The sequence below is a fragment of the Microbacterium sp. K24 genome (genome assembly GCF_004794465.1).
Lineage (GTDB): Bacteria > Actinomycetota > Actinomycetes > Actinomycetales > Microbacteriaceae > Microbacterium.
The window spans coordinates 1-55,951 of the sequence record NZ_SSDJ01000134.1 but is presented as its reverse complement, the minus strand read 5'-3'; the positions used below and the strand labels follow the sequence as shown (position 1 = coordinate 55,951).

Below are 55,951 nucleotides of genomic sequence, written 5' to 3'. Positions count from 1 at the left end.
CGCGGGAGCCGCTGCCGCGCACCCGGGGGCTCCGGCCTCGACGCGGGCGCAGCTGCGCGGCTCGGTGAACGAGGGCGTCACCAGCCTCATCACCGGCGTGGACCTCGCCGATGTCGCGCCCGAGAGCGTCGTCAAGATTCCGACGGGTCGTCTGATCGGCTCGCAGCTGATCTCCGGACTGCTCTGGCTGCTCTTCTTCGGCGTGATCTTCGCGATCGCGCTCGGCAGCACGATCATCGGGGTCCTCGCCGACGGAGACACCGAAGGCGGAGTGGTGCTGCTCGGCATCGGGCTGGCCATGGGGATCCCCATGGTCGTCGCCGTCGTGGGTATCACCTGGGCACAGATCTCGAAGTCGCTGCGCTACTCGATCGCCCCGACACCCGACGGGGTGCGGATCACCTACGGCCTGCTCACGACCGTGACCGAGACCCTCCCTCCCGGACGCATCTTCGCCGTCGAGGTGTCGCAGTCGCTGCTCTGGCGTCCGTTCGGATGGTGGACGATCAAGATCAACCGGATGAGCGGCAAGAGCACGGCAGCGCAGCAGTCGGGCAGTGCGCAGCAGTTCAACGTCGTGCTCCCCGTCGGCAAGCGCGCCGACGTGGAGCGCGTGCTCGGCCTGGTGCTCCCGGATGTGCCGGCCGCGAGCATCCCGTTCCTCTGGGAGCAGGGCGTCGTCGGCCCGGTCGAGGGCGACCCGTTCCGCCGGATGCCGCGACGGGCCTGGTGGCGTCGTCCGCTGTCGTGGAAGCGGCACGGCTACTCGGTCGCCGACTTCGGACTGCTGCTGCGGCGCGGCGTCGTGTGGCGCAAGCTCGCCGTCTTCCCGCTGGCGCGCCTGCAGGGCGTCTCGCTCTCGCAGGGCCCCATCGACCGGGCGCAGCGCGTCTCCGGCGCCCAGGTGCACACCGCTCCGGGACCGATCACCGGATACCTCTCCGGGCTCGAGCGCGAGGACGCGCTGGCGCTGCTCGGCGATGTCAGCCGGGCGGCCGCCGAGGCGGCGTCGAGGGACACCAGTCATCGCTGGAGCGAACATGTTCCGGTGGCTCCGCACGCGCCGCCCGCGCCTCCGGCGTATCCGGCTCCTCCGGCGTACCCGGCTCCTCCGGCATACGGGGCGCCGGCGTACACCGATCTCCCGGCGCCGTCCGGTCCGCCCGTCTCGCTGCCCGCGCCTCCGGTGACGCCTCCGCCGGCACCGCCGATCGCCCCGCCTCCGGCTCCTCCGGTCGCGCCTCCTGCTCCTCCGGTCGCGCCGCCTCCCGCACCGCCGGTGGCGCCGCCTGCCGCACCGCCTGCTCCGCCCGTCGCTCCGCCTCCTGCTCCTCCCGCCACGAACGGGGAGTGACGGGGTGGTGCGTGACGGACGCCTCGGCGTCGGCATCATCGGCGCAGGACGCGTCGGCCCCGTGCTCGGCGCTGCCCTCGGCGGCGCCGGCCATGCGATCGTCGGCATCACGAGCGGTTCGGACGACGAACGCGCGTCCGCTGTCCTGCCGGAGGTGCCGGTGCTCGACGCGCTCGAGGTGGTGCGCCGCGCGGAGCTCGTGATCCTGGCGGTGCCGTCGGATCAGCTGAGCTCGCTCGTCGCGGGCATCGCGGAGGTCGGCGGATGGCAGATCGGCCAGCTCGTGCTGCACACCGACCCTGCTCACGGCACCGAGATCCTGCGGCCTGCGGCCGAACGCGGAGCGATCCCGCTCGCCGTGCACCCCGCGATCACGTTCACCGGCACGTCGATCGACCTGCGCCAGCTGCAGGCGGGTTTCGCGGCGGTGACCGCCCCGGGCCCGGTGCTGCCGATCGCGCAGGCGCTCGCCGTGGAGATGGGCTGCGAGCCGATCGTGATCGCGGAGGAGGACCGCCCGGCCTACGCGGACGCCATCCAGACCGCGACCGAGTTCTCGCGGTCGATCATCGGGCAGTCGACGGCGCGGCTTCGCGCGATCGGGGTGGAGAACCCGGGCGGCTACCTCTCTGCGCTCGTGCAGTCGACCGTGGAGCGGGCGCTGCGCGAAGCATCCGATCCGCCGCCGTTGATCTGACGACCGCGGCCGGGAGCGTCAGCGTCCGCCGGAGAACCCTCCACCGCCTCCGCCGCCCGAGAAGCCGCCGCCGAACGATCCGCCCGAGCTCGATGACGTTCCTGCGGACGGAGAGGTGTAGGTCGACGCCGCGTGCGAAGACGCGGTGAAGGTCGAGAGGTACACGCCGAGGTAGGGCGTGTTCGGATCGCCGATCCACCCGGGTCCGCGCTGCTCGCGGAGGTACGCCTGCTCCAGCACGTCTCCCCACTCCTTCTCCATGCCGAAGAGCATCGCGTAGGGGAGGAGGCGTTCGTACACGTGGATGACATCGGCGCTGCCGTCCTGCCGGCGTTCGGCGCCGCTGTACGACTGCAGCATGCGCAGACGGTCGGCATCCGCGACCCGGATGAACTCCTTCACACCCTGCAGATACTCGAACTGACGGGCACCTTCGGGGGTCAGCACGGTGTGCTTCGTGAAGGAGTAGAGGCTGGCGATGATCACGAGGAAGACGCCGAACGAGATCGCGACGAGCGCGGGGATCGCCGAGAGCCGACCCGAGGCCACGCCCCACACCGAGATGCCCAGGCCGATGACGGCGAGGACGATCGCGAACCACTGCACGATCACGGCCGCTCGACTGCGCGCCCTGGTCGTGAGTCCGCGGGATACCGCGGCGTTCTTCCCGGACTGCACGAGCGCCGTCATCCGCCCGGCGAATGCCTCGCTCGCACTCGGCACGTCGACGACGCCCCCGTCGTTCGCCTTCAGGAAGAGGGCGTCGAGTGCTTCGACGTCGAGGTGGTCGGGGATGCGGGCTCCCGCGATGCGCCGCAGCCGCGGGTTCTCGGGTGAGCCGCCTTCTTCGATGCGCAGGGTGCCCCGCACCGCGAGGTGCACGATCTCGGAGGGAATCGCGTCTTTCGCACCGGGCACGATGGCGGCGGCGAGCAGCGGCGGCATCGCATCGGGCACGTCGTACTGTGCGACGATGATCCCGCTCGCGCGGCGGCGTCGGCGCTGAAACGACCACACGGTCGCGCACGACCCGACCGACAGCACGGCGGCGCCGATGGCCGCGACCAGCGGGACGGTATCGGTCACCGGGTTGGGCGTGCGGGCAGAGGGCTGCGCGACCGTTCCCGGCTCGAAGCCGATGGCGACGGTGACGCCGTCGCCCGCGGGGCGCTCGCCCGAGTCGACACGGAACGTCGCGATGCCGCCGTCGACGGCGGGCCCCCGAAGATCGCACGTGTCGGTCGAGCCCGAGACACCGGAGTAGCAGCTCGTCGCCCCCACGAGCCGCGCGCTCATCGCGGCGTCGAAGACGATGTCGGCGCGGAAGCGCTCGATGGGCTGGGTGCTGTCGAGCGGGAGCAGATCCCAGTAGAACTCGTCGACCGCGGGGGTGGCCGAGCCTTCGCCCCGTGACCCTCGCGATGCCCCGGCAGCGAGGATGACGTCGCGCATCTCGTATTCGATCACGTAGGTCGTGAGCCCCTGCACGAAGTCGTCGTTCCCGGTGAGGACGAACAGCAGGCCGTCGTCCTCGTCGGTCTCGTACGGGACGTCCGCCCCCTGCTCGTCTTTCACGGACAGGATGCGGGTGTCGATGCCGGCGCCCTCGTAGGTCGTCGGGAGCCCGCGGACGATGCCCCGGTTCTGGTCCTGGTCGGGGAAGCGGGCGACGAGCGTCTCGGTGACGTGCATGAGGGCGCGCCCCTCGTCATCGAGTCCGACCTCGTACACGGCGTCCCACGAGGCGTAGGAGAAGTCGTCCACGTCTTCCGACACCGACGGGCGCACGGACGATACCGGCGCCGCCGTCGCTGCCGCGGGCGCGGCGACCGCGACGAGCGCGAGGGCGAGGGCGGCGAACGCGTGGATGATCCGTGTCGGGGTCATGCCTCGAGGCTACCCAGCCCGCGCGAAGGACTCGGCACGCCGCCTCGGTAAACTGGGGAGGACTTCAAGGAGCACCGCACATGACTGACGCGTCCGCCGCGCCCGAATCGGCTTCGGCCGACCCTTCGACCGAAGAGGACGTCCACGAGCAGAAGGCCGTGCGTCTCGCCAAGCGCGAACGCCTGATCGCGAGTCGGGCGGATGCCGCGGGCGGCGCCTTCCCGGTCGCCGTCCCGGTGACGCACACGATCCCTGCGCTGCGCGCGGAGTACGGCGAGCTCGAGGCGGGCGCCGAGACCGGCGTCATCGTCGGCGTGGCCGGACGCGTGGTGTTCAGCCGCAACACCGGCAAGCTCTGCTTCGCGACGCTGCAGGCGGGTGACGGCACCCGCATCCAGGCGATGATCTCGCTGGCGAACGTCGGTGAGGAGTCTCTCGCCGCGTGGAAGGAGCTCGTCGACCTGGGTGACCATGTCTTCGTGCACGGCGAGGTGATCTCCAGCCGTCGCGGGGAGCTGTCGATCATGGCCGATGGGTGGACGATCGCGTCGAAGGCGATCCTTCCGCTCCCGAACGCCTACTCCGAGCTGAGCGAGGAGGGCCGCGTCCGCAGCCGCTACCTCGATCTCATCGTCCGCGAGCAGGCGCGCACCACCGTCCGCGCCCGCGCTGCCGTGAACGCGAGCCTGCGAGCCACCTTCACCAGCCACGACTACCTCGAGGTCGAGACGCCGATGCTGCAGGTGCAGCACGGCGGCGCATCCGCTCGTCCGTTCATCACCCGCTCCAACGCCTTCGACACCGAGCTGTATCTGCGCATCGCGCCGGAGCTCTACCTGAAGCGTGCGGTCGTCGGCGGCATCGAGCGCGTGTTCGAGATCAACCGCAACTTCCGCAACGAGGGCGCCGACTCGACGCACAGCCCGGAGTTCGCGATGCTCGAGGCCTACCAGGCCTACGGGGACTACAACCAGATGGCCGCGCTCACGCAGGAGCTCGTGCAGCAGGCGGCGATCGCGGTGACCGGGTCGACGACCGTGACCTGGGCCGACGGCACCGAGTACGACCTCGGCGGCGAGTGGGACCGCATCTCGATGTACGAGTCGCTCTCCGCTGCGTCGGGCCGCACGATCACCCCGCAGGACTCCGTCGACGACCTGATCGCCTTCGCCCAGGCCAACGACGTCGATCTTCCGGCGCAGGCCACGCACGGCAAGCTGGTCGAGGAGCTGTGGGAGCACTTCGTGAAGGGCGACCTCGTGCGTCCGACCTTCGTGATGGACTTCCCGGTCGACACGTCCCCGCTCGTGCGCGAGCACCGGTCGACCGACGGCGTCGTCGAGAAGTGGGATCTGTACATCCGCGGCTTCGAACTGGCGACCGGATACTCCGAGCTCGTCGACCCGGTGATCCAGCGCGAGCGCTTCGTGGAGCAGGCCAAGCTCGCCGCGCGCGGAGACGTCGAGGCGATGCCCGTCGACGAGGAGTTCCTGCGGGCGCTCGAGCACGGCATGCCGCCGTCGGGCGGCATGGGGATGGGCATCGACCGTCTGCTGATGGCGATCACCGGGCTCGGCATCCGCGAGACCATCCTCTTCCCCCTCGTCAAGTAGTCGTCGGTCCCGGTCATCGGGCCGGACCGCGTCGGAAGGCCCATTCCGGCAGGAGAGCGCCGCCGATCATCGTCTCGAGCAGCGCGGCGAGGCCGTACTGCGGGTCGATCTCGCGCACCATCTCGAGGTAGCGGCCCGCATGGCTCGAGCGGCCGAGAGCCCAGGACAGCCACGCCGCGGCCGTCAGCGGCGCCGTGCGGGACGCTCGCGGGGCTCGGGCTGCCGCGTGACGCACCACCGACAGGGCGACCCGGAGCCGGTCGGTGTCGGGAGCGGGTCCGCGGCCCAGGAAGACCTGACCCAGGTCGTCGGGAACCATCGACCCCGTACCGGCGAAGGCGAGCTGGGCGCCGAGCGTGCGCATGCCGCCGGCCAGGTCGGTCGCCCACTGCGCGATGGCGACGTCGCGGAACAGCGGGCGGTCGAAGCACCACAGCAGCGCCGCCGTCGCGAACGGCGGCAGGTCGTCGGGCGTCCGCAGGACCGACTCGAAGAACGCCGGCACATCTTCCAGCATCACGAGGGCGGCGATCGCCAGCGGGTTCTCCCTTCCCGTGAGCGTGCCGCACTTGTCGCGGCACAGCATCTCCGTGAGCTCGAGGAGCGCCGACGCCACCCGCTCCTTCTCGGCGAGGTCGACGGCGGGGAGCTCGGTCCCGGCGAACTGATCTCCGGCCACATCTCCGGCCGTCTCGTCATCGGCCGCCCCGTCACCGGACGTCGGCACAGCCACGGCATCGATGTCGCTGAGAGCACCGACCACCGGGTCGTCGACGAGGTAGCTCGCCCAGCCGGCGGGGGTCACGCAGAGCGCGTCGACGACGCGAAGGCCGGCGTCGTCGGCGCAGCCGAGCAGCTCGTCGACCTCGACGGCGAACGGCAGCACGAGCCCGTCTCGCGTGGGGTGGGGTTCGCCATCGGTGTAGACGACGAGGGCGACGGCATCCGTTCCCTCCACCCGCAGGGCCAGCCCGACCGCGGCGTCGGCGTATTCCTCGAGCGAGACGTCGTCTCTCGGCAGGTCGAGGCGCATCGCGCCGTAGGCGCGGGACCCGCGGAACGGCAGGAGAACGATGCTCTGCCGGGGCGTGAACCCGGCGAGGGCGGGGACGATCCGGAGGAATCCGGCGGAGTCGGAGGCGCGAAGCAGTGTGGTCATTCCAGGAGTGTGATCGAAGGAAGCATCCGCCGGTGCAGAAATCCGCTCCTGTGGAGGGGGCGGCGTGAAAGCCACGAATGTGGACGAAGAGTCGCTCGCGTACGATGGAGACATGGAGAACTTCTGGCTCGCTGCGGCATGGTCGATTCTGCCGACCATCGGAGTGAGCATCGTCTTCGTCTTCGTGCTCCGCGGAATCCTCCGATTCGATCGCACCGAGCGCAAGGTGCACGCGCAGATCGAGGCCGAGGAGCGCGCGGCGCGCGGCCTCCCTCCTCGCGCCTGAGCGGCGTCCGGGCCATCGGCTACTGTGTAGCCAATGCGCGGCGGACTGCGCGAACCTCCGGTGATCGCCACCGGGGGAGCGAGGGGAGACGATGACGCCCGAGATCTGGGCCCTGCTGACGGCGCTCTTCCTCCTGCTGCTCGATCTCACCATCCGCGCCACCGCGATCATCATCATCCCGCGCAATCGCCGTCCGACGGCGGCGATGGCATGGCTCCTCGCCGTGTTCTTCATCCCGTTCATCGGCGTCTTCCTGTTCCTCCTGATCGGAAACCCGCGCCTTCCGCGTGCGCGACGACGCAAACAGGACCAGATCAACGAGTACATCGCGCAGACGAGCGAGCACCTGCACTTCGGCACCCTCCGTCCGCACGCGCCCGGATGGTTCGGGCCGACCGTGGAGATGAACCAGAAGCTCGGCGCGCTCCCGCTCTCCGGTGACAACGGCGCCCATCTCATCTCGGACTACCAGGAGTCGCTGGACGCGATGGCCTCGGCCATCCGCGAGGCGAAGGACTACGTCCACGTCGAGTTCTACATCCTGCAAGCCGACGAATCGACCGACAACTTCTTCCGCGCGATGGAAGAGGTCGCCGCGCGCGGCGTCGAAGTGCGCGTCCTGATGGATCACTGGGCGAACCGCTGGAAACCGCGGTACAAGGCGACCCTCAAGAGACTGAACGCGATGGGCGCGGACTGGCAGCTGATGCTTCCGGTGCAGCCGCTCAAGGGCAAGATGCAGCGGCCCGATCTGCGCAACCACCGCAAGCTCCTCGTCGTCGACGGCAAGGTGGCCTTCCTCGGTTCGCAGAACGTCACCGACTCGACCTACAACCTCCCCAAGAACATCAAGCGGGGTCTGCACTGGGTCGACCTCATGGTGCGCCTCGACGGTCCGGTCGTGCTGAGCGTGAACGCGATCTTCCTCAGCGACTGGTACAGCGAGACCGACGAGGTGCTCGAAGAGATCGACATCGCGCACGCCGACATCGGCTCCGGCAATCTGGACTGCCAGGTGGTGCCGTCCGGGCCCGGCTTCAAGGTCGAGAACAACCTGCGCCTCTTCCTCGCTCTGCTCTATGCGGCCAAGCGCAGGGTCATCATCGTGAGCCCGTACTTCGTCCCCGACGAGGCCCTGCTGCTCGCGATCACCGCGGCGGTGGACCGCGGCGTGCACGTCGAGCTGTTCGTGTCGGAAGAGGGCGACCAGGCGATGGTGTACCACGCCCAGCGCAGCTACTACGAGGCGCTGCTCCGGGCCGAGGTGCGCATCTGGATGTACCGCAAGCCGTACATCCTCCACACCAAGAGCCTCACGATCGACGACGAGGTCGCGGTCATCGGATCCAGCAACATGGACATGCGCTCCTTCGGTCTCAACCTCGAGGTGTCGATGCTCGTGCGCGGCGAGGAGTTCGTCTCGGAGATGCGCGCCGTCGAGGACAAGTACCGGTCGCTGAGTCGCGAGCTCACCCTGGAGGAGTGGATGCAGCAACCGCTCCGCTCCACGGTCCTGGACAACCTCGCCCGTCTCACCTCGGCCCTCCAGTGAGCTCAGGGAGCACCGCCGGAACCTGTAGGTGAATCCGGAATATCAGACGGGTACCCTGTGAGCATGGCCTCACGCACGCGTCTCGCAGCCGTCCTCTCGTCGCTCGCGGCGATCGCGCTCCTCGCTGCCGGATGCACGTCGACGCCCGGCGCGGAGACGCCGACGAGCTCGCCCGCGCCGAGCGCGAGCGCGGGCGACGACACCGGCGACATCGAGGGCGTGCTCCTCGACGACGGCCGCATGTTCGCCGTCATCACGTGGGGCTCGTCCGGTTGCGTCCCGCAGGTCGACGAGGTCTCCGCAGAGGGCCAGACCGTCACCGTGACCGTCGTGGACCTCCCGGACGAGAACGGCGAGGAGAAGGTGTGCACGGCCGACTACTCGCCGCGCGCGAGCATCGGCGCCCTTCCGGAAGGCGTGGATCCGACGGCCGAGATCACCCTGAACGTCACCTACGGCGACATCGTCGATGATGTCGACCTCGACGGGAACCCCGACTTCGCGGGGAAGCCCGGCAGCTCGACGGAGTACCAGCCCTCCGCCGGCTGGTTCGACGACGGCAGCCTGGTGCTGCTCACCTGGGGCTCCTCTTCGTGCGCGCCGGTCGTGGAGTCCGTCGAGGGGTCGGGAAACGCGGGCACCGTCACCTTCGTCACGGATGCCGAGCAGGTGTGCACGATGGACATGGCGCCGCGCGCGACCATCATCGCCTTCCCCGATGACGATGTCGATGACGACGACTTCACGCTCACCCTCACCGGGGACGGCCTCGACGGCACCGTGAAGGTGCACAGCAGCTGACCACCGGCACCCGGGGCTCCGCGGCTCAGAGCATCGACACCGGGTGACCGGCGGGGAGGGCGAGCAGCAGCGCGCCCGGGTCCGCCCGGCATGTGACGCGCACGGCGTCGCCGAACGCGTCGCCATCGAGCTCGATCGGTGTCGGTCCGGGCGCTGCGGCCTCGGCGGCGACCCCGCGGAAGTAGTGCACGGAAGCGTCCCTGCCGCGGCGTTCGAGCACGCGTCGACCGGCGCGGAAACGCCGCAGGACCGAGTTGTCCCACCAGATCTTCCGCCACACGCCGAGCCAGCCGAGCACGCCCGTCGGCTGGATGACGGCGACGTCGAGCGTCGCATCGGTGATGGACGCGTCGGGGATGAGCGCGATCCCTGCGGGGAGCGTGCCGCAGTTCGCGAAGAGGATGCTGTGCACCTTCGTCGAATGCAGGCGCCCTTCGTCGATCTGATAGACGGCGCGGAACGGCCGCGCGCGCGGAAGCGATCGCGCCGCACCGTCGACGTAGGCGATCCAGCCCACCGACTTCTTGAGGTCGGACCGCGTGTTCGCGATCATGTCGGCGTCGAGGCCGATGCCCGCCAGCACCACGAACGCATGCTCCGACTGCTCGCCGTCCGCGCGGATCAGTCGCGCCCAGCCGATGTCGATCGGATGCCGGAAGTCGCCGAGGGCTGCGCGGATCATCTCCTCCGGATCGCCGAGCGGGAGGCCGAGATTGCGTGCGAGCAGGTTGCCCGTGCCGCTCGGCAGGATCGCCAACGGCACCCCGGAGTTCGCGATCGCCTCCGAGACCGCGCGGACCGTGCCGTCTCCGCCGGCCACGAGGACGACATCCACACCGCGGGCGAGCGCCTGCGCGGTCGCCGCCTGACCGGCGTCCTCGATCGTCGTGGGATAGAACGCCGGATGCTCCCATCCGGCGTCGCGCGACAGATCGCGCACCGCGGCGCGAAGCCGCTTCGCGTCGACCTTGATCGGGTTGTACACGAGCGCCGCCTGGCGGCGGGCGGGATCGCTCGTGGTCATGGCGCTACTCTAAGCCCGGCATCCGCTCGCCCCTCGTCCACCTCCTAGACTTGGTGGATGATCGACCTCGCACTGCTCCGCGAAAATCCGGAGATCGTCCGCCGTTCACAGGCTGCCCGTGGAAACGACCAGGGCACCGTCGACGCCGCACTCGAGGCCGACCGATCGCGCCGCGCCGCGCTGACGGCGTTCGAAGAGCTGCGGGCCGAGCAGAACGCGTTCGGCAAGCAGGTCGCGAAAGCGCCGAAAGAGGAGAAGGCGGCGCTCGTCGCCCAGGCCAAGGACCTCGCCGAGCGCGTCAAGCAGGCCCAACTCGTGGCCAACGCGGCCGCCGAAGCGGCAGCCGTCGCTCTCGCCCGCATCGAGAACGTCGTGATCGACGGCGTGCCGGCCGGTGGGGAAGCCGACTTCGTCGAGCTGCGCCGCGTCGGCGACGTGCCCGCCTTCGACTTCGAGCCCCGCGACCACCTGGAACTCGGCGAGCTGCTCGGCGCGATCGACATGGAGCGCGGCGCGAAGGTGTCGGGGGCGCGGTTCTACTTCCTCCGCGGCATCGGGGCCCGACTCGAGATCGCCCTCATGAACCTCGCTCTCGACAAGGCGCTGCAGCACGACTTCGTGCCGATGATCACTCCGACGCTCGTGCGCCCGGAGATCATGCAGGGCACCGGATTCCTCGGCGAGCACGCCGACGAGGTCTACCACCTCGACAAGGACGACGACCTGTATCTCGTCGGCACCAGCGAGGTCGCGCTCGCCGGATACCACAAGGACGAGATCGTCGACCTGACCGACGGCGCCCTCCGCTACGCCGGCTGGTCGACCTGCTACCGTCGCGAAGCCGGTTCGCACGGCAAGGACACCCGCGGCATCATCCGCGTGCACCAGTTCAACAAACTGGAGATGTTCGTCTACACCGACCCCGAGGACGCCGAGGCCGAGCACCTGCGCCTGGTCGCGCTGCAGGAGGAGATGCTGACCTCGCTCGGCCTCTCCTACCGCGTGATCGACGTCGCGGCCGGCGACCTGGGGTCCAGCGCCGCGCGCAAGTACGACATCGAGGCCTGGGTGCCGACCCAGGGCGCTTTCCGCGAGCTCACCTCCACGTCGAACTGCACCACGTTCCAGGCCCGCCGGCTCGACGTGCGTCACCGTCCGGCCAGCGAGGGGGGCGCCGCGAAGACGCAGCACGTGGCGACGCTGAACGGCACGCTCGCCACCACGCGCTGGATCGTCGCGCTGCTCGAGACGCACCAGCAGGCCGACGGCTCGGTGCGCGTGCCCGAGGTGCTGCGGCCGTACCTCGGCGGACTCGACGTGATCCGTCCCCTGGGATGGGTCGACGACGCCGAGGCGGCACGATGACCGGACCCTGGCTCGTCGGGCTCGACGTCGACGGCACGATCCTGCTGCAGGACGAGACCATGAGTCCCGGGGTGCCCGAGGCGATCACCCGTGTCCGCGAGGCCGGCCACGAGGTCACGATCGCCACCGGTCGCAGCTGGATGGCGACCCGGCGCTACGTCGAGGAGCTCGGCCTGACCGCGGAGTACGTCGTCTGCTCGAACGGCGCCGTGACGATGCGTCGCGTCGCCGGCGAGTGGGAGCGCTGGAACGTCGAGACGTTCGACCCTCGGCCCGTGCTCGCGCTGCTGCAGGAACGTCTGCCGGAGGCGCGCTATATGGTGGAGCTCGCGTCGGCGCAGCGCCTCTACACGGCGGTGCTCGACGACTGGACCCTCGACGGCGGCCGTCAGGTCGACTTCGACGAGCTCGGCGCCGAGCCGGTGTCGCGCATCGTCGTCGTCTCGCCGGGGCACGATGAGGAGGACTTCCACCGGCTGGTGGCGGATGCCGGACTCAACGAGGTGTCCTATGCCATCGGCTGGACGGCGTGGCTCGACATCGCACCCCAGGGTGTCGACAAGGGCACCGCGCTGGAGCAGGTGCGCACCGAACTCGGTGTCGACGGCGGCCGGGTCTTCGTGGCCGGAGACGGCCGCAACGACGTCGGCATGTTCGGCTGGGCACGCTCTCTCGGGGGCCGCGCGGTAGCGATGGGCCAGGCTCCGGACGAGGTGAAGGATGCCGCGGGCGAGATCACGGACGACGTGGCCGACGGCGGCCTGGCGACGGCTCTCGACACGCTTCCAGCACCCGCCCAGGTCGACGCGTCAGAATAGAACTCGGCTAGACTCACGCGTTGTCGGCAGATTTCGTCTGCCGGGAGGGTTGTCCGAGCGGCCGATGGAGCTGGTCTTGAAAACCAGTGGGCAGAGATGTCTCGTGGGTTCGAATCCCACACCCTCCGCATACTGAACCCGAAAGGCCACGAGTGAGCGAGAACTCCCGACGCCGGCGCACCATCGCGCGGCACGGTCAGCAACGCACCCCCGGGGCCGTCGGACAGCTGATGAAATTCCTCGCGATCGGCCTCGCCGTCGTGCTCGTCAGCGGTTTCGGCGTCGGCGCCTACATCCTCTACGACTTCTCCAGCACGGTCTCCGCGAACGCGGTCGATCTGGAGGGCCAGGAGCAGCTCCCGCCCGACATCGGGGAGTACAAGGGCGGCTTCAACCTCGTCCTCACCGGCGTCGACACCTGCGAGGAGAAGTACAAGGACCTCTTCGGCGATCGCTGCACCGGACGCGATGCCGGCGGCACGCTGAACGATGTGAACCTGCTGGTCCACGTCTCGCAGGAGCCGCGTCGTATCACCGTCGTCAGCTTCCCCCGCGACCTGATGATCCCGATCCCGGAGTGCACCGACGAGGACGGCAACGTCCACTCGGGCATGAGCAAGCAGCCGCTCAACGTCGCCTACACCGATGCGGGACTGAACTGCGTCGCCAAGACGATCGGTCAGCTGACGGGCCAGGAGATCCAGTTCGCGGCCTCTGTCACGTTCGGCGGAGTGATCGAGATCACGAATGCGATCGGCGGCGTCGAGGTGTGTCTCGCCAACCCGATCAAGGATCGGTACACGGGCCTCGACATGGAGGCCGGACAACACTACCTCCAGGGACTGCAGGCGCTGCAGTTCCTGCGCACCCGCCATGGCGTCGGCGACGGCAGCGACCTCGGCCGCATCGGCAACCAGCAGCAGTACATGTCGAGCCTGGCTCGCGCATTGATCAGCGGAGAGACGCTGGGCAACGTGCCGGTCATGCTCAAGCTCGCCAACATCGGCCTCAACAACCTCGAGACCAGCACGTCGCTCGCCGATCCGATGAAGATCGTGCAGATCGCCCTGGCGGTGAAGTCGGTGCCGTTCGAAGACATCGTCTTCCTGCAGTATCCGACGGTCGGCGACAGCGCCGATCCGAACAAGGTGGTGCCGAACCAGCAGGCGGCGAACGTGATGTGGGATGCCATCGAGGCGAACGCGCAGCTGCAGATCACGCATCAGAACACCAGCAACGACGGCGTGGTCGTCCAGGAGCCCACGGCTCCGGTCGACGGTGCGACCCCGGATCCGAACGCGACGCCCTCGGACGTCGTCGCTCTTCCCGACTCGATCAAGGGCAACTCCGCCGCGCAGCAGACCTGCTCGAACGGCAACGTCCGCTAGACGCCCGTTGCCGGACCCTGCAGATCGCTTGCGCGATCTTGCAAGAACTTGCGTACACTGACCCCATGTCGAAGCGACTCGCCGAGGTGGCGCGCAAGGTCGGAGTGAGCGAGGCCACGGTCAGCCGTGTGCTCAACGACAAGCCCGGCGTCTCGGACGCGACCCGTCAGGCGGTGCTCACGGCTCTCGACGTGCTCGGCTACGAGCGTCCGACGAAGCTGCGCGGAGAGCGTGCGCGCCTGGTCGGTCTCGTGCTGCCCGAGCTGCAGAATCCGATCTTCCCCGCCTTCGCCGAGATCGTCGGCGGCGCCCTGACGCAGAACGGGTACACGCCCCTGCTGTGCACGCAGAACGCCGGCGGGGTGACCGAGTCGGACTACATCGATCTGCTCCTCGCGCAGCAGGTCTCCGGCGTCATCTTCCTCGGGGGGAACTACACGCAGGCGGATGCCGCACATCAGCATTACGAGCGCCTCCGCCAGGTGAACCTGCCGACTGTCCTCGTCAACGCCCGGGTGCCCGAGCTGCAGTTCGCGACGGTGTCGACAGACGATTCCGCTGCGGCAGAGCAGGCCGTGCTGCACGTGCATCAGCTGGGGCACCGGCGGATCGGCCTGCTGCTCGGGCCCGCTGATCACGTGCCGTCGCAGCGCAAGCTCGAGTCCGCGCGGCGGCTGCTCGAGCGCCTCGGTGCTCCGCTCTCGGACGACCTCGTGATCCGCGGGATGTACTCGCTCGAGTCCGGGCAGGCGGGGGCCGCGCGTCTCTTCGAGGCGGGCGCCACGGCGGTCGTCTGCGCCAGTGACCCGATGGCTCTCGGCGCCGTGCGCGCCGCGCGGCGCGCGGGGCTCTCGGTGCCGGGGGACGTGAGCGTGGTCGGCTTCGACGACTCCGCGCTGATGAGCTGCACCGAGCCGCCGCTGACGACCGTGCGCCAGCCGATCGAGTCGATGGGAAGGGCGGTGATCGCGCTCCTGCTCGCCCAGATCGCCGGCACGGCTCAGCCGATCGACGAGCTCCTCTTCGAGCCCGAGCTGGTCCTGCGGGCGTCCACGGGCCCGCTGGCCTGACCGTTCGGCGTCGCGGCATCCGTCCGTCGCTCCCTTCGCGCGCTCTGCAAGAATCGCAAAATTACGACAATCTGTTTACTTCTTGCGTTAAATACGAAGTAAAGCTACATTCGGGACATCGCCACCGACGACGAGGAGTTCCGTGGACACCGATGTTCTGCGCAGCACCGCAACCGCGCCTGCCCGCACTCTGACCATGCCCGCGGATGAGGGCTGGTGGCGTACGGCCGTGATCTACCAGATCTACGTGCGCAGCTTCGCGGACGGCAACGGCGACGGCATCGGCGACCTCGCGGGTGTGCGGGCACGTCTCGGCTACCTGAAGGACCTCGGCGTCGACGCCCTCTGGTTCACCCCCTGGTACCTGAGCCCGCTCGCCGACGGCGGCTACGACGTGCAGGACTACCGCGACATCGACCCGCGGTTCGGCACGCTCGAGGAAGCGGAGGAGCTCATCGCCGAGGCCCTGGCGCTCGGCATCCGCACGATCGTCGACATCGTCCCCAACCACATCTCGGACCAGCACGAGTGGTTCCGGCGCGCCCTCGCGGCAGGCCCCGGCAGTCCCGAGCGCGAGCGCTTCTGGTTCCACCCCGGCCGCGGCGAGAACGGCGACGGCATCCCGACCAACTGGGTCTCCAGTTTCCAGGGCGAGACCTGGACGCGCACGCGCAACCCCGACGGCACCCCCGGGGAGTGGTACCTGCACCTGTTCACGCCCGAGCAGCCCGACCTCAACTGGAACCACCCCGACGTGCGGCGCGAGCACGAGGACGTGCTGCGATTCTGGTTCGACCGGGGCGTGGCCGGCGTGCGCATCGACTCCGCGGCGCTGCCGGTGAAGGATCCGGCGCTCCCGGACCTGCCTCCCGGCAGCGCCCCGGCCACCGATCACCCGCACATCGACCGCGACGAGCTGCACGACATCTACCGCGACTGGCGCGCCGTCGCCGACGAGTACGACGGCGAGCGCGTGCTCGTGGGCGAGGTGTGGCTCGAGGATGCGGAGCGCTTCGCCCGCTACCTGCGGCCCGGCGAGATGCACACGGCCTTCAACTTCGGCTTCATGGCTCAGCCCTGGAGCGCGCAGGCGATGCGCGACTCGATCACCCGCACGCTCGCCGAGCACGCTCCGGTGGGGGCGCCCGCGACTTGGGTGCTCTCGAACCACGACGTCACCCGACCGGTGACGCGCTACGGTCGTGCGGATTCCTCGTTCGCCTTCGATCGCAAGCGCTTCGGCACCCCGACCGATGCTGCCCGCGGACGGCAGCGGGCACGGGCCGCGGCGCTGCTCGTCGCGGCCCTGCCCGGCAGCCTGTACATCTATCAGGGCGACGAACTGGGCCTGCCCGAGGTGGAGCTGCCGCTCGACGCGATCGAAGACCCCATGCATTTCCGCTCCGGCGGGGTCGACCCCGGGCGGGACGGATGCCGCGTGCCGCTGCCCTGGTCGGGCTCCTCCAGCCCCTACGGCTTCGGCGGCACGCCGTGGCTTCCGCAGCCGGCGGACTGGGCGCCGCTCGCCGTCGACGCGCAGGAGCAGGATCCAGCATCCACCCTGAACCTCTACCGCGACGCGATCGCTCTGCGCCGAGACCTCGACGACCTCGCCGACGGCGGCTTCTCGTGGCTGCAGCTCGGCGCCGACGTGCTCGCCTTCCTCCGCGGAGACGGGGTGCTGAGCATCACGAACCTCGGCCCGACGGCGGTGCCGCTGCCCGCGCACCACGAGGTGCTGCTCGCCAGCACGGCGCTCCACGGCGCGTTGCCGCCGGACTCCACGGCCTGGCTCGCTCTGCACGCCCTGCCCGAGCGCTCCCGCGGAGCGAAGCCCTGAAGAGACCCTGCACGACCCGATCAGCAATCACATGGAAGGAAAGACGATGAAGTCACCGAAGAGGACCCTGGTCGCCGGCGTCGCCGCGCTGGCCACGGTCACCGCCCTCGCCGGCTGCTCCGCCGGAGGAGACGAGGGGAGCGCCAGCGGCAAGACAGAGCTGCGCGTCGCGACGTTCCCGCCCGGCGCCGATGCCGCGGCCTACGACGCGTTCGCGGCCCAGGAGAAGCAGTTCGAGAAGGAGCATCCCGACATCGACATCATCGGGGTCGAGTACGAGTGGGAGGGTCCGACCTTCGCGGTGCAGCTCGCCGGCGGCAGCCTGCCCGACGTCTTCACCGTGCCGTTCACCGACTCCAAGACGCTGCTCGAGAACGGGCAGCTCATGGACGTCACCGACGCGATCGACGAGCTCGGGTACACCGACAAGTTCAACCCGATCATCCTCGACGGCGTCACCGGAGATGACGGCAAGCTCTACGGCTTCCCGCGTCAGGCGTACGCCGCGGCACTCCACTACAACCGCGATCTGTTCGAGCAGGCGGGCCTCGACCCCGACAACCCGCCGCAGACGTGGGACGAGATCCGTGAGGCCGCGAAGGCGATCACGGACGCCACAGGCAAGGCCGGCTACGCGCAGATGGCCATCAACAACACCGGCGGCTGGCAGCTCACCTCTCAGACCGTCGCCCGCGGCGGCCGCACGCAGACCGACAACGGCGATGGCACGGCTGAGTCGACCATCGACAACGACGCGACGAAGGCGGCTCTGCAGTTCCTGCATGACGTGAAGTGGGAGGACGGCTCCTTCGGATCGAAGGTCGACCTCGACTGGGGAGCGATCAACCAGGAGTTCGCCGCCGGCAACATCGGCATGTACACCTCGGGCTCCGACATCTACACGGCGCTGGTGCGCGACTTCGGCATGGACTCGGCGATCTACGGCATGACCGTCGTGCCGCTCGAGGGCGACGACCCGGGCACGCTCGGCGGCGGCGACATCGCCGTGATGAGCCCGACCATCGACGAGAAGACCAAGGCGGCCGGCGTCGAGTGGATCGACTGGTACTACATGCAGAAGCTCACGGACAAGGATGCCGCGGTGCTCGACGCGAAGACGCTCGACGAGTCGGGCCAGGCTGTCGGCACGCCGCTCCTGCCCGTGCTCAGCCGTGAGCTCTACGACGAGTCGCAGGAGTGGATCGCCGACTACGTCAACGTGCCGGTCGATCAGATGAAGCCCTTCAGCGATCGCATCTGGGACCAGACGCCGGTCGGAGAGCCGAAGGTGAAGACCCAGGAGGTCTACGCGCTGCTCGACTCCGTGGTGCAGACCGTGCTCACCGACCAGAACGCCGACATCGACGCTCTCCTCGCTCAGGTGCAGACCGACGCGCAGGCGAAGCTCGACGAGTAGTCGATGACGATGACGCTCTCCGAGCATCGGGCGGCGGTGGAGGACTCTCCGCCGCCCGCTGCTCGCCGACCCCGCCGCCGCTCGCCGCTCACGTGGTACCGCGGCGGCGGGCTGGCGAACCTCGTGTTCGTCCTGCCGATGCTGTTCGTGTTCGTGTTCTTCTCCTGGTCGCCGATCGTGCAGTCCGTCATCATGAGCCTGCAGAAGACGAACCTGATCGTCGCGGAATGGGTCGGCTTCGACAACTACCTCGCGGTGATCGGAGACCCCGAACTCGGCAGGGCCGTGATCAACACCCTCTGGTTCGCGGTGCTCGCCCTGCTCTTCGGGTTCCCGCTGCCGCTGCTGATGGCGGTGCTGATGAGCGAGGTCCGCCGGGGGAAGGGGCTGTACTCGGCTCTCGCGTACCTCCCGGTCGTCATCCCGCCGGTCGTCGCCGTGCTGCTATGGAAGTTCTTCTACAGCGCCGACCCGTCCGGTGTGTTCAACACCGTCCTCGGCTGGGTGGGGATCCCGCCGCAGCCGTGGATCCAGGATGCCGTGCAGGCCATGCCGTCGCTCGTGCTCGAGGCGACCTGGGCCGGCGCCGGCGGCTCGATCATCATCTACCTCGCCGCGCTCCTCGGCGTCCCGCCCGAGCTGTACGACGCCGCCGAGGTCGACGGCGCCGGCATCTGGAAGAAGATCTGGCACGTCACGCTGCCGCAGCTGCGCGGCATCCTCTTCATCATGCTGATCCTGCAGGTCATCGCGACCGCGCAGGTCTTCCTCGAGCCGTTCCTGTTCACCGGCGGCGGCCCGGCCGGCGCCACGAAGACCGTGCTGCTGTACATCTACGACAAGGCGTTCCGCAACAGCCTGGGCGGCGACTACGGCGAGGCGACCGCCGTCTCGGTGCTGCTGGCGATCGTGCTGGCCGTCCTGTCCTGGCTCTACTTCAAACTGACCGACCGATGGAGCACGACATGAGCCTCACGACCCGTCTCTCGACGCGGGCCGCGGAGCGCGCCGCCGAACGCGCCGCCGACCAGGTGGGCGATCGCACGGTCATCTCCGATTCGGAGCGGAGGCGGCCCGGCATCCGCATCGGGATGTCGATCACGCACCTCTTCCTCACAGTCGGTCTCATCGTCGCGGGGCTCGGGCCGATCCTCTGGCTCGCGAAGTCGGCGGTGACGCCGACCCAGGACACGCTGCAGCAGCCGTTCGCGCTCTGGCCGAACGGCATCGACTGGGCGAACCTGTCGACCGCGTGGAACGACATCCATATCGACCAGTACTTCCTGAACACGGTCATCATCGCCCTCGGCGCTTGGTTCGTGCAGCTGTTCATCGCGACGACCGCGGGCTATGCGCTGTCGGTGCTGCAGCCGCGGTACGCGCCGCTGCTGAACGCACTCGTGCTGGCCACGCTCTTCATCCCCGGCATCGTGCTGCTGGTGCCCCTGTACCTCACGATCGTTCATCCGCCTCTGCTGGGCGACGTCAGCCTGCTCAACAACTACCTCGCGGTGTGGCTGCCGATGGGGGCGAACGCGTTCAACATCCTGCTGGTGAAGAGGTTCTTCGACTCGCTGCCGCGCGAGGTGTTCGAGGCGGCCCGCACGGACGGCGCCGGACCCTTCCGCCTGTTCTGGTCGATCGTGCTGCCGATGTCGAGGCCGATCCTCGGCGTGGTCTCGGTGTTCGCCATCATCGCCGCGTGGAAGGACTACCTCTGGCCGATGCTGGTGCTGCCCGATCCTGCCGTGCAGCCGCTGTCGGTACGTCTTCCCGCGGTGCAGTCGCAGACGGAGCTCGACGTGTTCCTGGCCGCCCTCGCGATCTCGACCCTCATCCCGATCGGCATGTTCCTGCTGTTCCAGTCCGTGTTCCTGCGCTCCGCCGGGCTGGGGGGAGCCGTGAAGGGCTAGCGCGTCATCCGCTCCGGCGCGGAGGGTGGAGTCAGCGCGTCGATCAGCGCGGCCATGATGCCGGGCATGTCGACGGAGGGGTCGATCATCCACTGGAGCTGGAGGCCGTCGGACGCGGCCTGGATCACTCTCGCGAGCGTCTCCGGATCGAGGGCGGGGCGGCGGTCCTCGGTGGGGAAGGTCTCGGCGATCGTGGTGCGGAGGCGTTCACTGCGCTCGAGGAAGTACTCGTGCGCAGGGTGGGCGGGGTCGGCGGCGTCGACCGACAGGCGGGAGAACAGGGCGACCAGCCCCGGCACCTCCGTGTTGTGGCGGATGACCTGCAGGAACCCGTCCCGTGCGCCGTCCGCGTCGAGGAAGGCCGGGTCGAGCCCGTCGTGCTCGTCGCGCTTGCGCAGCACCGCGGTGAACAGCTCTTCCTTCGATCCGAAATAGTGCAGGAGAGCGGCGGGGGTGACGCCGACGACCTCGGCGATCTCCTTCAGCGAGGCGTTCTGGTAGCCCTTGCGGCCGATCACGTCGAGCGCGCTCTCGAGGATCTCCTCGCGTCGTGCCACGCCCTTCGCGTACGAACCTCGAATAGCCATGCCTCGAGACTAATCCTGAATGCCGTTTGGAATCTAATACTGAAGCGCATATAGTTTTCGCAAGGACACCGCCGTCGCTGCGAAAGGAACACCATGACCGAGATCTCGGCCTCCGACCTGACCCTCGAGGAGAAGGCATCGCTGACCAGCGGCGCGGACTTCTGGACCACGAAAGCCGTCGACCGGGTCGGCATCCGCTCGATCATGATGACCGACGGCCCGCACGGTCTCCGCAAGCAGGCGGGCGGCACCGACCACCTCGGGCTCGCCAGCAGTGTGCCGGCAACCTGCTTCCCGCCCGCGGTCGGCATCGGATCGTCGTGGGATCCCGAGCTCATCGAGCGCGTCGGCGCGGCGATCGGCGTCGAGGCTGCGATCGAAGACGTCGCCGTCGTGCTCGGACCCGGCATCAACATCAAGCGCTCGCCGCTGTGCGGCCGCAACTTCGAGTACCTCTCCGAAGACCCGATCGTCTCGGGCGTGCTCGGCGCCGCCTCGGTTCGCGGGGTGCAGTCCCAGGGCGTCGGCACGTCGCTGAAGCACTTCGCCGCGAACAACCAGGAGTTCGACCGGATGCGCGCGAGCTCCGACGTCGACCCGCGCCCGCTGCGCGAGATCTACCTGCGCGGCTTCGAGCGGGTCGTGAAGGATGCCGCGCCCTGGACGGTCATGTGCTCGTACAACAAGCTCAACGGCGTCTGGACCTCGGAGGACCCGTGGCTGCTCACGAGCGTGCTGCGCGACGACTGGGGCTTCGACGGCCTCGTCGTCTCCGACTGGGGCGCCGTCAACGACCGCGTCGCCGGTGTCGCCGCGGGCCTCGACCTCGAGATGCCGGCATCCGGCGGTCGCACCGACAAGCAGCTGGTGGACGCCGTGCGCGCCGGCACGCTCGACGAGACCGTGCTCGACACCGCCGCCGCCCGCGCGATCGACCTCGTCCGCAAGGCGGGCGAGCGCCCGGCCGTCTCGGGTCCGCTCGATGTCGAGGCGCACCACGCCCTCGCGCGCGAAGCGGCGGGACGGTCGATCGTGCTGCTGAAGAACGACGGTGTGCTGCTGCCGCTCGCACCCGCGCAGAAGGTCGCGGTCATCGGCGCCTTCGCGACGGAACCGCGCTTCCAGGGCGCGGGCTCGTCGCTCATCAACCCGACGCGCGTGGACGCGGCGCTCGACGCACTGCGGGAGTTCGGCGGTGACGCCGTCTCGTACGCTGCGGGCTTCGCCGTCGAGGGCGGCGCGGTGGCGGCATCCGGTCGCTCCGCCGACGACCTGCGGGACGAAGCAGTCGCGGTCGCCGCCGGCGCCGACGTCGCCGTCGTGTTCCTCGGCCTGCCGGCCGCGGAGGAGTCCGAGGGCTTCGACCGTGAGCACATCGATCTGCCCGCGGCGCAGCTCGCGCTGCTCGACGCCGTGCTCGAGGCGAACCCGCGCACCGTGGTCGTCCTGTCGAACGGCGGCGTCGTGGCGCTGCCGTTCGCCGATCGCGTGCCGGCGATCGTGGAGAGCTGGCTGCTCGGTCAGGCCGGCGGCAGCGCCGTCGCCGATGTGCTCTACGGTGCCGTGAACCCCTCGGGCAAGCTCACCGAGACGGTTCCGGTGCGGCTGGAGGACAACCCGTCCTTCGGCAACTTCCCCGGCGAGTTCGGCCACGTCCGCTACGGCGAGGGACTGCTCGTCGGCTACCGCTGGTACGACGCCAAGGGACTCGAGGTGACATTCCCGTTCGGACACGGACTGTCGTACACGACGTTCGCCTACGGATCGGCCACCGCCGCGGTCGCAGCCGACGGCGACATCACCGTGCGCGTCGACGTCACGAACACGGGCGACCGCGACGGCCGCGAGGTCGTACAGGTGTACGTCGCCCCCACCCGGTCGATCGTGCAGCGCGCACCGCGCGAGCTCAAGGCCTTCACGTCGCTGGCGCTCGCCGCGGGCGAGACCCGCACCGTCGAGCTCGTCGTGCGCCGCGAAGACCTCGCCTACTGGGACGTGCGCGTCGACCGCTGGGTCGTGGAAGGCGGCGAGTACACCGTGGATGTGGCGGCGTCGAGCCGCGACATCCGCTCATCGGCATCCGTCGAGATCGAGGGCGACGAGGTGCACGTGCCGCTCACCCTGAACTCGTCGATCGGCGATGTCGTGGCGCATCCGGTCGCGGGCCCGATCGTCATGGGCGCGCTCGGCGGCTTCCTCGGCGAACTGTCCGGCGCCGACTCCTCTGCGGCGTCGATGATGCCGAACGACGAGGCGATGGAGAAGATGATGGCGTCGTTCCCGATCGGTCGTCTCATCGGCTTCCCGGGGGTCGACGTGTCGCACGAGCAGGTCGAGCAGCTGCTCGCCGCGGCGAACGCCGGCGGTGCCGTCGCGAACTGAGCAGCCGCTCTTCGACGCCCGGCGCGGGATTCAGCGTCGGGCGTCGAAGCGCACCGGCGCATGGGTCGCGGCGACGAGCGCGCGCATCTCCTCGAGCGTCTCCGGCGCCGCGCCCAGGGCGCGGGCCTGCACGAGCACGTTGCCGAGCGCCGTCGCCTCGACCGGTCCCGCCAGCACCGTCGTAGCAGCGCGGTCGGCCGTGGCCTGGCAGAGAAGCGCGTTCAGGGATCCCCCGCCGACGATGTGGATCACGTCGATCGGGCGTCCGGACAGCGCCGAGGCGGTGGCGATCGCCGCAGCGAAGGCGGCGGCGATCGATTCGACGATGGAGCGGGCGAACGCGGCCCGCTCCGCGGGCGGCTCGGAACCGGTCGCGCGCAGCAGTGCCGCGATGCGGCCGGGCATGTCACCCGGGGTGCTCAACGACGGATCGTTCGCATCGAAGAGCGGGACGTCGGCGGTGACGGCGGATGCCGCGGCGAGCAGCTCGGGAAGATCGACGGGAGCGCCGTCGGCGGCCTCCCATTCCCGCACGGTCTCGCTGAGCAGCCAGAGTCCCGTGACGTTGTGCAGGAAGCGGTAGCGGCCGTCCACGCCTCGCTCGTGCGTGAAGTTCGCGTCGCGCGCGGCATCCGTCAGCACCGGGTCCGACAGCTCCAGCCCGACCAGGCCCCACGTGCCGCAGGAGATGTACGCGGCTGACGGCGACGTCATCGGCACGGCGACGACCGCCGAGGCGGTGTCGTGCGACCCCACTGCGATCACGGGCAGCGTCGCACCGACGCGCGCGGCGAGCTCCGGACGGAGCTCGCCGATCACCGTTCCGGGGTCGACGAGGTCGGGGAGCAGGTGGACCGGGATGCCGAGGCGCTCGGCGAGATCCGTGTCCCACTCGCCGCTCTCGACGCCGAGCAGGCCGGTCGTCGACGCGTTCGTGCGCTCGGCGACGCGCGCCCCGGTGAGGAGGAAGGCCAGCAGATCCGGGATCAGCAGCGCGGTGTCGGCGCCGGCGAGCCGCGTGTCGACGCGGTACTGGTAGAGCGTGTTGAACGGCAGGAACTGCAGGCCGCTGCGGCCGTACAGCTCGGCGAACGGCACGAGCGCGTGCACCTCCTCGACGCCGCGAGCCGTGCGGTCGTCGCGGTAGTGGAAGGGCTCGGCGAGCAGCTCGCCGTCGCGGAGCAGACCGTAGTCCACGGCCCACGAGTCGATGCCGATGCTCTCGATCGCGGGCTCGCGACTGACCGCCTGAGCCAGCCCCGCCACGATGTGCTCGTAGAGTGCGCCGAAGTCCCAGTGCAGCCCGTCCTCGCGCTGGACCGGACCGTTCGGGAACCGCGAGACGAGTTCGAGTTCGAGCACGCCGTCGCCGACGCGGCCGATCATCACCCGCCCGCTGGTCGCCCCGAGGTCGACGGCCGCGACAGCGCGCAGGGTCATCGCAGGAAGGCCGCGGCGACGCCGGAGTCGACCGGGATGTGCAGGCCGGTCGTGCGGCTCAGCTCGGGGCCGGTCAGCACGTACACGGCATCCGCGACGTTCTCGGGCACGACCTCGCGCTTCAGGATCGTGCGGTTCGCGTAGTACTGGCCGAGGTCCTCCTCCGCCACGCCGTAGGTCGCGGCGCGGTTGGCGCCCCAGCCCGAGGCGAAGATGCCCGAGCCGCGCACGACGCCGTCCGGGTTGATGCCGTTGACGCGGATGCCGTACTCGCCGAGCTCCACCGCGAGCAGTCGCACCTGGTGGGCCTGGTCGGCCTTGGTCGCCGAGTAGGCGATGTTGTTCGGGCCGGCGAAGACGGAGTTCTTCGACGAGATGTAGATGATGTCGCCGCCGAGCTTCTGGTCGATGAGCGCGCGGGCCGCGGCCTTGGAGACGAGGAAAGAGCCCTTCGCCATCACGTCGTGCTGCAGGTCCCAGTCCTTCTCGGTGGTCTCGAGCAGCGGCTTCGACAGCGAGAGCCCCGCGTTGTTCACGACGAGGTCGACGCCGCCGAAGGCCAGCACCGTCGCATCGAGCGCGGCCTGGATCGCGTCGGCATCCGCGACGTTCGCCGCGACGCCGATCGCGACGTCGGAGTTCCCGAGTTCTGCCGCGGCGGCCTGCGCCTTCGAGGCATCGAGGTCGGCGACGACGACGCAGGCGCCTTCGGCGGCGAGCCGGGTCGCGATGGCCTTGCCGATGCCGGATGCCGCGCCCGTCACGAAGGCGATGCGCCCCTGGTGGGTCTTGGGCTTCGGCATGCGCTGCAGCTTCGCCTCTTCGAGCGCCCAGTACTCGATGCGGAACTTCTCGGCATCGGAGATGGGGGAGTAGGTCGACAGTGCCTCTGCGCCGCGCATCACGTTGATCGCGTTGACGTAGAACTCGCCGGCGACGCGCGCGGTCTGCTTGTTCGCGCCGTACGAGAACATGCCCACGCCGGGGATCAGGACGATGAGCGGGTCGGAGCCGCGGATCGCCGGCGACTCGGGCGTCGCGTGCGCGTCGTAGTAGGCCTGGTAGTCGGCGCGGTACTCCTCGTGCAGCTCGTGCAGGCGCGCGATCTGCTCGGAGGCCGATGCCGTGGCCGGCAGGTCGAGGATGAGCGGCTTGACCTTGGTGCGCAGGAAATGGTCGGGGCAGCTGGTGCCGAGCGCGGCCAGCTCGGGCGCCTTCTCGGATGCCAGGAAGTCGAGCACCACGTCGGCGTCGGTGAAGTGGCCGATCTGCGGGCGGTCGTGCGAGGCGATGCCGCGGATGGTCGGGGCGAGAGCCGCCGCGCGCTCCCGGCGCTCGGTCTCGGGCAGCGCCTCGAAGCCGGAGCGGATGCCGCCGAAGGGGGCGGCCTTGCCGTGCTCGGCGATGTACGCGGATGCCGTCTCGATGATCCACAGCGAGTTCGCCTCTGCCTCATCGGAGGTGTCGCCCCAGGCGGTGATCCCATGGCCGCCGAGGATGCAGCCGATCGCCTGGGGGTTCTGCCTCTTGATCTCGGCGATGTCGAGTCCGAGCTGGAAGCCGGGGCGGCGCCACGGCACCCAGACCACCTTGTCTCCGAAGATGGTCGAAGTGAGGGCCTCGCCGTCGGCCGCGGTCGCGATCGCGATGCCCGAATCCGGGTGCAGGTGATCGACGTGCGCGGCGTCCACGAGACCGTGCATGGCGGTGTCGATCGAGGGGGCGGCCCCGCCCTTGCCGTGCAGGCAGTAGTCGAACGCAGCGACCATCTCGTCTTCGCGGTCGAGGCCCGGGTAGACGTCGACCAGGGCGCGCATGCGGTCCAGTCGCAGCACGGCGAGACCGGATTCCTTCAGCGTTCCCAGGTCGCCGCCGGAGCCCTTGACCCAGAGCAGCTCGACCGGCTGACCGGTGACCGGATCGGTGTCGGTTCCCTTGGCCGAGGTGTTGCCGCCGGCGTAGTTCGTGTTCTTCGGGTCGGAGCCCAGGCGGTTCGAGCGCTCGATGAGCGCGGCGGCAGTCGGGTTCGTCATCTGTCTTTTCCTCGGTTCGAAAGGGTCGGTGGCGGAGGCGCTCAGGCGCCCCAGCCGGCCTGCACGCCGCCGACGCGATCGGCGGCGATCTTCTGCTGGTATCCGGATGCCGCGTAGGCGGCCATCGGGTCGCCGGCGAGGCCGCGCGACTCGCGCCACTCGGCGAGAGCGGGGCGCACGTCGGTGTAGAACGCGTCCATGAACACGGCGTTGGCGGCGAGCACGTCGCCCGCTCTCTGCGCCGCGGTCAGGGCGTCGCGGTCGACGAGCAGCGCGCGCGCCGTCATCTCCTGCACGTTCAGCACCGAGCGGATCTGGCCGGGGATCTTGTCCTCGACGTTGTGGCACTGGTCGAGCATGAATGCCACGTCCGGGTTGTTCAGGCCGCCGCCGCGGATGACCTCGAAGAGGATGCGGAACAGCTGGAACGGGTCGGCCGCGCCGACGATGAGGTCGTCGTCGGCGTAGAAGCGCGAGTTGAAGTCGAACGAGCCGAGCTTGCCGAGGCGCAGCAGCTGCATCACGATGAACTCGATGTTCGTGCCGGGCGCGTGGTGGCCCGTGTCGAGGCACACCATCGCCTTGTCGCCGAGCGCGCTCACCTGCGCGTAGGAGGTGCCCCAGTCCGGAACGTCGGTGTGGTAGAAAGCGGGCTCGAAGAACTTGTACTCGAGCACGAGGCGCTGATCGTCGCCGAGGCGGTCGTAGATCTTCTGCAGCGACTCCTGCAGGCGATCCTGGCGTCCGCGGAGGTCGGCCTGACCGGGGTAGTTCGAGCCCTCGGCGAGCCAGATCTTGAGGTCGCGGCTGCCGGTGGCATCCATGACGTCGATGCAGGCGAGGTGGTGGTCGATGGCCTTCTGCCGGATCGCCGCGTCTTCGTGCGTCAGGGCGCCGAACTTGTAGTCGTCGTCCTGGAAGGTGTTGGAGTTGATCGTGCCGAGCGTGACGCCGAGGTCCTCGGCGTGCTTGCGCAGATCGTCGAACGAGTCGACCAGGTCCCACGGGATGTGCAGCGCGACGGCGGGGGCGAGCGCCGTGTACCTGTTCACCTGCGCGGCGTCGGCGATCTTCTCCCACGGATCGCGCGGTGTGCCGGGCGTGCCGAACACCTTGAACCGGGTGCCGGAGTTGCCGAACGCCCAGCTGGGGAGCTCGATGCCCTGCTGCTCGAGAGCTGCGAGGTCTTCAGGGGAGAGGATGCTCATGCGACGCTGCTTTCGTTCCTGTTTTGAATCGTTTCAAATCATTGTAGGAGTCGCCGGGTCCTTCTGCAACACCCGTGCCATCCCGATCCGGCCGATGCCGTACACTCGCGGACAGTGCACGACAGGAAGGGGCACCCGGTGGCAGTGAGCGTGCGCGATGTGGCCGCCGCCGCCGGCGTATCCGTCGGCACGGTGTCCAACGTCCTGAACCGCCCGGACAAGGTCGCCGGAGACACCGTCGACCGCGTGCGCGACGCCATCGAACGGCTCGGTTTCGTGCGCAACGACGCCGCACGGCAGCTGCGAGCGGGGCGCAGCCGCAGCATCGGGCTCATCGTCCTCGATGCCGGCAACCCGTTCTTCGCAGACGTCGCCCGGGGTGCGGAGGCCCGCGCCGACGAGGACCGCCTCTCGGTGCTGCTCGGGAACAGCGACGAGGATGCCGCACGCGAGAGCAGCTATCTCGATCTCTTCCGGGAGCAGCGGGTGAACGGGGTGCTCATCACGCCGGCATCCGATGACGTCACCGGACTCCAGCGCCTCGCGGATGCCGGTACGCCGGTCGTCCTCGTGGACCACGAGGTGCCGGGCAGCGGCTTCTGCTCCGTGTCGGTCGACGATGTCGAAGGCGGATACCTCGCGACGAAGCACCTGCTGGACATCGGCCGCCGTCGCATCGCCTTCCTCGCCGGCCCCTCATCCATCGCGCAGGTCGCGAACCGTCTCGAGGGCGCGCGCCGCGCCGTCGACGAGGTGCCCGGATCCGGGCTCGAAGTGATCGAGGCGGATGCCCTGAGCGTGCTGAACGGGCGCGAAGCAGGAGACGCGATCCTGGGCAGGGCCGCCGCCGATCGCCCCGACGCCGTCTTCGCCGCGAACGACCTTCTCGCGGTCGGCCTGCTGCAGGCGCTCACGATGCTCGGAAGCGTCCGCGTCCCCGAGGACATCGCGCTGATCGGCTACGACGACATCGACTTCGCCTCGGCGACCGTCGTGCCGCTGACGTCGATCCGCCAGCCCGCACGACTCATCGGGCACACGGCCGTCGACCTGCTCCTGCGGTCGATCGACGATCCCGACGGCGACTACGAGCGGAACGTGCGGTTCCGCCCGGAGCTCGTCGTACGCGCCTCGACCGGCGGCTGAACGCGATCAGGCGCCGAGCATGACCGCCAGCAGAGCGCCCGCTCCGCCGACGATGAAGAGGAGCGTGCCCAGCTGCATCGTGCGGGTCTTGTTGCGGTCGGCGACCGGCACGCTGACCTCCAGGATCGGGCATCCGGACCAGCCGATCAGCCCGATGCTCAGCCCGACGGTCAGCGCGCTGAGCCACCACAGCGCCTGGAGCCCCTCCGGGAGGGTCGTCGGTCGCCATCCGGAGGAGAGGAGAAGACCCATCGTGACGGCGACCGATCCCACGGCGACCGCGAACCATGCGGTTCCCGTCGTCATGATGCGCTGCACGTTGATCTCAGGTGCCATCAGGTCAGATTCGGTGGTGCTCATATGCGTATCTGTCTTCGATCCCGGGGTGTGACGTGGATGGATCACGCGCTCGCGGGGAATCCGCTCGCGGTGGACCAGCAATCAGGATAGACCCGTCTGAGGCCGATGGGACCCGTCACACGGCGCCGAGCGCGGAACTCCACGATCCTTCGAGACGGTGGCTCCCGCTGCCGACCTCGACACGCTCACCGCCCGGCAGCTGCACGGTCGCCGTGGTGCCGGTCGGCACGGTGACGTCGACCCGCAGCGTCTCGCCATCCCGCCGCCACGCGATCTCGGCGCGACCGTACGGCGTCTCGTGCGCGGCACGGGCGTGAGTGAAGCCGCCGCCCGGCTTCGGTGCGAAACGGATCGAGCGGTAGCCCGGCGCAGCGGGCGCCAGGCCCGCCACCGTGCGGTGCAGCCAGTCGGCCACCGCACCGAGGGCGTAGTGGTTGAACGAGGTCATCGTACCCGGGTTCACGGTGCCGTCCGGACGCAGGCTGTCCCAGCGCTCCCAGATCGTCGTGCCGCCCTGCAGGACCGCGTAGAGCCAGGACGGCGCCTCCGTCTCCAGCAGCAGGTCGTAGGCGGCATCCACGTGACCGGTGACGGTGAGGGCGTCCGACACCAAGGGTGTGCCGACGAAGCCCGTGGCGATGCGGTGGCCCGCTTCCTCCACCAGTGCAGCCAGGCGAGAACCGGCTGTCGCGAGCACCTCGTCCGACACCAGGTCGAACGCGATGGCGAGCGAGTACGCGGTCTGCGCGTCGCTGGTCATCCGCCCGTCCGGCAGCACGTACGCCGCCGTGAACGCCGCGCGCACCTCCGCCGCGAGCCGCGCGTAGGAGGCGCGTTCCTCCTCGTGCCCGAGCACCTCGGCCATCCGCGCGACCCGGTCGGCCGAACGGGCGAAGTACGCGGTGGCGACGAGGTAGCGATCGGTCGTCGCATCGGCCGGATCCTGCGGCGGGGCGGCGGGATCGAGCCAGTCGCCCAGCTGGAAGCCCTCGTCCCAGAGCCGGTCCTCGCCGGCGAGCCGGGCGAGCAGGTCGACCCACTTCTTCGCGCTCGGGTACTGGTTGCGGAGGATCCGGGTGTCGCCGAAGCGCTCGTACAGCGTCCACGGCGTGAACGTCGCGACATCGCCCCACGCCGCTCCCGGGCGGATCGGCGTCCATTGCTTGTCGGCCGGGATCACCGGCACGTACCAGGGCACCGTGCCGTCGGGCAGCTGCTCGATGGCGACGTCCTTCAGCCAGCTGGAGAGCATCCCCGACACGTCGTACAGGAACGACGCGGTCGGCGCGAACACCTGCAGGTCCCCTGTCCAGCCGACGCGCTCGTCGCGCTGCGGGCAGTCCGTCGGGATGTCGAGGAAGTTGCCGCGCATGCTCCAGACCACGTTCTCGTGCAGCCGGTCGACCAGGGCGTTCGACGACTCGAACCAGCCGGTGCGCTCCATGTCGGTGTGATAGACCCGGGCGACGATGTCGCCGGCGGCGACGGCCGCGTCCAGCGCGTTCGCGTCTCCGGGCCACTCGATCTCGGCGTAGCGGAAGCCGTGGAACGTGAATCGCGGCTCCCACTCCTCGACGCCGAGGCCGGCGAGGATGTACTCGTCGGTCGAGGTCGCGTCGCGCAGGGGGCGCGTGTAGATCTCGCCCTCCTGCAGCACCTCCGCGGTGCGGAACCGAACGATGTCGCCGGCGCGACCCGAGACCCGGAACCGCGGCCGTCCGACCAGGTTCTGCCCGAAGTCGAGCACCCGCTTGCCGCTCGGCGTCGTGAGCAGTTCGACCGGGGCCACCTCCTGCGTGCAGCGGACCGGCGGCCCTTCTGGTGCGGTGAGAGTCGCCGGGTCGCGGTGCGCGGCGACCACCCGGGACCAGCCGCTCGCGTCGAACCCCGGACGCGACCATCCGTCGAGCTCCGCGGCCACGCGGGCATCGTAGGTCTCGCCGTCGTAGTTCCCCGCGTGCAGGATCGGGCTGGGTGCCGCACGCCAGTCGCCGTCGGTCGCGATCGTCTCGGTCGTGCCGTCGGCGTAGCGGAGCTCGAGCTGCGCGAGCAGGGAGAGGTCGGTGCCGAAGACGTTGCGGAAGCCTCCGCGCCAGCCCATGCGTCCGCGGTACCAGCCGTCGCCGAGCCAGGCGCCGATCGCGTTGGCTCCCGCGGCGATCTCCTCGGTCACGTCGTACGTGTAGTACCGCAGCTTCTCCCGATACGGCGTCCAGCCGGGCGACATGGCGTCGTCGCCGATGCGTCGTCCGTTGATCTCGACCTCGTAGACGCCGTGCGCCGTCACGTAGAGGCGGGCGGAGACGAGATCCTTGCGCGCGGCGAAATCGCGCCGCAGCAGCGGGGGCCGACGGTCGTCGCGGTGTGGATTCTGCGGCCAGTTCGCGCCGACCGCCATGGCGGTCCAGTCCGCGGCGTCGAGCAGGCCGGTCTCGACCGCGGCGGGCGCACTCCACTCGGAGACGGAGCCGTCGTCGCCCGTGACGCGGACGCGCACGACCGCGCGTTCACGGGAGGAGAGCGGATGCGACGGCCACGGCCGCAGCACCGAGTCGGAGTCGTCGATGCTCGTGGTGACGGACTCGCCGGCGCGTGTCACCTCGAGCTCGTACGACGCCTGCGTCCATCCCGCCGGCGCCTGCGTCTTCCAGGAGATGCGGGGCGAGGGCTCTCCGATTCCGAGGGCGTGGCGGTGGTGCTCGAACGTGGGCGCAGCGACGACGATGCTCATGAGTCTCCAGATTCAGGGGTGGGTCGATCATCCCGCGAGAATTGACACGTTTCAACACGGGGCGGGAAGATGAGGGGAACGAAAGGATCCCCATGCGCGTGGTCGTCACCGGCAGTTCGGGAAAACTCGGACGAGCCACCGTGGAGCGGCTGAGAGCCGACGGCCACGAGGTCGTGGGGTTCGACATCGTCGGAGCGCCGGGGCCGGGCTTCGTCCACGTCGACCTGCAGGACTACGGACAGGTGCTCGATGCACTGCTCGGAGTGACGGCCCGACATGACGGGCTCGACGCCGTCGTGCATCTCGCCGCCCTGCCTGTGAACGGGCTGGTTCCGGATGCCGCGACCTTCACGAACAACATGAACGCGACGTTCCACGTGCTGCACGGTGCCCTGCGCGCCGGCATCCGCACGATCGTGCAGGCATCGAGCATCACCGCGATGGGCTTCCCGGACTTCGCGAACCTGACCGCGCTTCCCGTCGACGAGAGCTACACCGAGGCGAACAACACCTACGCCCTCGGCAAGGTCGCCGAAGAGGCGATGGCCGCGCAGCTCGTGCACTGGGCCGACGGGACGAGCATCACGGCGCTGCGCTTCACCAACGTCGTCGCGGAGGGGGAATACGCGACGTTCGAGCGTGCCGGCGTCGCCGACTACCGCCGCGATCTGCTCGGCACGTACGTCGACGCGCGCGACGCCGCCACGGCCGTCGCGCTCGCCCTCGAGCACGCCGCCCCGGGTTTCGAGGTCTACAACGTGGCGGCATCCGACTCGGGCGTCTCGACGCCGACGGCCGAGTACGCCGCGCGGAACTACCCCGGGGTGCCGCTCCGCGACGGTCTCGGCGAGTTCGAGACGCTGATGTCGATCGACAAGGCGCGCGATCGGCTCGGTTTCGAGCCCGTGCATCTCTGGCGCCAGGAGTACTCGGGAGCGTAGCCGCGCGGTCATCACGCCGCGGTGGTCGTCGTGCGGATCCGGTAGAGGCCGGTCGTCGCCGTGAGGAACAGGTCCTGGCCGTCGTCGCCGCCGAAGGTGCAGTTCGACACCGTCTCCGCCACGGGGACGTGCGCGAGCAGTGCACCGTCCGGCGTGTAGACGTAGACGCCGTCACCGGCCGAGGTCCAGACCCGGCCCTCGCGGTCGATCGCGAACCCGTCGGAGGCTCCGACCGGCGGCTTCGCGAACTCCTCGCCGTCGCCGACGACGGTCGACCCGTCGACGTCGAACACGCGGATCTGCTGCGCCTCCGGGCGGTCGGCGTAGAAGCCCGTGTCGGAGACGTAGAGCCGTGAGCCGTCTGGCGAGAACCCGATGCCGTTCGGGTGGACCATGGTCGTGACGACCGGGAGGGCTTCGCCGGTGACCGGGTCCCAGCGGAACACGTAGCACGCGTCATAGTCAGAGGTGCCCGGGTGTCCTTCGCGTCCGCTCGGGTGGATGCCGTACGGCGGATCGGTGAACCAGATCGCTCCGTCGGATGCCACGGCGAGATCGTTCGGGGAGTTGAAGCGGCCGCCCCTCCAGCGCTCGACCACGATCTCGGGCCCGTCCGCGCTCTCGCGCTCGATCGCGCGACGACCGTGGCTGCACTGGATCACGCGGCCCTCCCGATCGAGGGCTCGTCCGTTCGTGTACTCGGCGGGCTGGCGGAAGGTCGTCACCTGATCGGTGGCGGCATCCCATTCGAGGATGCGGTCGTTCGGGATGTCGCTCCATCGCACGCGCCGGGTGCCGGGAACCCAGACCGGCCCCTCGCTCCATTCGGTGCCGTCGGCGAGGCGCTCGAGTTCCGCTCCGGGGGCGAGCAGAGGGGATGCGGCGTCCGTTGACATGCGGATTCTCCTATGAATAAACTTGCGCTGAAACGGTTCAGGTTCGACCGTAGCATTCGCGGTGAGGGGTTCCGACGATGACTTCCCGGCAGCGGCCGACGACTCTGGTGCTCGGCACCTCGGGGCTCGGCTCCGGCGACGAGGGAGCCGCGATCGACACCGCCCTGGCGCTCCTGCGCAGCGAGCACGTCATCGACACCTCCAACATCTACTCCGGGGGAGCGTCCGAGCGCGTCCTCGGACGGGCGCTGTCGACGCTGGCTCCCGAGGAACGCGCGCCGGCGGCGGGCAGGATCCTCACGAAGGTCGACCGGGATCCGGAGACCGGTCGCTTCGATGCCGACCGCGTGCGGCAATCGGTGGAGGAGAGTCTAGGACGCCTCGGTGTCGATCAGGTGACGCTGCTGCACCTGCACGACCCCTACGTGCTCACGGTCCGCGAGGCGCTCGCCCCCCGCGGAGCCGTCTCCGCCCTGGTGCGGTTGCGCGAGGAGGGTGTCGCCGCAGAGATCGGCATCGCGGCGGGGCCCGTACGGATGCTGCAGCGCTACGTCGACAGCGGCCTCTTCGATGCGGTGCTCTGCCACAACCGCTACACGCTCGTCGATCGCAGCGCCGCGTCGCTCTTCCGCGACGCGCACGATCGCGGCATGCGCGTGTTCAACGCGGCGCCCTTCGGGGGTGATCTGCTCGCCGGCGGTCCCCGCGACGGTGCGCGTTACCACTACAGACCGGCATCCGCAGAGCTGCGCGACTGGACCCGGCGGGCCGAGGTGGTCTGCGCGAGACACGACGTGCCGCTGCCGGCCGTCGCTCTGAATCTGTCGCTGCGGGCCGACACCATCGACGGCACGGTGGTCGGCGTCTCGTCGCCCGCACGCCTGCACGCCCTGGAGCGGCTCGCCGCGACCGTGGTCCCCGCTGCGGTGTGGACAGAGCTCGACGCGCTCGGACCCGCACCATCCCCGATCGACGACAGCGCATACGGAGAAGACGAATGACCGGTCGCTACTGGGAGAGCACCCTGCCGGGGGTCGGTCGGCGCTCGCCGCGGGCGGATGCCGTCACCGACGCGCCCGTGCAGAGCCTCAATGGCACGTGGCGCTTCCGGCTCTCCCCGACCGCCGCCGGAACGGGCGGTGACTTCGTCGCTGCGGACTTCGACGACTCCGGCTGGGACGAGATGCGCGTCCCGTCGCATTGGGTGCTCGAGGAGTTCACGCCGCTCGCCGGGGGAGCCGCGCGCCGCATGCTCGGCACGGAGGAAGGTCCGCTGTACACGAACACCGCCTACCCGATCCCGCTCGATCCGCCGTACGTGTCGACCGAGAACCCGACGGGCGACTACCGGCTCATGTTCGAGGTGCCCGCCGGTTTCGGCGCGGCGGTCCTGCGCTTCCAGGGTGTCGACTCGTGCGCGAAGGTCTGGCTGAACGGCGAGGAGCTCGGCTGGTCGATGGGCAGCCGACTGCCGTTCGAGTTCGAGGCGCCCGTGCGTGCGGGCAGGAACGTGCTGGCGGTGCGGGTGCAGCGCTGGTCGGCCGGCACGTACCTCGAAGACCAGGACATGTGGTGGCTGCCCGGCATCTTCCGCGATGTCGAGCTGCTCGCCAGGCCCGAGGGCGCCATCGACGACCACTTCGTGCACGCCGACTACGACCACGTGTCGGGCACGGGAACCCTGCGCGTCGACGCGTCCATCGCCGCTGTGGTCGAGATCCCCGAGCTCGGCGTCTCGATGCCGGCCGGCGAGACGGTGATGATCCCGGTGGAGCCGTGGAGCGCCGACACCCCGCGCCTGTATCGCGGCACGCTGCGGGCGGCGGGGGAGACCGTCGAGCTCGCGATCGGCTTCCGTCGGGTCGAGGTCGTCGACGGGGTGTTCGTCGTCAACGGATCACCGCTGACCTTCCGCGGCGTCAACCGGCACGAGCACCACCCCGACACCGGGCGCACGCTCGATCGCGAGACGATGATCCAGGACATCGTCATGATGAAGCGCGCGAACATCGACTCGGTGCGTACGAGCCACTATCCGCCGCATCCCGAGTTCCTGCGTCTGTGCGACGAGTACGGACTGTGGGTCGTGCTCGAGGTCGACCTCGAGACCCACGGCTTCATCTACGAGGGGTGGGAGCACAACCCGCCCGCGCTGCCGGAATGGCGCGAGTCGATCATGGATCGCCTCCGTCGCACGGTCGAGCGCGACAAGAACCATCCGAGCATCGTCGTCTGGTCGCTGGCGAACGAGAGCATGTCGGGCGACGGCTTCACCGCGATGCGGCGCTGGCTCGACGAGCGCGACCCATCCCGCGTCGTGCTGTACGAGCGCGACCCCAGCTACCGCGACTCCGACTTCTACTCCCTGATGTACCCGTCGCTGGAGCTGCTGGAGAGCATCGGGCGGCACGAGGAACCGCGCGGCGGTCGGCTGAGCATGCACGGCATGGTGTTCGGCGGGGACGATGAACCTCTTCCGCCCGGTGTGTCGGAGGCGGAGGAGACGCGCCGTCGCGGACTGCCGTTCCTGCTGGTCGAGTACGCCCATGCGATGGGCAACGGCCCGGGCGGGCTGCATGACTACTGGCGGGTGTTCCGCTCGTACGACCGTCTCTGCGGCGGGTTCGTCTGGGAGTGGATCGACCACGGCATCAACGACGTGGATGCCGAGGGGCGACCGTTCATCCTGCAGAGCGAGGACATCGACTACGAACCCCGCGGCGGGCGCTTCTCGCTCGACGGACTGCTCTTCAGCGACCGCACGCCCAAGCCGTCGCTCGCGCAGCTCGCCAAAGCGCACGAGGTGATCGACATCGAGGTCGACCCCGAACACGTGCGCATCGCGAACGAGCGGCACACGGCCGACACCTCGGATCTGCGGTTCCGCTGGTCGGTCGAGGCCGACGGGGAGCAGGTCGCGAGCGGCGTGCTCGAGGTGCCGACGATCGCCCGTGGAGAGCGCGTCGAGATCGCGGTCCCGGATGCCGCGGCATCCGCTCTGCACGCGACGGACGCGGTGCTGACGGTCGAGGCGACGCTCGCTGCCGAGATGTTGTGGGCGCCGGAGGGGCATGTCGTCGCCTGGGCGCAGCGGGTCGGTGCTGCTCCCGTGCAGCGCGCCTCGCGCGCGGCCACGGTCGCGGTGTCGCAGAGCGGCGATGACGTCATCCGGGTGGGGGCGGCCGCGTTCGACGCGGACACGGGCCGTCTTCTCCGGCTCGGCGACCTGCCGGTCGACGGACCCTGGATCGATCTGCACCGCGCGCCGACGGAGAACGACCGCGGACAGGGCGACACCAACAACATCGCCGCGATCTGGCGCGCCACGGGACTGCATCGCCTGCGGCACCGGATCGATGACGTCGCCCATGACCGCGAGCGTCTGATCGTGCGCGGGCGCACCGCACCGCGCACCCACCCGCATGGCGTGACCTGGACGATGACGTGGCAGCCGGACGGCGACGGAGTGCGACTCGAGACGACCGTCGACTTCGTGGGTCCGTGGGCCGACACGCCCTTCAAGCACCGTGACATCTGGGTGCCCCGCCTGGGCCTGCGCTTCGCCCTGCCCGCCGCCGTCGACCGGGTGACCTGGTTTGGGCGCGGTCCCGGCGAGACGTACGTCGACGCGGTCGAGGGCGCGCGAGTCGGACGCTTCGAGAGCACGATCGACGCGCTGCAGACGCCGTATCCGATCCCGGAGGAGAACGGCAACCACACGCAGACGCGCTGGCTCGATGTCTCGGGCGAGGGAGTGCCGACGCTGCACGTCGACGGAGAGCCGTTCGACTTCACCGCCCGGCGATGGACGTCCGAGCAGCTCGAGGAGGCGCGTCGTCCGAGCGACCTCCTCGCCGGAGACCGGGTGTGGCTGAACCTCGATCACCGGCAGCAGGGCATCGGCTCGGCATCCGTCGGCCCCGCTCTGCCCGAGCAGTACCGGGTGCCGCGCGAGCACACGACCTGGGGCGTGCGTCTGTCGGTCCGCTGAGACCCCGCTTTCGCGTCGAGACCCCCACCTAAAGTCGCTCGCAGGTGGGGGTCTCGGCGATAACTCGGGGTCTCGGCGGGGCGGCAGGGACTCAGACGTCGAGGGCGGCGGCGTCGAGGAAGAGCGAGTCGACGCCGACCTGGCCGCCCTTGAGCAGCAGCTCGAGCGCGTTCACGTCGGTGTCGTCGGCGTGCGGACGCAGCAGCACGACGTTCCCCCACGGGTTCGCCGCGATCGACAGCGCGTCGATGCCGAGCAGGCGCGTGATGCGGCTCGAGGTGTCGCCGCCGCAGACGATGACACGGCGCGCCGCACCCGCTCGTGCAGCCGCGAGCACGAGCGCGCCCGCGGCCTCGGCGATCGCTTCGAGCACGGAACGGTCGCCAAGCGACGTGGTGTCGGCATCGGCCGAGGTGAAGACGACGCTTCGTCCTGAGATCAGCGCGTCGAGGGCGGCCTCGGTCGCCTCGGCCTGATCGTCGGCGCCGAGGAGCAGCGGGCGCACCAGCCAGCCCGCGGCGGCAGCGGCTTCGACCTGGCGGCGAGTCTGCGGCGAGCGACTGCCGGAGACGACCAGGACGGGTCCGGCCGCGGGAGTGGCGGTGGGAACAGTGGATGCCGTGCCCGGCGAGGCTGCGGCGAGACCCTGCGACAGGCCGCCGGAGCCGATCGCGAACACGGGGGAGGGCAGGTCGTGGAGCGCCGCGCCGACCGTGAGGAGGTCGTCGTCGGTCACCGCATCGAGCACGACTGCGGCCTCGTCGGCATCTCCGAGCCGCTCGGTGAGGGAGCCGTAGGCGGTGAGCGGCACCGAGCCGATCGGGAGGGCGGTCTGCCGGCCGATGTGGATCGCGAGGTCCGCTTCCGTCATCGGCGTCGACGGATGCGTCGACATGGTCGGCTGGCGGTCGAGGCGGTGCACGATGCCGTTCTCCGACGCGAAGTGGGTGCCGAACAGCGTGTATCGCCCGAAGTCCGGCTGGGCGAACAGCATCGGCACCGGACGCGCCGCGACGACGTCCCTGGCGATCTCGATCACCCGCCCGAGGCTGCCGATCGCCGGCGACGAGTCGGCGGTGGAGCACGCCTTGTACTGCACGATCGGCGCCCCGGTCGCGACCAGGGCCTGCAGTGCAGGGATCACCTCGGCATCCATCTGCTGCGGCGACAGCGACCGGGCGATGCCGGCGATGCCGACCACGTCGACGGTCTCAGCCGCAGCGCGCAGCGCGTCGGCCGTGGGCAGGGTCGTGAACAGCCGGCTCGACCAGCCGCGGCGGGCGAACTGCAGCAGCGCGTCGACGCTCCCGGTGAAGTCGTCGCCGTAGAAGGTCGCGCGGATCTCAGACATGGCGGATCTCAGACATGGCGCATCTCAGGCACGGACAGGGCCGAACACCTCGGTCGCCCGCCGCAGCGCGTCCGACCGCTCGACGGCCTCATGGACAGACTCGCCGCGGGCGGCCGACGCCCAGGCTTCGCGCATGCTGCTCACTCCCGCTGCGGCACCGTCGGGATGACCGTGGATGCCGCCACCGGCGAGCACGAGCAGATCCGTCGTGCCGACCGCCCGGTAGGTCGCATGCGCCAGACCGCCCCACTGCCCGCTGGAGAGCACGGGAACGGTCGGATTGATGCCGAGGAGCGGTTCGCGGACCGCGGCGATGGAGTCGAGCACCTCGTCGTCCGTCTCGTAGAACTTGTTGCTGATGCCGTTGGTGTGCAGATGATCGGCGCCCGAGAGACGGGCGAGCTTCTGCCACGCGCGAAAGCCTATCCCGACCTGCTCCGACCGCCCGATCGCGCCGAACATCGTGCGATGCCCGTGGATCGGCACCGCAGTGTGCTTGCTGAGGAACTCGAGCCCGGCGAGTCCGACGAGGTTCACGCACGCCATCACGCAGGTGCCGCCCGCGGCGACGACGAGGTCGTGGTTCGCCTCGAGCCGGTCGATGTCGTCGGTGATGTTGAAGGCGTACATCGGCATCCGTCCGGTGCGATCGGCGTATCGGCGCAGTACCGGCATGACCGCCTCGACGCGTGCGGACAGCGGCGAGGACGGACCGTTGCCCTGCAGCTCGTCGTCCTTGATGAAGTCGATGCCCGCCTCGGCGAGCTCCCCGACGACCTCGGCGAGCTCGGACGGAGCGAGACCGATGCTGGGCTTGATGATCGTGCCGATCATCGCGCCGTCCGACGCACCCATCAGGCGCCGGGTACCGGCCACGCCGAAGCGCGGGCCCGGGTAGCGCTCGGCGAACGCCGAAGGCAGGTCGAGGTCGATCAGTCGGACGGCCGAGAGCTCTTTGATCTCGAAGAGGTTTCCGGCGACGGCGGCCATCAGGTTCGGAAGCGACGGCCCGAAGTTGTCGAGCGGGAAGCGCAGCCGTAGCACCGCCCTGCGTCGTTCCGCGGGATCGCCGACCGCACCGGGCAGGCGGGAGGCGCCCGTGAGCGGCACCTCCTGAAGGGACTCCACCTGTGCGGCGAAGCGTGCCCGCACGTCGTCGGACTCGCGCTGCACCCGCACGAAGGTGCCGGTGGACTGCTCGCCCGCCAGCACCTCGGCCGCGTGCTGCAACGGGAGGGAGGTCTCGATGACGTAGGTCGCGATGACGTGCTGTGCGCTCATCCCGATCACCAGACCAGCGGGAGCCACACGGACATCTCGCCCGCTCCGCGATTGCCCCACGTGTAATACGGAACGAGACGAGCGGATGCCGTGGTCACCTCGGCCTCGCCCAGGAGATCGTAGAGCGCGTCCTCGCCGGTCGTCGGCAGCACCGCGATCTCGGTCTCGAGGGCGATGACGCGGTGGCCGTCGACCTCGGACTCGACCGGCGTCAGCGCCGTGCCGCGTCGCAGCGCGGCCTGCTCGAGCACGACGCCGTCAGGAAGATCGGCGCTCTCCAGCGCGTACACGACCGGCCCGCGTCGCACGGCGACCTGGTTGGCGGTCTCCTCGGCGAGGCGGTGTCCGCGCAGCATCCGCACGGGCATCGGCAGGGTCAGCACGACGACGTCTCCCTCGGCCCACTCGCGGTCGATGCGTGTGTACGTGCCGGGCGCCGAGACCTCGACGGCCTCGCCGTCGACCGTCGCGGTTGCGCCCTCGCTCCAACCGGGGATGCGCAGGTGCAGCGGGATGCCGCCGCCGGACGCTGCCGTCACCGTGAAGGTGAGCGTCTCGCTCCAGGGGTAGTCGCTGTCCTCGCGCAGAGCGAGGGACCGGCCGTCCTCCGTCGACACGTTCAGCTCACTGCCGCCGTACTGGTGCACGTAGAGGCCGTCGTCTCCGAGAGCGGCGGCGCGCTCATGGAAGCGGGCGAGTGTGCGCGCGATGTTCGGCGGGCAGCAGAAGCAGGCGAGGTAGCCCTCGCGCAGCCGCTCATCCGACGGAGGAGGCGGCGGAGTCGGGTGGATCGCCGTGTCGCCCGGGCGCCGCAGCGGGTACGGGAGATCGCGCACCTGGCGCAGGGCGTTCGTGTAGAAGTACTCGGAACCGGCCAGGCTGATGCTGGCCAGCAGGGTGTTGTACGCGACCTGCTCGATGACGTCGGCGTACTTGGCGTCTCCCGTGAGGGAGAGCATGCGCTCGCTCCAGAAGATCATGCCGATGTTCGCGCACGATTCGTTGTGCGCGGTGGTGTGCGGCAGCTGGTACGCGCGGCCGTAGGCCTGGTGCACACGGCTGATGTCGCGCTGCCACGGCGACGCGTCGGGGGAGGCGCCGTCGTACAGGGCGCCGCATCCGCCGGTGATGTAGAGCTTGGTGTCGACCACGTCCTGCCACAGCCGCTCGAGCACGCCTTCGAGCTCGGCGTCGCCGGTCTCGAGCACGAGATCGGCGAGACCGGCGTACAGGTAGTTGGCGCGGACGGCGTGACCTGCGACGACCGTCTGCTCGCGGACGGGCAGGCGGTCCTGGTTGTCGTCACCGCCCTCGAAGTCGTCGCGCACGCGCACGAACGCCTCGGCGAGGCGCAGGTAGCGCTCCTCGCGCGTGGCCCGGTACAGCTCGATGACGGCCATGTAGTGCGACGGGCAGATGGCGCTGCGGGCGAGCTCGAGCGGCTTGTTCGTGGCGAGATCCTCGAGGAAGCCGGCCGCCTTGCGGGCGACGTCGAGCAGTGTCTCGGATCCGGTGACCTCGTGGTGCCGCACGCCCGCGGTGATCAGGTGGCCGAGGTTGTAGGTCTCGAAGTGGAAGCGGTCGGCGAGGGCGGTGACGTCGACGTCGTTGCGGTCGGCGATGAGCGTCGGGGTGTGCAGGTAGCCGTCGGGGCGCTGCACGGAGGCGATCAGGGCGGCGATGTCTTCGATCCGCTGGGCGAGTTCCTCGTCGGGGTCGGTCTCGAGACTGGCGATCGCGGCCTCGAGCCACTTGTAGAAGTCGCCGTCCATGAAGGAGGGTCCGAGGTGCTCGCCCTCCGCGAGACCCGCGGCGATGCGGAAGTTCGCGAGCCCGGGGCTCACCGACGGATCGCTGAGCGACGACCAGATCTGCGGGACCGTGACGTCGCGGGTGCGATCGTGGATGCCGCCCCAGAAGCCGTGGGTCCAGCGGGCGTTCTCTGCGCCGAGCGGCCGCAGCGGGCTCGACTCGCGCAGAGTCTTCGTCGTCGACATGACGTTTTCCTTCCGAGGCGGCTGCCATCCGTTCGTGCAGGCAGATCATCCGTCCTGCAAGAGATCGCAGGACTGCATGATCATGCATGTTAGCGCGGAAATCGGCCCCATGTGAATATATTTTCAACACTGATTGTTGACACACCGTTGAAACGATTCTATTCTCAGAGTCATACCCCGCATCGCCCTGCACTTCGTCAAGGAGGACGTCATGAACATCCACAGCACCCGCGGCCGTAAGTGGCTCGCGCTCGGAATCGTCGTCGCGGCGGCACTGCCGCTCGCCGCATGCGGCGGCTCCGGCGACACCGGCAGCGGTGGCGGCGGTTCCTCCGACGGAGGCACCGATCCCGAGGCGTTCACCGTCATGACGGCGAACGAGAACACGGTCATCGGCCCGACGCTCGACGCGCTCGCGGCCGACCAGTGCAAGGCCGAGAACGAGGCGCTCCCCATCGAGCACCAGAAGATCGCGCAGGCCGACACCGTGCAGCGCATCACCCTCCTCGCCAGCCAGAACGCTCTTCCCACGCACACCATCGCGGGCACCGCCCTCATCCGCCCCGACGGCGACCTGGGCGCCGCCGGCCTGGTCGGCGACCTGAAGGCGGCGCTCGAAGAGAAGGACGCCTGGGACAACGTGCTCCCCGCCGCGGCCTCCACCGTCGAGCAGGTCTACGGCGGCTTCGTCTCGATGCCGTACCAGTACAACATCGAGGGCATCTTCTACAACAAGCAGATCTTCGAAGAGCTCGGCCTCGAAGAGCCGCAGACCTGGGATGAGCTCGCCGACGTGTCGCAGGAGCTGCAGGACGCCGGCTACACCGCCATGGCGCAGGCCGGCGCCGCGGGCTTCCCGCTCACCCGCCTCCTCGGCATGTACATCTTCCGCAACGTCGGACCCGACGCCATGCAGGCCGTCGCCGACGGCGACGCGAAGCTGACCGACCCCGAGTACGTCGCCGGCGCCGAGGCGCTCGCCGACTACGCCGCGAAGGGGTACTTCGGAGACGGCTTCTCGACCCGCGACGCCGACGCGACGTCGAACCTGTTCCTGACCGGCAAGGCCGGCATGGCGTACGACGGCACCTGGCTGCTGAGCGCGATCAACGACCCGGAGCGCAACCAGATCGGCGGCGAGAACGTCGGGTTCATGCCGTTCCCGGCCGTCGACGGCGGCAAGGGCTCGATCGACCAGTACCCCGCGAACGCGGGAGCGCCGATGATCATCGACGCCGGGCAGTTCGGACCGAAGGTCAAGGACTGGGTCGCGTGCATCTCCGAGAATTACGGCCAGCAGGCGCTGCAGGACACCGGCTCGATCTCGGGCTTCGCAGTGAACGGCGAGGTCACCGACATCAGCCCGAACACGCTCGACATCCAGGAGCGCATCTCCGACATCGACGAGACCGTACTGTGGTTCGAGGCGCTGATGGACCCGAAGAGCAACTCGCTCGCGTCCACCAACGGCACCCTTCTCACCACCGGCCAGATGTCGCCGGAGGACTACATGGCGGCACTGCAGGACAGCATCGACGCCAACCGCTGACCCGGAAGCCGACTCCTCACCGTCCGGGTGAGGAGTCGGCTTCTTCCGAGAAAGGACCGAGCGAATGAACTCGATCTTCGGAGATCGCAAGACGATCTTCATCCTGCTCGGCCCCGCCCTTCTGCTGTACACGCTGCTGAAGATCGTGCCGGTGCTGTGGTCGTTCGGCCTGTCCTTCTTCGAGGGCAACACGCTGCGCGGGTTCGACTTCGTCGGCATCGAGAACTTCACGACGTTCTTCACCGACAAGGCTGCGCTGCAGTCCCTCGGCGTCAGCGTGTTCTTCGCCATCGTCGCGACGATCGGCCAGGTCGCCCTCGGGTACGGTCTCGCGCTCCTCTACGTGTTCGTGCTGCGCAAGGGATCCTCCATCGTGCGCACGATCGTCTTCTTCCCGGCCATCCTCCCCACCGTCGCCGTCGCTCTGCTGTTCAAGAGCTTCGTCGCCGTCGGCGACAATCAGGGGCCGGTCAACGACATCATCAACTTCTTCGGCGGTGAGAGCGTCGAGGTGCTCGCATCGACCGCCGGCACCATGGCCACCGCGATCGTCATGACGCTGTGGAGCTCGATGGGCTTCTACGCGGTTCTGCTCTACGCCGGCCTCCTCGACATCCCCGAGGAGATCATCGAATCCGCTCGACTCGACGGGGCGAACGGCCTGCGCCTGGTGAAGAACATCATCCTGCCGCTGTCGCTCCCGATCCTGCTGTCGTCGATCATCTTCAGCCTGAACTCCACGCTCAAGGTGTTCGACAGCCTCCTGGCTCTGAACAACGGGCAGCCGGGAACCTCGACCGCCCCGCTGACCCTGTACATGTACCGCACGTCGTTCGAGTACGCCGAGTACGGCTACGGCTCGACCATCGCCCTCGTGCTCACGGTGCTCTGCCTGGTCTTCACCCTCGCGATCTTCCGATCGCAGCGACGCAAGGCGGAGGTCTGAGCATGACGACGACGACGCAGACGCAGACGCAGCTCACGGTCGCGACCCCGACGGTCCAGCGCCCCCGTCCCGGGCAGGCGCGACGCACCGCCGTGCGCACGGTCCGCCGCATCCCGGTCTGGATCCTGGTCGGGCTCCTCATGGTGGTCGTGCTGTATCCGCAGGTGTGGATGCTGCTCGGATCCTTCAAGACGCAGTCGGAGTTCCTCTCGGACCCCGCCCTCTCGCTGCCGAAGACCTGGCAGTTCGACAACTACATCTCGGCCCTCACGAACGGCGACGTGGCGCGCAACTACCTGAACAGCCTCATCGTCACCATCCCGTCGGTGCTGCTGATCGTCTTCATCGGCGTCGCTGCGGGGTACGCCCTCGAGGTCATGATCTGGAAGGGTCGCAACGCGGTCCTGCTCTACGTGCTCGCGGGCATCATGGTGCCGGGGCAGATGATCCTCGTGCCGCTCTTCATCGTCTACTTCCGACTCGGCCTCACCAACACGATGCTGCCGATGATCATCACGTACACGGTGATGGGACTGCCCCTGACGACGTTCCTGATGGCGACGTACTTCCGCGCCGTCCCGCGCGAGATCTTCGAGGCCGCGACGGTCGACGGCTCGGGGCCGCTGCGCTCGTTCTTCCTGATCGGGATGCCGATGATGCGGAACGCGATCCTGACGGTCGGGCTCGTCCAGTTCTTCAGCGTCTGGAACGACCTGCTGATCGCGCTGACGTTCACCACGAGACCGGAGCTCGCGACGATCCAGGTCGGCCTGCTCAGCCTCAGCGACGAGTACGGCTCCACGCAGTATGGCCCGCTGTTCGCGGCCGTGAGCCTGAACATCGTCGTGCTGATGATCGTCTTCCTGGCGCTCAACAAGAAGATCATGGCCGGCATGGCCGGCGGTGCTCTGAAAGGATGATCCGATGACCTCCCGTGCCCCCCGCGTCGCCTTCCTGCACACCGGCGCGGTCGTGATCCCGCCGGTCGCCGACCTCGCGCGCGAGCACCTGCCCGGGACTGCGACGGTGAACTACCTCGACGACAAGATCGTCGCCGACCTCGGGGATCCCGAGCGGGCGGCGTCCGTGCCGGAGCGCCTGATCGACCTGGCTCAGGCGGCCCGGGCCGGCGGTGCCGACCTCGTCATGTTCACGTGCTCGTCGATCTCGCACCTGGCCGGTCCGACGGCGGATGCCGTGGGCATACCGGTGCTGCGGATCGACGAGGCCATGGCCGACGATGCCGTGACGGCGGGGGAGCGGATCGCCGTGCTGGCGACCCTGCCGACAACGCTGACGCCCACGCTGGCCCTGCTCCGCGAGCGGGCGGAGCTCGCCGGACGTGCGCCGGAGTTCGTCAGCGAGGTCGTCGCCGGGGCCTTCGAGGCCGTCGCCGGTGGCGACAGGGCGACGCACGACCGGCTGGTCGGCGGGGCGATCGAGCGCCTGGCCGCGGATGCCGACGTCGTCGTGCTCGCGCAGGCGTCGATGGCCAGCGCGGCCGAGGGCGTCGACGTGTCGGTGCCGGTGCTCACGAGCCTCGACCCCGGCATCCGTCGGTTGAGTGAGGCCGTCGCGGCGCTCTAGGCGCGGCGCAGCCGTCAGATCGTCTCGGCGAGACGCTCGGCCGTGTGCAGGTCGGTGACCAGCGCCGTGACCCAGCCACCGGCGATCGCGCCGCGGATGGCGTCGATCTTGCGCTCGCCGCCGGCGATGCCGACCCGACGGGGGATGCGCAGCAGCTTGTCCACGGGAATCGCGATCACGCGGTCGTCGATCTCACCGGTCACGGCCGAGCCGTCGATGCGGAAGACGTGGTGGCAGATGTCGCCGACCGCACCCTCGGTGAGCAGCTGGGCGCGTTCGTCATCGGCGAAGGCGTTGCCGCTGGTCGACAGCACATCGGACGGCTCGATGCTGCCGATGCCCATGATGGTCATCGTCAGCGATTCCCAGTGGCGCATGGTCTCCTGCATCGACGGGTCCCGCAGCAGGCTGTCGCGCACGGCCGGGTCGGCGACGATGCCGGGCGCCTGAACGTAGATCGGATCGGCGCCGAGCATACGGGCGAGCGCGGCGAGGAGACGGTGGGAATGTCCCTGCACCTCGGGGGCTCCGGTGCCGCCGAGCAGCTGCACGACCTCGATCGCCCCGCGGGTGGGCAGAGGGCGCATCCGGTCGGTCATCGCGAGCACGGAACGGCTCCACGACGAGACGCCGATCCGGTCGGTGCCCGAGAGCGATGCCTCGAGGTAGCCGGCGGCCCCGGCGCCGATGGCGGCGAGCAGCTCGGCCTCGTCGGCATCCGGCTCCACGTCGACGATGATCGCCTCGGACAGCCCGTAGCCCGCTTCGAGGCGCTCCTCGAGCTCGGCGTGCACTCCGGGGGCGACGGTGACGATGGTCCGCACGATGCCGGCGGTCTCGGCGCGCTTGAGCAGACGTGACACCTTCGCCTGCGAGATGCTCAGCGCTGCGGCGATCTCGGACTGTCGGATGCCGCGTTCGTGGTACATTCGCGCCACCTTGGTCAGCAGGCGCAGCTGCCCGTCGACGGGGGTGGCGATCGGGGTCGACGACACGAGTCTCTCCTGCTTCCTCTGTAGCGGATGCACATTCGCTGATGAAAGTATATTCTCGCAGACCCTCCGTGAATAGAGATTCGGGTCGTGAGAATTATGCAAGACTGGAGATTCCGACGCCCGGCCACGGGTGGTTTCTCCAGGAGGATGATGATGTTCCCCAGGTACGACTCCGTCGAGCTCGTTTTCGAGGGAGCGGAGCGCCTGCCGGTCGGTGCCGAGCCGCCCTTCTCGGTGCGCCTGCGCAACGGTGACGAGGAGATCGTGGCCGCGGGGTTCTGGGATGGCGGAACCACGTACCGCGTGCGCGTCTGCCCCGAGTCGGGCGGTACCTGGAGCTGGACGGTGGAGGATGCCCGCACGGCGCTCGATCGCACCTCGGGGTCGTTCGAGGTCGAGGGCGGAACCGGGCACGGTCCGGTCCGTGTCGCGCACCGCTTCCACTTCGCCCATGCCGACGGCACGCCCTTCCGGCCCGTCGGCACCACGGCCTACAACTGGCTGCACCAGCACGAACCGCTGTTCGCCGCCACGGTCGACGACATCGCCGAGGTGGGCTTCAACAAGCTGCGCTTCATGGTCTTCCCGCAGGGCGGCGGCTATGTCGAGCACCTGCCGACCGTGATGCCCTTCGTCAAGACCGACGGTCGCTGGGACGTCAGCCGCCCCGTGCCCGAGTTCTTCCAGCGCCTCGACCGTGCCGTCGCACTGCTCGGCGCCCGCGGCATCCAGGCCGACGTGCTCATCTACGACGCCTACGATCGCGGCCAGTTCGGGTTCGACAGCCTGACCGAAGAGGAGGACGCCGTCTACCTGCGCTACCTCGTGGCGCGGCTGTCGGGATATGCGCACGTGTGGTGGTCGCTGTGCAACGAGTTCGATCAGCTCGAGCGCCCCGACGACCGGTGGGACCGCACCGGCGCGCTGCTCGCCGCCGTCGACCCGCACGACCACCTGCGGTCGATCCATAACTGGATCGAGATCTACGACAACAACCAGCCCTGGGTCACGCACGCGTCGATCCAGAACGGCGCGGCGACGGAGGATTTCGGCCGCGCGAGCCTGTACCGCGACGTCTGGAAGAAGCCGGTCGTGCTCGACGAGATCAAGTACGAGGGCGACATCCCCGACCGCTGGGGGCACCTCGACGGTCCGGAGCTCGTACACCGCTTCTGGGTCACGACCGTCGCCGGCTGCTACGCCTCGCACGGCGAGAGCTTCCGCACCGAGAGCGGCAGCCTGCACATCGTCGAGGGCGGTGTGCTGCGCGGTGAGTCGCCGGCGAGGATCGCCTTCCTGCGCGGCATCCTCGACGACCTGATCGTGCCGGGACTCGATCCGATCGACAAGTGGGACGACCCGGCGCATGTCGCCGGCTGGCATCGCCAGCAGTACCTGCAGTATCTCGGACGCTCGGCACCCTCGTCGTGGTCGTTCCGGCTTCCCGTCGGACAGCCTGGCGAGAGCCCGAAGGTCGGCGACGTCTTCGAGGTCGACGTCATCGACACGTGGAACATGACGATCACACCGGTCGGCCGGCCCTTCACCCTCACCGAGGTGACCCGCAACGAGGCGTTCGATCGTGCGTCGGCGCCGGTGGATCTGCCCGCGGGCGCGTCGATCGCCCTCCTCATCACCCGCGTCGAGGCCTGACCGTGATCGAGATGACAGGCGGTGCTCGGGGCTCATGGGACCGTGGGCCGCGGCTCGGCGCGGCGTACTACAACGAGTACCTCCCCGACCCTTCCCGGCTCGAGACGGATCTGCAGCTCATGGTCGACGCCGGGATCACCTGCATCCGCGTGGGGGAATCGGTGTGGTCGACGTGGGAGCCGCGCGACGGCGAGTTCGATCTGGAATGGCTCGCACCCGTGCTCGACGGGGCGGCCGAGCACGGGATCGACGTCATCCTCGGCACCCCGACGTACGCGGTGCCGCCGTGGCTCAGCCGGAGGCACCCCGAACTGGCCGTCGTCCGGAAGGACGGCTCCTCGGTGCCGTGGGGAGCGCGCCAGGAGATCGACTACACGTCCGAAGTCTTCCGCGGCTATGCCGAGCGGGTCATCCGGGCGGTGCTCGGCCGCTACGGTCGGCATCCGGCGGTCATCGGCATCCAGCTCGACAACGAGGCGGGGCTGCACCTCATCCACAACGCGCACGTGGTCGAGCGCTTCCGCCGCGGGGTCGCGGAGCAGTATGGAGACGTCGAGACGCTCAATCGCGAGTGGGGCCTGACCTACTGGTCTCATCGGATCTCCGCCTGGGACGAGCTGTGGGCGCCCTCGGGCAACACGACGCCGGCATACGACCTCGCCTGGCGTCGCTTCCAGGCCGAGCTCACCGCGGACTTCATCGGCTGGCAGGCCGGGATCGCACGGGAGTACATCGCCGACGACACCGTGCTCACCACCTGCATCGCGTACCAGCGGCCGGCCATGGACGACGTCGCCGTCGGCGCGCACCTCGACATCGCGAGCGGCAACGCCTACTACCTCGCGCAGGACTCCCTCGACTACGCGCGGGAGGGTGCGGGCGGCCAGTGGTACGCCGACGACGTGCCGCAGCTGATCCTCAGCGCCGAGCGGATGCGGGCGACGAAGCAGGCGCCGTTCCTCGTCACCGAGACCGGCGCCGCCTCGATCGGCGGCGCCTGGCTGACCCGGCCTCCGTATGACGGACAGCTCGCGCAGGTGGCGTGGCTGCTCGCCGCGCGCGGGGCGCGGCTCGTGTCGTACTGGCACTGGCACACGCTGCATTCGGGTGCGGAGGTGCACTGGGGTGGCATCCTCGGCCACGACCTGCGACCCGGCCGGGTCTACGACGAGATCGCGGAGCTCGGGCGGCAGTTCGCTGCGGCGTCGGAGTGGGTGGCGGATGCCGAGCCGGATGCCGACATCGGCATCGTCTACGCCCATGACAGCGAGTGGATGATGACCTTCGAGCCGCCGCTCCCCGGGCCGGGTGACGCGCCGGACCGCGGGTCCTACGCCCGCATCGTCGGCGCGTTCGGCCGGGCGGCCATCGACGCGGGGCTGCAGGTCGGGTACGTGAACGAGCGTCAGCTGAAGGATGCGGTGGAGCTGGTGTCGCGGTTCCCGACGCTGATCGTGGCCGGGCTGTTCGCGGCATCCGATCGCACGCTCGAGATCCTCGCCGAATACGCGCGGCTCGGCGGTCGTCTCATCGTCGGACCCCGCACCGGATACGCCGACGACCAGGGACGGATGCGGGTCTCGACGGCGCCTGCGGTTCTCGGACCGCTCGCCGGCGTCGCCTACCGCGAGTTCGCGGCGCCGCCCCAGCCCGTGCCGCTCGAGCGCGACGGAGCCGTCGTCGGCGAGGGGCGCGGATGGATCGACGCGCTGGAACCGGGGGAGGCGGAGGTGCTGCTCGGGTATCGGCATCCGCTCTACGGGCGATGGGCGGCCGTCACCCGTCGCGCGGTCGGCGAGGGAGAGATCACGGTCGTCGGGACGCTGCCCGATCGAGACTCGGCCGCGCGGGTGATCGCCGACGTCTCAGGCCCGCCGCGATCGCTCGCGCTGCTGGGGGACCGGCCGCGCGGCGTCACCGTGCATTCGCTGATCGGCCCTCGGGGGAGAGTCTGGGTAGTCCACAACTGGTCGCCGAACCTCACGGAGATCGAGCTGGCCTCGTCGGTCGCGTCCGTCGTGGATGAGGCGGTGCTCGAGAAGGGTTCCGTGGTCGGGCTCGCTGCATGGGACGTCCGGGTCTGGCGAGAGGTGTGAGGGAGCCGATATCCCCGACACGTCCGGCTCGACGATGACGGCCGCGTTCATGATGACGACCATTGGTCTGAGCGCGCTCTCGCGACGTGCCAAGCGGCCAGAGGTCTGGTGAGTCAATGCCGCATGTGTCAAGATGGACAGATAGAGTCACTTACTGTCCAGGAGGCGTGATCATGAGCACCTTGCTGAAGCTCGAGCGGAAGCCCGCAGGAGCGAAGTGGCGCGAAGACCTGCTCAAGAAGATCACCGCAGAGCTCGACGCCGGAAGGATCGTCACGATCGACGTTCAGACGCCGACGATGACGCCCCAGCAGGTTGCTCGAGAACTGGGTCTATCCCGCACGACCGTGCTGCGCAGGATCGAAGCGGGAGAGCTCCGTGCGTCAAAGCGCGGGAACCGCAACGTCATCGCCGTGGCGGACTTCAAGGAGTTTCGAGCCAGCTACATCGGTGAACTCGGCGCGGCGTTCGCGGACGATTTCTGAACCCCGCCGTGCCCGGCAAGAGCCTGGTCTACCTCGACGCCAATGTCCTCATTCCGTCGGTGACGCGAGGCCTGCTGATCATCGGCGCACTGACATCGGACTTCCGCGTTTGCTGGTCTGGTTTCGGAGAGGCTGAGGCAGAACGGCACCAGCACGAGCGAGCGGCGAAGATCTCCGATCTGAGAATCCGCTTTGGCTGGGAGGTGCTCGTCCCGGAGATGGACCCGGCGGACATGGAGGACACAGACCCGAAGGATCAGCCGCACCTCGCCGCTGCGCACGCTGCGGGCGCCCGGCTGATCGTCACCGAGAACATCAAGGACTTCGGACTCGCGGATCTCGCCAGCCTCTCGATGTCGGTCGTCGCACCTGACCTGTTCCTCAGCACGCGGCTCACCGAGAACAGCTATGTCGATGTGCTCGATGCGCTGGCAGCCGGGCGCACGCGTGATCCGCGCACGCCAGAAGGCATTCACAGCCAGGAGGTCGCGCCGCGGTTGCCGGCGTTGGCCGAGAAGTTCGTGTCCACCCTCGACGTTCCTCTCGGCGCTCCCGCCAAGGGCGCGATGGCCGAGATCTTCCGTGGCTATCGGTGTGTCTGTTGCGAGGATGAGATGCCGAACTTGGACCACCCGTTATGTGGTTCATGTCGCCCGTCCGCTCCGGATGAGGCGTCTCCCTCGTGATCCTCGGAATCACCAGCGCCGCGCGCGAGACGCTCGTGTGGGCGCCGACAGCTGCTACAGGCAGCACGTGCTGAACCGCATTGTTGGCGGCTGCGACGCCGTGCGCTTCGCCGCGCTGCTGGGCATCGACCAGGTCATCAAGACCCGGCAGTTCGTAGCGCCTGAGACCCTCTGAGCCCGGGGACATTCAGTTCCCGTTCATCCCGTGCGCACGGCTGTCCAGCGCGTTCTTCCAGAACGACTCGCGCGCCAGGATCGTGTCGGCTCGCGTCTTGGGGGTGAGGCGCAGCGTGGATCAGAAGTGCCGCCAGCAGGCCCGTCGCAGATGCGTTTTCGATCCAGCCCGAGACAGGGTGGGGGACCACCGTGACGGCGGTCCCCCATCTGTCAGCGCTCGATGGCGTCGAGGTGCAGCATCCGCGCGAGGTTCTTGTCGAGCTCGTCGTCGCGGAAGATCTTCTTCCAGTCGTCCTTGATGATGCTCTCGCGGCCGTAGTCCATCGCGATCAGGCACGCGTCGGAGAACGGGTTGTCCCCGCGGAGTCCGTTCGCGAGCGCCACCTGCGTGTGGCCGTAGAGGATGCTGCGCGCCGCAGCCTCGGGAACGCCCATCGTGTTCACGGCCTCGTGGAGGGCTTCGTTGAGGAGATCGCCGATCATGCAGGCGACCGTCTCGACGAGTGTCGGCTCGAGCTGGGCGAGCTGCTTGATCGTGACCCAGTGCACGTCGACCACGGGGGCGTAGATCGCACGGACGGTCGCCTCGACGATGGCCTTCTTCGCCTCGTCGTCGCTCTCGATCGCGGCGATGGCATCCTGTGGGGCGGCGATGCCGCCGAACGTGTCGGCCCACTGCTCGGGCGTCTCGCGCTGCAGGAAGATCGACGGGTGGCACGGGTGCGCGACAGCCTGGATCACGTCGTCGCGAGTCGTCAGCAGACCCGCGTAGGCCGCGGCCGGGTCGAGCGTGAGCACGATCGCGCCGCTCTTGACCTGGGGGACCAGGTCGGCCGTGACGGGGCCGAGGGCGAGGTCGGGGACGGCGAGCACGACGATGTCGGCATCCGCGACGGCTGCCGCGGCATCCGTCAGCTCGCGCCCGGCGTCGATGGTGCGCTGCTGCCCGGCCGGCGAGTTCTCGACGTACCAGACGGTGTGGTCGGTCTTCGCCAGGTTGTTCGAGACGCGCATGCCCATCTTGCCGCCGGCGCCGATCACGGCGATCTTGTAGCTGTCACTCATGGTGTGGTGCTCCTCAGGTAGTCGAGTGCGGTGCGGGTCCATTCCCGCTCCGTGCGGATGGTGGTCTCTGCGTCGTCCTGCCAGGGCAGCCAGTGCTCGACGATCTCATTGATGTCGCGCTCCCGCGGTCGCACGGCGGCGAGAAGGTGCGCGTAGTCGTGCAGGCCGGTGCCCATGGCGGCGCCCGAGTATGTGAAGCCGACCCACCCGGGCTGTCGGGCGAAGGCGAAGTCCTTCACGTGGATGTTCTTCGTGAGAGCGGCGGTCTGCTCGACGCAGGTCTTCGGATTCTCGAGCTGCGCGACGACGTTCGCGGGATCGAGGCAGATCCCGAGGTTCGGACTGCCGACGCGTTCGATGACCGCGAGGAGATCGGCGGTGGGCACCTGCTCGTACGTCTCGAGCGCGAGCGTCACTCCGGCGGATTCGTAGGAGCGGATACTGTCGCGCAGTCGGGACTCCGCCTCGTCGAGGGTGGGCCGGGAGTCGGGGCCGTAGAGCATGCTGCGCACGACCCGGGCGTCGAAGAACGCGGCGAGCTCGAGGAAGCGGGCGAGGTGGGCGGGGTCGATGCCCTTCGTGCCGAGCTCGATCGTGAGTCCGAGGTCACGGGCGGCCGCGGCGGCGTCGCGCAGCTCGTCGTCGCTGAACTGCTCGAGCGGGGCGTAGTCGCAGATCTGGAACAGGTCGACGCCCTGCGCGCGGGTGTCCTCGAACGCGCCGACGAGGGTGAGAGGCGCGGACGCGCGGTCCGAGTGCTGCCAGAAGTAGGCATACGTGCCGAGACCGATCATGCGTGCTCCTCGGAGCGTCGACCGGCGAGTTGCGCCGCCTCGTCGAGCACGGCGACGAGGGCGTCGGGGTCGTGCGCGAACCGTCCGAGGAAGACGCCGTCGACCTCGTCGCCGAGCGCGGTGAGGAGTCCGGGGCCCGCGGCCCCGCCGTAGATCACGGCCGAGCCGGCGCGGTCGGCGTCGGCATCGAGGGCAGCGCGCAGAGCGGCGGCGACGATCCGGATGTGGTCGTGCGGGGCGGGCTCGGGTGCGCCGATCGCCCAGACGGGTTCGTAGGCGATGATCACGGCGCCGGCAGGTGCACCGGTGAGCGAGGCGTGCAACTGGTCGACCGCGACGGCGGCGGCATCTGCCGGGTCCTGACGTTCGGTCTCGCCGATGCACAGGAGCGGGGTGAGGCCGGCGCGCAGCGCAGCGGCGGTCTTCGCCGCGACGATCTCATCGGTCTCGGCGAAGAGGCGGCGGCGCTCGGCGTGGCCGATCTCGGCGATCGACGCACCCACCTCGGCGAGCTCGGATGCCGAGACCTCGCCGGTGAAGGCGCCGGAGTCCGCGGCGGCGACGTCCTGTCCGCCGATGCGCACGGGTGTACCGGCGAAGGCTGCGATCGCGGGAAGCACCTGCAGGAAGGTCGGGGTGAGGAAGAGTTCCACCGCGCCGGACTGCACGGCCTCGTGCGCGCGGATCCGCGCGGCGACCTCGTCGAACCAGGTCGCCGCCTGCCGATGACCGAAGTACATCTTCAGGCTCACGCCGACCGTGACCTTCGCCATCAGCACGACCCGGTGGACTCGTATTCGCCGATGACCGCCACCTTCTCGGCCGAGGCGCTGCTCGGGTCGAAGCGGTACGTCAGCCACTCGCGCACCAGGCGGCGCGCGAGCTCGATGCCGACGACGCGCTGGCCCATGGTGAGGATCTGCGCGTCGTTGGAGAGCACGCCCCGCTCGACCGAGAACGAGTCGTGCGCGGTGACGGCGCGGATGCCGGGCACCTTGTTCGCGGCGATCGCCACGCCGAGACCGGTGCCGCAGATCAGCAGGGCGCGGTCGGCCTCGCCGTTCGCGACGAGCTCTGCAGCGGCGATCGCGACACGCGGGTAGGCGGTGTGGCCATCGGCATCCACTCCGACATCGACGACGGACGCGACGCCGCCGCTGGCCTCGAGGTCCTTCTTCAGGATCTCCTTGTAGTCGAAGCCGGCGTCGTCGCTGCCGATCACGAGGCGGAGGGTGTCAGTCATGGGTATTCCTTTCGAGGTCGGCGAAGAGGTCGCCGACGGCGGTCACGATGAGCGCGAGCGAGTGCGCGCCGGGGTCGGGCGTGCCGACGCTGTGCTGGCCGTGAGCGCGGGCGCGCTGGCTAGCCTGTCGAAGTACCTCATCGCGTG

The 55,951-nt window shown here is 69.4% G+C and carries 46 protein-coding genes and 1 tRNA gene; 28 read left to right on the top strand and 19 right to left on the bottom strand.

Going from position 1 to position 55,951, the window contains the following annotated elements; all coding sequences use genetic code 11:
* The coding region (locus DW306_RS14090; protein WP_168429339.1) for a PH domain-containing protein at window positions 1–1,354 on the top strand (1,354 nt) is incomplete at its 5' end.
* A 4-nt stretch (window positions 1,355–1,358) separates the two neighbouring features.
* A complete protein-coding gene (locus DW306_RS14085) occupies window positions 1,359–2,051 on the top strand; it encodes a DUF2520 domain-containing protein (RefSeq protein WP_136056224.1) in 693 nt (230 codons plus the stop codon).
* A gap of 18 nt (window positions 2,052–2,069) precedes the next feature.
* On the opposite strand, the gene DW306_RS14080 is transcribed toward DW306_RS14085, so the two are convergent.
* The gene (locus tag DW306_RS14080; RefSeq protein WP_136056223.1) at window positions 2,070–3,938 is read right to left on the bottom strand and encodes a DUF2207 domain-containing protein; all 1,869 of its coding nucleotides are present in this window, start codon (window positions 3,936–3,938) and stop codon (window positions 2,070–2,072) included.
* Between the two features lie 80 nt (window positions 3,939–4,018).
* On the opposite strand from DW306_RS14080, the gene lysS reads away from it, so the two are divergent.
* Window positions 4,019–5,551, top strand: coding sequence for a lysine--tRNA ligase (lysS, locus tag DW306_RS14075; protein ID WP_136056222.1), 1,533 nt, complete (start codon window positions 4,019–4,021; stop codon window positions 5,549–5,551).
* A 13-nt stretch (window positions 5,552–5,564) separates the two neighbouring features.
* On the opposite strand, the gene DW306_RS14070 is transcribed toward lysS, so the two are convergent.
* Window positions 5,565–6,710: a DUF4192 family protein gene (locus DW306_RS14070; protein WP_136056221.1), complete on the bottom strand. Its 1,146-nt coding sequence runs from the start codon at window positions 6,708–6,710 to the stop codon at window positions 5,565–5,567.
* A gap of 64 nt (window positions 6,711–6,774) precedes the next feature.
* Between DW306_RS14070 and DW306_RS14065 the strand changes: the two genes are divergently transcribed.
* The 3 genes from DW306_RS14065 to DW306_RS14055 all read left to right on the top strand — a co-directional run bounded on the left by DW306_RS14065 (window position 6,775) and on the right by DW306_RS14055 (window position 9,349).
* A complete protein-coding gene (locus DW306_RS14065; protein WP_136056220.1) occupies window positions 6,775–6,996 on the top strand; it encodes a hypothetical protein in 222 nt (73 codons plus the stop codon).
* Window positions 6,997–7,087: 91 nt separating this feature from the next.
* Entirely contained in the window at window positions 7,088–8,548 is a 1,461-nt protein-coding gene (gene cls / locus DW306_RS14060) for a cardiolipin synthase (protein WP_136056219.1), read from the top strand.
* Window positions 8,549–8,611: 63 nt separating this feature from the next.
* On the top strand, window positions 8,612–9,349 hold the full coding sequence (locus tag DW306_RS14055; protein ID WP_136056218.1) for a hypothetical protein: 738 nt from the start codon (window positions 8,612–8,614) through the stop codon (window positions 9,347–9,349).
* Between the two features lie 25 nt (window positions 9,350–9,374).
* On the opposite strand, the gene DW306_RS14050 is transcribed toward DW306_RS14055, so the two are convergent.
* Entirely contained in the window at window positions 9,375–10,373 is a 999-nt protein-coding gene (locus DW306_RS14050) for a diacylglycerol kinase family protein (RefSeq protein ID WP_136056217.1), read from the bottom strand.
* A 57-nt stretch (window positions 10,374–10,430) separates the two neighbouring features.
* Between DW306_RS14050 and serS the strand changes: the two genes are divergently transcribed.
* From serS to DW306_RS14005, 9 genes are all read left to right on the top strand, one after another.
* Window positions 10,431–11,738, top strand: a complete 1,308-nt coding sequence (serS, locus tag DW306_RS14045) for a serine--tRNA ligase (RefSeq protein WP_136056216.1) — start codon at window positions 10,431–10,433, stop codon at window positions 11,736–11,738.
* Window positions 11,735–12,556 carry an HAD family hydrolase gene (locus DW306_RS14040; protein ID WP_136056215.1) on the top strand — a complete coding sequence of 274 codons (822 nt, stop codon included), beginning with the start codon at window positions 11,735–11,737 and terminating at the stop codon, window positions 12,554–12,556. Before serS ends, DW306_RS14040 begins: the two co-directional genes overlap by 4 nt.
* Before the next feature lie 43 nt (window positions 12,557–12,599).
* Window positions 12,600–12,684 (top strand) — tRNA-Ser (locus DW306_RS14035).
* Window positions 12,685–12,708: 24 nt separating this feature from the next.
* Window positions 12,709–13,944: an LCP family protein gene (locus DW306_RS14030; protein ID WP_136056214.1), complete on the top strand. Its 1,236-nt coding sequence runs from the start codon at window positions 12,709–12,711 to the stop codon at window positions 13,942–13,944.
* Window positions 13,945–14,009: 65 nt separating this feature from the next.
* Window positions 14,010–15,014, top strand: a complete 1,005-nt coding sequence (locus DW306_RS14025) for a LacI family DNA-binding transcriptional regulator (protein WP_136056213.1) — start codon at window positions 14,010–14,012, stop codon at window positions 15,012–15,014.
* A 196-nt stretch (window positions 15,015–15,210) separates the two neighbouring features.
* Window positions 15,211–16,854: a glycoside hydrolase family 13 protein gene (locus DW306_RS14020; protein WP_136056228.1), complete on the top strand. Its 1,644-nt coding sequence runs from the start codon at window positions 15,211–15,213 to the stop codon at window positions 16,852–16,854.
* A 46-nt stretch (window positions 16,855–16,900) separates the two neighbouring features.
* Window positions 16,901–18,271, top strand: coding sequence for an extracellular solute-binding protein (locus DW306_RS14015; RefSeq protein WP_136056212.1), 1,371 nt, complete (start codon window positions 16,901–16,903; stop codon window positions 18,269–18,271).
* Window positions 18,272–18,274: 3 nt separating this feature from the next.
* Window positions 18,275–19,240 carry a sugar ABC transporter permease gene (locus tag DW306_RS14010; protein ID WP_205814184.1) on the top strand — a complete coding sequence of 322 codons (966 nt, stop codon included), beginning with the start codon at window positions 18,275–18,277 and terminating at the stop codon, window positions 19,238–19,240.
* Window positions 19,237–20,184 carry a carbohydrate ABC transporter permease gene (locus DW306_RS14005; RefSeq protein WP_136056211.1) on the top strand — a complete coding sequence of 316 codons (948 nt, stop codon included), beginning with the start codon at window positions 19,237–19,239 and terminating at the stop codon, window positions 20,182–20,184. The genes DW306_RS14010 and DW306_RS14005 overlap by 4 nt, the downstream gene beginning before the upstream one ends.
* On the opposite strand, the gene DW306_RS14000 is transcribed toward DW306_RS14005, so the two are convergent.
* Entirely contained in the window at window positions 20,181–20,771 is a 591-nt protein-coding gene (locus DW306_RS14000) for a TetR/AcrR family transcriptional regulator (RefSeq protein WP_136056210.1), read from the bottom strand. The two genes, DW306_RS14005 and DW306_RS14000, sit on opposite strands and share 4 nt — an antisense overlap.
* A 93-nt stretch (window positions 20,772–20,864) precedes the next feature.
* On the opposite strand from DW306_RS14000, the gene DW306_RS13995 reads away from it, so the two are divergent.
* The gene (locus tag DW306_RS13995; protein ID WP_136056209.1) at window positions 20,865–23,153 is read left to right on the top strand and encodes a glycoside hydrolase family 3 C-terminal domain-containing protein; all 2,289 of its coding nucleotides are present in this window, start codon (window positions 20,865–20,867) and stop codon (window positions 23,151–23,153) included.
* 30 nt (window positions 23,154–23,183) lie between these two features.
* Here DW306_RS13995 and DW306_RS13990 read toward each other — a convergent pair whose 3' ends face one another.
* The 3 genes from DW306_RS13990 to rhaI are packed head-to-tail and all read right to left on the bottom strand — an operon-like array spanning window position 23,184 to window position 27,834.
* Window positions 23,184–24,593, bottom strand: coding sequence for a rhamnulokinase family protein (locus DW306_RS13990; protein WP_136056208.1), 1,410 nt, complete (start codon window positions 24,591–24,593; stop codon window positions 23,184–23,186).
* Window positions 24,590–26,626 (bottom strand): bifunctional aldolase/short-chain dehydrogenase, encoded by a 2,037-nt coding sequence (locus DW306_RS13985; protein WP_136056207.1) that lies wholly within the window; start codon window positions 26,624–26,626, stop codon window positions 24,590–24,592. Before DW306_RS13985 ends, DW306_RS13990 begins: the two co-directional genes overlap by 4 nt.
* 41 nt (window positions 26,627–26,667) lie before the next feature.
* The gene (gene rhaI, locus DW306_RS13980; RefSeq protein ID WP_136056206.1) at window positions 26,668–27,834 is read right to left on the bottom strand and encodes an L-rhamnose isomerase; all 1,167 of its coding nucleotides are present in this window, start codon (window positions 27,832–27,834) and stop codon (window positions 26,668–26,670) included.
* Between the two features lie 138 nt (window positions 27,835–27,972).
* Here rhaI and DW306_RS13975 point away from each other — a divergent pair, with 138 nt between their 5' ends.
* Window positions 27,973–28,980, top strand: a complete 1,008-nt coding sequence (locus DW306_RS13975) for a LacI family DNA-binding transcriptional regulator (protein ID WP_136056205.1) — start codon at window positions 27,973–27,975, stop codon at window positions 28,978–28,980.
* Window positions 28,981–28,986: 6 nt separating this feature from the next.
* Here the strand turns inward: DW306_RS13975 and DW306_RS13970 are convergent, their stop codons facing one another.
* Together DW306_RS13970 and DW306_RS13965 are read right to left on the bottom strand one after the other, a co-directional pair.
* Window positions 28,987–29,316, bottom strand: coding sequence for a hypothetical protein (locus tag DW306_RS13970; RefSeq protein WP_136056204.1), 330 nt, complete (start codon window positions 29,314–29,316; stop codon window positions 28,987–28,989).
* A gap of 139 nt (window positions 29,317–29,455) precedes the next feature.
* Window positions 29,456–32,071 carry a glycoside hydrolase family 78 protein gene (locus DW306_RS13965; RefSeq protein ID WP_136056203.1) on the bottom strand — a complete coding sequence of 872 codons (2,616 nt, stop codon included), beginning with the start codon at window positions 32,069–32,071 and terminating at the stop codon, window positions 29,456–29,458.
* 92 nt (window positions 32,072–32,163) lie between these two features.
* Between DW306_RS13965 and DW306_RS13960 the strand changes: the two genes are divergently transcribed.
* Window positions 32,164–33,012, top strand: coding sequence for an NAD(P)-dependent oxidoreductase (locus DW306_RS13960; protein ID WP_136056202.1), 849 nt, complete (start codon window positions 32,164–32,166; stop codon window positions 33,010–33,012).
* An 11-nt stretch (window positions 33,013–33,023) separates the two neighbouring features.
* On the opposite strand, the gene DW306_RS13955 is transcribed toward DW306_RS13960, so the two are convergent.
* Entirely contained in the window at window positions 33,024–33,908 is an 885-nt protein-coding gene (locus DW306_RS13955) for an SMP-30/gluconolactonase/LRE family protein (RefSeq protein WP_136056201.1), read from the bottom strand.
* 77 nt (window positions 33,909–33,985) lie between these two features.
* Between DW306_RS13955 and DW306_RS13950 the strand changes: the two genes are divergently transcribed.
* The gene (locus DW306_RS13950) at window positions 33,986–34,909 is read left to right on the top strand and encodes an aldo/keto reductase (RefSeq protein ID WP_136056200.1); all 924 of its coding nucleotides are present in this window, start codon (window positions 33,986–33,988) and stop codon (window positions 34,907–34,909) included.
* The gene (locus DW306_RS13945; protein ID WP_136056199.1) at window positions 34,906–37,899 is read left to right on the top strand and encodes a glycoside hydrolase family 2 TIM barrel-domain containing protein; all 2,994 of its coding nucleotides are present in this window, start codon (window positions 34,906–34,908) and stop codon (window positions 37,897–37,899) included. Before DW306_RS13950 ends, DW306_RS13945 begins: the two co-directional genes overlap by 4 nt.
* Window positions 37,900–37,990: 91 nt before the next feature.
* Here the strand turns inward: DW306_RS13945 and DW306_RS13940 are convergent, their stop codons facing one another.
* Genes DW306_RS13940 through DW306_RS13930 form a run of 3 tightly spaced genes read right to left on the bottom strand, consistent with a single transcriptional unit; the run spans window position 37,991 to window position 42,528 of the window.
* The gene (locus tag DW306_RS13940) at window positions 37,991–39,250 is read right to left on the bottom strand and encodes a four-carbon acid sugar kinase family protein (RefSeq protein ID WP_136056198.1); all 1,260 of its coding nucleotides are present in this window, start codon (window positions 39,248–39,250) and stop codon (window positions 37,991–37,993) included.
* 24 nt (window positions 39,251–39,274) lie between these two features.
* Window positions 39,275–40,531, bottom strand: coding sequence for a RuBisCO large subunit C-terminal-like domain-containing protein (locus DW306_RS13935; protein ID WP_136056197.1), 1,257 nt, complete (start codon window positions 40,529–40,531; stop codon window positions 39,275–39,277).
* A 5-nt stretch (window positions 40,532–40,536) separates the two neighbouring features.
* A complete protein-coding gene (locus DW306_RS13930; RefSeq protein ID WP_136056196.1) occupies window positions 40,537–42,528 on the bottom strand; it encodes a beta-L-arabinofuranosidase domain-containing protein in 1,992 nt (663 codons plus the stop codon).
* A 211-nt stretch (window positions 42,529–42,739) separates the two neighbouring features.
* Here DW306_RS13930 and DW306_RS13925 point away from each other — a divergent pair, with 211 nt between their 5' ends.
* From DW306_RS13925 to DW306_RS13910, 4 genes are all read left to right on the top strand, one after another.
* Window positions 42,740–44,077, top strand: a complete 1,338-nt coding sequence (locus DW306_RS13925) for an extracellular solute-binding protein (RefSeq protein ID WP_136056195.1) — start codon at window positions 42,740–42,742, stop codon at window positions 44,075–44,077.
* A 64-nt stretch (window positions 44,078–44,141) separates the two neighbouring features.
* On the top strand, window positions 44,142–45,023 hold the full coding sequence (locus DW306_RS13920) for a sugar ABC transporter permease (RefSeq protein ID WP_136056194.1): 882 nt from the start codon (window positions 44,142–44,144) through the stop codon (window positions 45,021–45,023).
* A 2-nt stretch (window positions 45,024–45,025) separates the two neighbouring features.
* Complete coding sequence (locus DW306_RS13915; RefSeq protein WP_136056193.1) at window positions 45,026–45,943, top strand: carbohydrate ABC transporter permease; 918 nt, start codon at window positions 45,026–45,028, stop codon at window positions 45,941–45,943.
* 4 nt (window positions 45,944–45,947) lie between these two features.
* Complete coding sequence (locus DW306_RS13910; RefSeq protein ID WP_136056192.1) at window positions 45,948–46,610, top strand: aspartate/glutamate racemase family protein; 663 nt, start codon at window positions 45,948–45,950, stop codon at window positions 46,608–46,610.
* 14 nt (window positions 46,611–46,624) lie between these two features.
* On the opposite strand, the gene DW306_RS13905 is transcribed toward DW306_RS13910, so the two are convergent.
* Window positions 46,625–47,605, bottom strand: coding sequence for a sugar-binding domain-containing protein (locus DW306_RS13905; RefSeq protein ID WP_240747203.1), 981 nt, complete (start codon window positions 47,603–47,605; stop codon window positions 46,625–46,627).
* Window positions 47,606–47,755: 150 nt separating this feature from the next.
* Between DW306_RS13905 and DW306_RS13900 the strand changes: the two genes are divergently transcribed.
* From DW306_RS13900 to DW306_RS13885, 4 genes are all read left to right on the top strand, one after another.
* A complete protein-coding gene (locus DW306_RS13900) occupies window positions 47,756–49,258 on the top strand; it encodes a DUF4038 domain-containing protein (protein ID WP_136056191.1) in 1,503 nt (500 codons plus the stop codon).
* An 11-nt stretch (window positions 49,259–49,269) separates the two neighbouring features.
* Window positions 49,270–51,354 carry a beta-galactosidase gene (locus DW306_RS13895; RefSeq protein ID WP_136056225.1) on the top strand — a complete coding sequence of 695 codons (2,085 nt, stop codon included), beginning with the start codon at window positions 49,270–49,272 and terminating at the stop codon, window positions 51,352–51,354.
* A gap of 173 nt (window positions 51,355–51,527) precedes the next feature.
* Window positions 51,528–51,839 carry a helix-turn-helix domain-containing protein gene (locus DW306_RS13890; RefSeq protein ID WP_168429338.1) on the top strand — a complete coding sequence of 104 codons (312 nt, stop codon included), beginning with the start codon at window positions 51,528–51,530 and terminating at the stop codon, window positions 51,837–51,839.
* Window positions 51,840–51,847: 8 nt separating this feature from the next.
* A complete protein-coding gene (locus DW306_RS13885) occupies window positions 51,848–52,525 on the top strand; it encodes a PIN domain-containing protein (protein WP_168429337.1) in 678 nt (225 codons plus the stop codon).
* 387 nt (window positions 52,526–52,912) lie between these two features.
* On the opposite strand, the gene DW306_RS13880 is transcribed toward DW306_RS13885, so the two are convergent.
* The 5 genes from DW306_RS13880 to DW306_RS13860 form a co-directional block, all read right to left on the bottom strand.
* Complete coding sequence (locus DW306_RS13880; protein WP_136056188.1) at window positions 52,913–53,767, bottom strand: phosphogluconate dehydrogenase C-terminal domain-containing protein; 855 nt, start codon at window positions 53,765–53,767, stop codon at window positions 52,913–52,915.
* Entirely contained in the window at window positions 53,764–54,561 is a 798-nt protein-coding gene (locus DW306_RS13875) for a TIM barrel protein (protein ID WP_136056187.1), read from the bottom strand. Before DW306_RS13875 ends, DW306_RS13880 begins: the two co-directional genes overlap by 4 nt.
* Entirely contained in the window at window positions 54,558–55,334 is a 777-nt protein-coding gene (locus DW306_RS13870) for a triose-phosphate isomerase family protein (RefSeq protein ID WP_136056186.1), read from the bottom strand. Before DW306_RS13870 ends, DW306_RS13875 begins: the two co-directional genes overlap by 4 nt.
* On the bottom strand, window positions 55,334–55,804 hold the full coding sequence (locus DW306_RS13865) for a ribose-5-phosphate isomerase (protein ID WP_136056185.1): 471 nt from the start codon (window positions 55,802–55,804) through the stop codon (window positions 55,334–55,336). The genes DW306_RS13870 and DW306_RS13865 overlap by 1 nt, the downstream gene beginning before the upstream one ends.
* Window positions 55,797–55,951, bottom strand: a 155-nt coding sequence (locus tag DW306_RS13860; RefSeq protein ID WP_136056184.1) for a DAK2 domain-containing protein, incomplete at its 5' end; no start/stop codon positions are given. The genes DW306_RS13865 and DW306_RS13860, both read right to left, overlap by 8 nt.

What these genes read in the sequence shown, in the direction of transcription:
- DW306_RS14080 (WP_136056223.1), bottom strand. Translation starts at nt 3,938, where the DNA reads ATGACCCCGACACGGATCATCCACGCGTTCGCCGCCCTCGCCCTCGCG.
- DW306_RS13955 (WP_136056201.1), bottom strand. Translation starts at nt 33,908, where the DNA reads ATGTCAACGGACGCCGCATCCCCTCTGCTCGCCCCCGGAGCGGAACTC.
- DW306_RS13940 (WP_136056198.1), bottom strand. Translation starts at nt 39,250, where the DNA reads ATGTCTGAGATCCGCGCGACCTTCTACGGCGACGACTTCACCGGGAGC.
- DW306_RS13880 (WP_136056188.1), bottom strand. Translation starts at nt 53,767, where the DNA reads ATGAGTGACAGCTACAAGATCGCCGTGATCGGCGCCGGCGGCAAGATG.
- DW306_RS13990 (WP_136056208.1), bottom strand. Translation starts at nt 24,593, where the DNA reads ATGACCCTGCGCGCTGTCGCGGCCGTCGACCTCGGGGCGACCAGCGGG.
- rhaI (WP_136056206.1), bottom strand. Translation starts at nt 27,834, where the DNA reads ATGAGCATCCTCTCCCCTGAAGACCTCGCAGCTCTCGAGCAGCAGGGC.
- DW306_RS14010 (WP_205814184.1), top strand. Translation starts at nt 18,275, where the DNA reads ATGACGATGACGCTCTCCGAGCATCGGGCGGCGGTGGAGGACTCTCCG.
- DW306_RS13945 (WP_136056199.1), top strand. Translation starts at nt 34,906, where the DNA reads ATGACCGGTCGCTACTGGGAGAGCACCCTGCCGGGGGTCGGTCGGCGC.
- DW306_RS13865 (WP_136056185.1), bottom strand. Translation starts at nt 55,804, where the DNA reads ATGACTGACACCCTCCGCCTCGTGATCGGCAGCGACGACGCCGGCTTC.
- DW306_RS13925 (WP_136056195.1), top strand. Translation starts at nt 42,740, where the DNA reads ATGAACATCCACAGCACCCGCGGCCGTAAGTGGCTCGCGCTCGGAATC.
- DW306_RS14025 (WP_136056213.1), top strand. Translation starts at nt 14,010, where the DNA reads ATGTCGAAGCGACTCGCCGAGGTGGCGCGCAAGGTCGGAGTGAGCGAG.
- DW306_RS13870 (WP_136056186.1), bottom strand. Translation starts at nt 55,334, where the DNA reads ATGGCGAAGGTCACGGTCGGCGTGAGCCTGAAGATGTACTTCGGTCAT.
- DW306_RS13890 (WP_168429338.1), top strand. Translation starts at nt 51,528, where the DNA reads ATGAGCACCTTGCTGAAGCTCGAGCGGAAGCCCGCAGGAGCGAAGTGG.
- DW306_RS13995 (WP_136056209.1), top strand. Translation starts at nt 20,865, where the DNA reads ATGACCGAGATCTCGGCCTCCGACCTGACCCTCGAGGAGAAGGCATCG.
- DW306_RS14000 (WP_136056210.1), bottom strand. Translation starts at nt 20,771, where the DNA reads ATGGCTATTCGAGGTTCGTACGCGAAGGGCGTGGCACGACGCGAGGAG.
- DW306_RS13900 (WP_136056191.1), top strand. Translation starts at nt 47,756, where the DNA reads ATGATGTTCCCCAGGTACGACTCCGTCGAGCTCGTTTTCGAGGGAGCG.
- lysS (WP_136056222.1), top strand. Translation starts at nt 4,019, where the DNA reads ATGACTGACGCGTCCGCCGCGCCCGAATCGGCTTCGGCCGACCCTTCG.
- DW306_RS13970 (WP_136056204.1), bottom strand. Translation starts at nt 29,316, where the DNA reads ATGGCACCTGAGATCAACGTGCAGCGCATCATGACGACGGGAACCGCA.
- DW306_RS13935 (WP_136056197.1), bottom strand. Translation starts at nt 40,531, where the DNA reads ATGAGCGCACAGCACGTCATCGCGACCTACGTCATCGAGACCTCCCTC.
- DW306_RS13875 (WP_136056187.1), bottom strand. Translation starts at nt 54,561, where the DNA reads ATGATCGGTCTCGGCACGTATGCCTACTTCTGGCAGCACTCGGACCGC.
- DW306_RS13920 (WP_136056194.1), top strand. Translation starts at nt 44,142, where the DNA reads ATGAACTCGATCTTCGGAGATCGCAAGACGATCTTCATCCTGCTCGGC.
- DW306_RS13965 (WP_136056203.1), bottom strand. Translation starts at nt 32,071, where the DNA reads ATGAGCATCGTCGTCGCTGCGCCCACGTTCGAGCACCACCGCCACGCC.
- DW306_RS14070 (WP_136056221.1), bottom strand. Translation starts at nt 6,710, where the DNA reads ATGACCACACTGCTTCGCGCCTCCGACTCCGCCGGATTCCTCCGGATC.
- DW306_RS13950 (WP_136056200.1), top strand. Translation starts at nt 33,986, where the DNA reads ATGACTTCCCGGCAGCGGCCGACGACTCTGGTGCTCGGCACCTCGGGG.
- DW306_RS14020 (WP_136056228.1), top strand. Translation starts at nt 15,211, where the DNA reads ATGCCCGCGGATGAGGGCTGGTGGCGTACGGCCGTGATCTACCAGATC.
- DW306_RS14005 (WP_136056211.1), top strand. Translation starts at nt 19,237, where the DNA reads ATGAGCCTCACGACCCGTCTCTCGACGCGGGCCGCGGAGCGCGCCGCC.
- DW306_RS13895 (WP_136056225.1), top strand. Translation starts at nt 49,270, where the DNA reads ATGACAGGCGGTGCTCGGGGCTCATGGGACCGTGGGCCGCGGCTCGGC.
- DW306_RS13930 (WP_136056196.1), bottom strand. Translation starts at nt 42,528, where the DNA reads ATGTCGACGACGAAGACTCTGCGCGAGTCGAGCCCGCTGCGGCCGCTC.
- DW306_RS14015 (WP_136056212.1), top strand. Translation starts at nt 16,901, where the DNA reads ATGAAGTCACCGAAGAGGACCCTGGTCGCCGGCGTCGCCGCGCTGGCC.
- DW306_RS14040 (WP_136056215.1), top strand. Translation starts at nt 11,735, where the DNA reads ATGACCGGACCCTGGCTCGTCGGGCTCGACGTCGACGGCACGATCCTG.
- serS (WP_136056216.1), top strand. Translation starts at nt 10,431, where the DNA reads ATGATCGACCTCGCACTGCTCCGCGAAAATCCGGAGATCGTCCGCCGT.
- DW306_RS14055 (WP_136056218.1), top strand. Translation starts at nt 8,612, where the DNA reads ATGGCCTCACGCACGCGTCTCGCAGCCGTCCTCTCGTCGCTCGCGGCG.
- cls (WP_136056219.1), top strand. Translation starts at nt 7,088, where the DNA reads ATGACGCCCGAGATCTGGGCCCTGCTGACGGCGCTCTTCCTCCTGCTG.
- DW306_RS13910 (WP_136056192.1), top strand. Translation starts at nt 45,948, where the DNA reads ATGACCTCCCGTGCCCCCCGCGTCGCCTTCCTGCACACCGGCGCGGTC.
- DW306_RS13985 (WP_136056207.1), bottom strand. Translation starts at nt 26,626, where the DNA reads ATGACGAACCCGACTGCCGCCGCGCTCATCGAGCGCTCGAACCGCCTG.
- DW306_RS13960 (WP_136056202.1), top strand. Translation starts at nt 32,164, where the DNA reads ATGCGCGTGGTCGTCACCGGCAGTTCGGGAAAACTCGGACGAGCCACC.
- DW306_RS13915 (WP_136056193.1), top strand. Translation starts at nt 45,026, where the DNA reads ATGACGACGACGACGCAGACGCAGACGCAGCTCACGGTCGCGACCCCG.
- DW306_RS14050 (WP_136056217.1), bottom strand. Translation starts at nt 10,373, where the DNA reads ATGACCACGAGCGATCCCGCCCGCCGCCAGGCGGCGCTCGTGTACAAC.